At 42.3% G+C, this 57671-nt stretch carries 56 protein-coding genes, 2 pseudogenes and 1 riboswitch (2 of these 59 running past the window's edge); of the genes and pseudogenes, 46 read left to right on the top strand and 12 right to left on the bottom strand.

Annotated features, from left to right (window positions below; genetic code table 11):
* Window positions 1-522, top strand: the 3' end of a protein-coding gene (locus ACRWQN_RS01265) for an immune inhibitor A domain-containing protein (RefSeq protein ID WP_434939524.1). The gene continues 2319 nt to the left of window position 1, outside the view; 522 of the gene's 2841 nt are visible here — the last part of the coding sequence; the start codon falls outside the window, past its left edge; its stop codon occupies window positions 520-522.
* A gap of 39 nt (window positions 523-561) precedes the next feature.
* On the opposite strand, the gene ACRWQN_RS01260 is transcribed toward ACRWQN_RS01265, so the two are convergent.
* Window positions 562-1137 carry a chorismate--pyruvate lyase family protein gene (locus ACRWQN_RS01260; protein WP_434939523.1) on the bottom strand — a complete coding sequence of 192 codons (576 nt, stop codon included), beginning with the start codon at window positions 1135-1137 and terminating at the stop codon, window positions 562-564.
* Between the two features lie 110 nt (window positions 1138-1247).
* On the opposite strand from ACRWQN_RS01260, the gene ACRWQN_RS01255 reads away from it, so the two are divergent.
* Together ACRWQN_RS01255 and rlmF are read left to right on the top strand one after the other, a co-directional pair.
* The gene (locus ACRWQN_RS01255) at window positions 1248-1646 is read left to right on the top strand and encodes a flagellar basal body-associated protein FliL (protein WP_434939522.1); all 399 of its coding nucleotides are present in this window, start codon (window positions 1248-1250) and stop codon (window positions 1644-1646) included.
* Entirely contained in the window at window positions 1646-2668 is a 1023-nt protein-coding gene (rlmF, locus tag ACRWQN_RS01250) for a 23S rRNA (adenine(1618)-N(6))-methyltransferase RlmF (protein WP_434939521.1), read from the top strand. The genes ACRWQN_RS01255 and rlmF overlap by 1 nt, the downstream gene beginning before the upstream one ends.
* 92 nt (window positions 2669-2760) lie before the next feature.
* On the opposite strand, the gene ACRWQN_RS01245 is transcribed toward rlmF, so the two are convergent.
* Window positions 2761-3615: a formate dehydrogenase accessory sulfurtransferase FdhD gene (locus ACRWQN_RS01245; RefSeq protein WP_434939520.1), complete on the bottom strand. Its 855-nt coding sequence runs from the start codon at window positions 3613-3615 to the stop codon at window positions 2761-2763.
* Between the two features lie 380 nt (window positions 3616-3995).
* Here ACRWQN_RS01245 and ACRWQN_RS01240 point away from each other — a divergent pair, with 380 nt between their 5' ends.
* The 10 genes and pseudogenes from ACRWQN_RS01240 to ACRWQN_RS01195 all read left to right on the top strand — a co-directional run bounded on the left by ACRWQN_RS01240 (window position 3996) and on the right by ACRWQN_RS01195 (window position 13471).
* Window positions 3996-4463 carry a DUF3305 domain-containing protein gene (locus ACRWQN_RS01240; RefSeq protein WP_434939519.1) on the top strand — a complete coding sequence of 156 codons (468 nt, stop codon included), beginning with the start codon at window positions 3996-3998 and terminating at the stop codon, window positions 4461-4463.
* A complete protein-coding gene (locus ACRWQN_RS01235; RefSeq protein WP_434927623.1) occupies window positions 4460-5080 on the top strand; it encodes a DUF3306 domain-containing protein in 621 nt (206 codons plus the stop codon). The genes ACRWQN_RS01240 and ACRWQN_RS01235 overlap by 4 nt, the downstream gene beginning before the upstream one ends.
* Window positions 5081-5174: 94 nt before the next feature.
* Entirely contained in the window at window positions 5175-6857 is a 1683-nt protein-coding gene (locus tag ACRWQN_RS01230; protein ID WP_434939518.1) for a 4Fe-4S binding protein, read from the top strand.
* Window positions 6858-6867: 10 nt separating this feature from the next.
* Window positions 6868-7533 carry a TorD/DmsD family molecular chaperone gene (locus ACRWQN_RS01225; protein ID WP_434927621.1) on the top strand — a complete coding sequence of 222 codons (666 nt, stop codon included), beginning with the start codon at window positions 6868-6870 and terminating at the stop codon, window positions 7531-7533.
* Between the two features lie 75 nt (window positions 7534-7608).
* Window positions 7609-7803: a formate dehydrogenase gene (locus tag ACRWQN_RS01220; RefSeq protein ID WP_434927620.1), complete on the top strand. Its 195-nt coding sequence runs from the start codon at window positions 7609-7611 to the stop codon at window positions 7801-7803.
* An 18-nt stretch (window positions 7804-7821) separates the two neighbouring features.
* Window positions 7822-9466: pseudogene (locus ACRWQN_RS01215) on the top strand (molybdopterin-dependent oxidoreductase); the annotation flags it as partial.
* A gap of 39 nt (window positions 9467-9505) precedes the next feature.
* Window positions 9506-10672, top strand: a complete 1167-nt coding sequence (locus ACRWQN_RS01210) for a formate dehydrogenase subunit alpha (RefSeq protein WP_434940583.1) — start codon at window positions 9506-9508, stop codon at window positions 10670-10672.
* 22 nt (window positions 10673-10694) lie between these two features.
* Window positions 10695-11291, top strand: a complete 597-nt coding sequence (gene fdh3B, locus ACRWQN_RS01205) for a formate dehydrogenase FDH3 subunit beta (protein ID WP_226412374.1) — start codon at window positions 10695-10697, stop codon at window positions 11289-11291.
* A 47-nt stretch (window positions 11292-11338) separates the two neighbouring features.
* Entirely contained in the window at window positions 11339-12352 is a 1014-nt protein-coding gene (locus ACRWQN_RS01200) for a formate dehydrogenase subunit gamma (protein ID WP_434927618.1), read from the top strand.
* Window positions 12353-12544: 192 nt separating this feature from the next.
* The gene (locus ACRWQN_RS01195; RefSeq protein ID WP_434939517.1) at window positions 12545-13471 is read left to right on the top strand and encodes a hypothetical protein; all 927 of its coding nucleotides are present in this window, start codon (window positions 12545-12547) and stop codon (window positions 13469-13471) included.
* 103 nt (window positions 13472-13574) lie between these two features.
* Here the strand turns inward: ACRWQN_RS01195 and ACRWQN_RS01190 are convergent, their stop codons facing one another.
* The gene (locus ACRWQN_RS01190; protein ID WP_434939516.1) at window positions 13575-14738 is read right to left on the bottom strand and encodes an iron-containing alcohol dehydrogenase; all 1164 of its coding nucleotides are present in this window, start codon (window positions 14736-14738) and stop codon (window positions 13575-13577) included.
* Between the two features lie 279 nt (window positions 14739-15017).
* Here ACRWQN_RS01190 and ACRWQN_RS01185 point away from each other — a divergent pair, with 279 nt between their 5' ends.
* A complete protein-coding gene (locus ACRWQN_RS01185) occupies window positions 15018-15887 on the top strand; it encodes an AraC family transcriptional regulator (protein WP_226412382.1) in 870 nt (289 codons plus the stop codon).
* Window positions 15888-15920: 33 nt separating this feature from the next.
* The gene (gene yqfB, locus ACRWQN_RS01180) at window positions 15921-16268 is read left to right on the top strand and encodes a N(4)-acetylcytidine aminohydrolase (protein WP_434939515.1); all 348 of its coding nucleotides are present in this window, start codon (window positions 15921-15923) and stop codon (window positions 16266-16268) included.
* A 371-nt stretch (window positions 16269-16639) separates the two neighbouring features.
* Here yqfB and ACRWQN_RS01175 read toward each other — a convergent pair whose 3' ends face one another.
* The gene (locus ACRWQN_RS01175; RefSeq protein ID WP_434939514.1) at window positions 16640-17998 is read right to left on the bottom strand and encodes a biosynthetic peptidoglycan transglycosylase; all 1359 of its coding nucleotides are present in this window, start codon (window positions 17996-17998) and stop codon (window positions 16640-16642) included.
* An 841-nt stretch (window positions 17999-18839) separates the two neighbouring features.
* Between ACRWQN_RS01175 and ACRWQN_RS01170 the strand changes: the two genes are divergently transcribed.
* The 6 genes from ACRWQN_RS01170 to ACRWQN_RS01145 all read left to right on the top strand — a co-directional run bounded on the left by ACRWQN_RS01170 (window position 18840) and on the right by ACRWQN_RS01145 (window position 25862).
* On the top strand, window positions 18840-19706 hold the full coding sequence (locus ACRWQN_RS01170; protein ID WP_434939513.1) for a substrate-binding periplasmic protein: 867 nt from the start codon (window positions 18840-18842) through the stop codon (window positions 19704-19706).
* 405 nt (window positions 19707-20111) lie between these two features.
* Window positions 20112-21449 carry a coproporphyrinogen III oxidase family protein gene (locus ACRWQN_RS01165; RefSeq protein ID WP_434939512.1) on the top strand — a complete coding sequence of 446 codons (1338 nt, stop codon included), beginning with the start codon at window positions 20112-20114 and terminating at the stop codon, window positions 21447-21449.
* 129 nt (window positions 21450-21578) lie between these two features.
* The gene (locus tag ACRWQN_RS01160; RefSeq protein WP_434939511.1) at window positions 21579-23558 is read left to right on the top strand and encodes a hypothetical protein; all 1980 of its coding nucleotides are present in this window, start codon (window positions 21579-21581) and stop codon (window positions 23556-23558) included.
* A 107-nt stretch (window positions 23559-23665) separates the two neighbouring features.
* Window positions 23666-24511, top strand: a complete 846-nt coding sequence (locus tag ACRWQN_RS01155) for a PfkB family carbohydrate kinase (protein ID WP_434939510.1) — start codon at window positions 23666-23668, stop codon at window positions 24509-24511.
* A 256-nt stretch (window positions 24512-24767) separates the two neighbouring features.
* Window positions 24768-25460: an MOSC domain-containing protein gene (locus tag ACRWQN_RS01150; RefSeq protein WP_434939509.1), complete on the top strand. Its 693-nt coding sequence runs from the start codon at window positions 24768-24770 to the stop codon at window positions 25458-25460.
* An 18-nt stretch (window positions 25461-25478) separates the two neighbouring features.
* Window positions 25479-25862: a DUF4870 domain-containing protein gene (locus ACRWQN_RS01145; RefSeq protein WP_434939508.1), complete on the top strand. Its 384-nt coding sequence runs from the start codon at window positions 25479-25481 to the stop codon at window positions 25860-25862.
* Window positions 25863-25936: 74 nt separating this feature from the next.
* Here ACRWQN_RS01145 and ACRWQN_RS01140 read toward each other — a convergent pair whose 3' ends face one another.
* Entirely contained in the window at window positions 25937-27853 is a 1917-nt protein-coding gene (locus tag ACRWQN_RS01140) for a methyl-accepting chemotaxis protein (protein ID WP_434939507.1), read from the bottom strand.
* A gap of 136 nt (window positions 27854-27989) precedes the next feature.
* Window positions 27990-29639: an electron transfer flavoprotein-ubiquinone oxidoreductase gene (locus ACRWQN_RS01135; RefSeq protein ID WP_434939506.1), complete on the bottom strand. Its 1650-nt coding sequence runs from the start codon at window positions 29637-29639 to the stop codon at window positions 27990-27992.
* A 240-nt stretch (window positions 29640-29879) separates the two neighbouring features.
* Window positions 29880-30013, top strand: a riboswitch (molybdenum cofactor riboswitch).
* Here ACRWQN_RS01135 and moaA point away from each other — a divergent pair.
* From moaA to ACRWQN_RS01070, 13 genes are all read left to right on the top strand, one after another.
* Complete coding sequence (gene moaA, locus ACRWQN_RS01130) at window positions 30001-30981, top strand: GTP 3',8-cyclase MoaA (RefSeq protein WP_226412403.1); 981 nt, start codon at window positions 30001-30003, stop codon at window positions 30979-30981. (Overlaps the previous riboswitch by 13 nt.)
* A gap of 53 nt (window positions 30982-31034) precedes the next feature.
* Window positions 31035-31511, top strand: coding sequence for a cyclic pyranopterin monophosphate synthase MoaC (gene moaC, locus ACRWQN_RS01125; RefSeq protein ID WP_434930867.1), 477 nt, complete (start codon window positions 31035-31037; stop codon window positions 31509-31511).
* A gap of 131 nt (window positions 31512-31642) precedes the next feature.
* On the top strand, window positions 31643-31891 hold the full coding sequence (gene moaD, locus ACRWQN_RS01120; protein ID WP_434930868.1) for a molybdopterin synthase sulfur carrier subunit: 249 nt from the start codon (window positions 31643-31645) through the stop codon (window positions 31889-31891).
* A 1-nt stretch (window position 31892) separates the two neighbouring features.
* Window positions 31893-32360 (top strand): molybdopterin synthase catalytic subunit MoaE, encoded by a 468-nt coding sequence (moaE, locus tag ACRWQN_RS01115; protein ID WP_434939505.1) that lies wholly within the window; start codon window positions 31893-31895, stop codon window positions 32358-32360.
* Between the two features lie 114 nt (window positions 32361-32474).
* Entirely contained in the window at window positions 32475-33278 is an 804-nt protein-coding gene (gene modA, locus ACRWQN_RS01110) for a molybdate ABC transporter substrate-binding protein (RefSeq protein ID WP_434939504.1), read from the top strand.
* A 1-nt stretch (window position 33279) separates the two neighbouring features.
* Complete coding sequence (gene modB / locus ACRWQN_RS01105) at window positions 33280-33960, top strand: molybdate ABC transporter permease subunit (protein ID WP_434927600.1); 681 nt, start codon at window positions 33280-33282, stop codon at window positions 33958-33960.
* Window positions 33941-35047, top strand: a complete 1107-nt coding sequence (locus ACRWQN_RS01100) for an ABC transporter ATP-binding protein (protein ID WP_434939503.1) — start codon at window positions 33941-33943, stop codon at window positions 35045-35047. The genes modB and ACRWQN_RS01100 overlap by 20 nt, the downstream gene beginning before the upstream one ends.
* A gap of 170 nt (window positions 35048-35217) precedes the next feature.
* Window positions 35218-35739, top strand: a complete 522-nt coding sequence (locus ACRWQN_RS01095) for a hypothetical protein (protein WP_434927598.1) — start codon at window positions 35218-35220, stop codon at window positions 35737-35739.
* A gap of 14 nt (window positions 35740-35753) precedes the next feature.
* Window positions 35754-36431, top strand: coding sequence for a response regulator transcription factor (locus ACRWQN_RS01090; protein WP_434940582.1), 678 nt, complete (start codon window positions 35754-35756; stop codon window positions 36429-36431).
* 67 nt (window positions 36432-36498) lie between these two features.
* Window positions 36499-37740, top strand: coding sequence for a sensor histidine kinase (locus ACRWQN_RS01085; RefSeq protein ID WP_434940581.1), 1242 nt, complete (start codon window positions 36499-36501; stop codon window positions 37738-37740).
* A 21-nt stretch (window positions 37741-37761) separates the two neighbouring features.
* Window positions 37762-38439, top strand: coding sequence for a TIGR01621 family pseudouridine synthase (locus ACRWQN_RS01080; RefSeq protein WP_434940580.1), 678 nt, complete (start codon window positions 37762-37764; stop codon window positions 38437-38439).
* A 124-nt stretch (window positions 38440-38563) separates the two neighbouring features.
* Entirely contained in the window at window positions 38564-38731 is a 168-nt protein-coding gene (locus ACRWQN_RS01075) for a YqaE/Pmp3 family membrane protein (protein ID WP_226412420.1), read from the top strand.
* A 193-nt stretch (window positions 38732-38924) separates the two neighbouring features.
* Window positions 38925-39110, top strand: coding sequence for a DUF2986 domain-containing protein (locus tag ACRWQN_RS01070; RefSeq protein ID WP_226412422.1), 186 nt, complete (start codon window positions 38925-38927; stop codon window positions 39108-39110).
* A 4-nt stretch (window positions 39111-39114) separates the two neighbouring features.
* Here the strand turns inward: ACRWQN_RS01070 and moeB are convergent, their stop codons facing one another.
* Both moeB and moeA read right to left on the bottom strand, forming a co-directional pair.
* Window positions 39115-39927 (bottom strand): molybdopterin-synthase adenylyltransferase MoeB, encoded by an 813-nt coding sequence (moeB, locus tag ACRWQN_RS01065; RefSeq protein WP_434939502.1) that lies wholly within the window; start codon window positions 39925-39927, stop codon window positions 39115-39117.
* Between the two features lie 8 nt (window positions 39928-39935).
* A complete protein-coding gene (gene moeA, locus ACRWQN_RS01060; RefSeq protein WP_434939501.1) occupies window positions 39936-41189 on the bottom strand; it encodes a molybdopterin molybdotransferase MoeA in 1254 nt (417 codons plus the stop codon).
* A gap of 143 nt (window positions 41190-41332) precedes the next feature.
* On the opposite strand from moeA, the pseudogene ACRWQN_RS01055 reads away from it, so the two are divergent.
* Window positions 41333-41584: pseudogene (locus ACRWQN_RS01055) on the top strand (GIY-YIG nuclease family protein); the annotation flags it as partial.
* A gap of 211 nt (window positions 41585-41795) precedes the next feature.
* Here the strand turns inward: ACRWQN_RS01055 and ACRWQN_RS01050 are convergent.
* From ACRWQN_RS01050 to hslR, 4 genes are all read right to left on the bottom strand, one after another.
* Window positions 41796-43616 (bottom strand): M14 family metallopeptidase, encoded by a 1821-nt coding sequence (locus ACRWQN_RS01050; RefSeq protein WP_434939500.1) that lies wholly within the window; start codon window positions 43614-43616, stop codon window positions 41796-41798.
* A 309-nt stretch (window positions 43617-43925) separates the two neighbouring features.
* A complete protein-coding gene (locus ACRWQN_RS01045) occupies window positions 43926-45488 on the bottom strand; it encodes a phosphoenolpyruvate carboxykinase (RefSeq protein WP_434940579.1) in 1563 nt (520 codons plus the stop codon).
* 234 nt (window positions 45489-45722) lie between these two features.
* Window positions 45723-46583 carry an Hsp33 family molecular chaperone HslO gene (hslO, locus tag ACRWQN_RS01040; protein ID WP_434927591.1) on the bottom strand — a complete coding sequence of 287 codons (861 nt, stop codon included), beginning with the start codon at window positions 46581-46583 and terminating at the stop codon, window positions 45723-45725.
* A gap of 56 nt (window positions 46584-46639) precedes the next feature.
* The gene (gene hslR, locus ACRWQN_RS01035; protein ID WP_226412436.1) at window positions 46640-47038 is read right to left on the bottom strand and encodes a ribosome-associated heat shock protein Hsp15; all 399 of its coding nucleotides are present in this window, start codon (window positions 47036-47038) and stop codon (window positions 46640-46642) included.
* 253 nt (window positions 47039-47291) lie between these two features.
* On the opposite strand from hslR, the gene gspC reads away from it, so the two are divergent.
* The 11 genes in view from gspC to ACRWQN_RS00980 are tightly spaced (at most 54 nt apart) and all read left to right on the top strand, a layout consistent with a single transcriptional unit that may run on beyond the window.
* On the top strand, window positions 47292-48206 hold the full coding sequence (gene gspC / locus ACRWQN_RS01030; protein ID WP_434939499.1) for a type II secretion system protein GspC: 915 nt from the start codon (window positions 47292-47294) through the stop codon (window positions 48204-48206).
* 26 nt (window positions 48207-48232) lie between these two features.
* Window positions 48233-50368 (top strand): type II secretion system secretin GspD, encoded by a 2136-nt coding sequence (gene gspD, locus ACRWQN_RS01025; protein ID WP_434927589.1) that lies wholly within the window; start codon window positions 48233-48235, stop codon window positions 50366-50368.
* Window positions 50358-51914 (top strand): type II secretion system ATPase GspE, encoded by a 1557-nt coding sequence (gspE, locus tag ACRWQN_RS01020; RefSeq protein WP_404829989.1) that lies wholly within the window; start codon window positions 50358-50360, stop codon window positions 51912-51914. Before gspD ends, gspE begins: the two co-directional genes overlap by 11 nt.
* Window positions 51915-51917: 3 nt before the next feature.
* Entirely contained in the window at window positions 51918-53150 is a 1233-nt protein-coding gene (gene gspF / locus ACRWQN_RS01015; protein ID WP_434930873.1) for a type II secretion system inner membrane protein GspF, read from the top strand.
* 54 nt (window positions 53151-53204) lie between these two features.
* Window positions 53205-53639 (top strand): type II secretion system major pseudopilin GspG, encoded by a 435-nt coding sequence (gene gspG / locus ACRWQN_RS01010; RefSeq protein ID WP_226412444.1) that lies wholly within the window; start codon window positions 53205-53207, stop codon window positions 53637-53639.
* A gap of 3 nt (window positions 53640-53642) precedes the next feature.
* Window positions 53643-54221, top strand: coding sequence for a type II secretion system minor pseudopilin GspH (gene gspH / locus ACRWQN_RS01005; RefSeq protein WP_434939498.1), 579 nt, complete (start codon window positions 53643-53645; stop codon window positions 54219-54221).
* Window positions 54208-54576, top strand: coding sequence for a type II secretion system minor pseudopilin GspI (gspI, locus tag ACRWQN_RS01000; protein WP_434927585.1), 369 nt, complete (start codon window positions 54208-54210; stop codon window positions 54574-54576). Before gspH ends, gspI begins: the two co-directional genes overlap by 14 nt.
* The gene (gspJ, locus tag ACRWQN_RS00995) at window positions 54557-55327 is read left to right on the top strand and encodes a type II secretion system minor pseudopilin GspJ (RefSeq protein WP_434939497.1); all 771 of its coding nucleotides are present in this window, start codon (window positions 54557-54559) and stop codon (window positions 55325-55327) included. Before gspI ends, gspJ begins: the two co-directional genes overlap by 20 nt.
* Window positions 55327-56316: a type II secretion system minor pseudopilin GspK gene (gene gspK / locus ACRWQN_RS00990; protein ID WP_434939496.1), complete on the top strand. Its 990-nt coding sequence runs from the start codon at window positions 55327-55329 to the stop codon at window positions 56314-56316. The genes gspJ and gspK overlap by 1 nt, the downstream gene beginning before the upstream one ends.
* Before the next feature lie 48 nt (window positions 56317-56364).
* Window positions 56365-57582 carry a type II secretion system protein GspL gene (gene gspL / locus ACRWQN_RS00985; RefSeq protein ID WP_434927582.1) on the top strand — a complete coding sequence of 406 codons (1218 nt, stop codon included), beginning with the start codon at window positions 56365-56367 and terminating at the stop codon, window positions 57580-57582.
* A gap of 1 nt (window position 57583) precedes the next feature.
* Window positions 57584-57671, top strand: the beginning of a protein-coding gene (locus ACRWQN_RS00980; protein WP_434939495.1) for a type II secretion system protein M. It continues 389 nt past the right edge of the window; 88 of the gene's 477 nt are visible here — the first part of the coding sequence; it begins with the start codon at window positions 57584-57586; its stop codon lies beyond the right edge, outside the window.

Raw genomic sequence — 57671 nt, 5'->3', positions numbered from 1 at the left:
GATGGTAATTACCAATACACTTGGACTTTTGGTGATAATCTTGGTTCCAGCAGTGTCGTTGCACCTAGTTATACTTATGCCTTATCGGGTGATTATGTTGTGAAGTTAATGGTTACAGATGGTGAAGGGAATAAGCTTGAGTTTGCTAAAACCGTTAGAGTCGTGATTTTACCTACCGCAGCTTTCAGTGCTTCAGCGACAAACTTGGTGCTTAGCATAACCAATAATTCTAGTAATGGTTTTGGTGGTTTGACTTATGTGTGGCAGTTTGGTGATGGTAATAACAGCACTGCAACTAGCCCAACCCATACCTATGCTCAAGCAGGAACCTACACGATTACGTTAGTGGTGACAGATACACTTGGTAATACTCAAACGGTGACTAAGGCAATAACAGTCTCGTCACCAGTGGTGATCACACCACCAGTGGTTACTCCTCCGGCCGATTCTGGTGGCGGTGGTAGCTTAGGGTGGCTAAGTTTATTTGCGTTGGCTCTCTGTGGAGTGCGCCGCAGAATTTAATCTGAGTCGTAACCCTAATCGCATGACAAAAAATACCGCCTAATCTAGGCGGTATTTTTTTATGTTTTCCGATGCAGCAGGTAAAAATATTTCACTTACAATAAGCTCAGATGTGCCAATATGGAAGTATCGACGACGGCCCCAAAGCGTGTCGTCAACAGGTTGAGATAAGCTTGTGGCAAGTTGCGCTAAACGGCCACAGGTTTCAAACGCTGCCACTTCAATTTTTCCCGGTATGATCTCGTTATGGGTAAATAACAGTTCGCCTAATGGTCTGTTGCCCAGGTGAATAAAGTCGTACAAGGTATTATCTAATAATGCTTGTGGAATTAAGGTGCGGGCGAAAACCCAAGGAATATCGTCTAGACTGAGTAATACTTCACGCACCCAAACGGGTTCTGACTGGCTTGGAAGCTCATTTGGTAAAGGAGACAATAAATGTTCACCTAAAACCGTAACGGAGAAGTTGTTACAATGTTTTTTTAATTTTTCGGTTAAACTGCCATTGGCTAATAACCAGTTCTTAAGCGGCGTGTGGGGAAGTGATGCCGCTTTTTCAGGTGAATACCATAAAATTGATTCACCATAAGGAAAGCTATTACTGGTCACATTCATCAAAAACTCGTTACAATATATCTAGACCCGAGCAGTTTACCATGCTCAACAAGATGAAATACACAAAAGCGGTTATCTGCTTATTAATCACTCAAGGAGAGCATCACACTATGCAAAAATTCGTTTCAGCATGCATGCTACTGTTGTTAGTTGCATTTAACGTCCAAGGTGCTGATGAGATCAGTGACGAATATGCTTACTATGGCTTTGAGCCTGAAATTGTCACCAATTATATTTCGAATCGTAAGAAACTAGGTTTTGTTCGTATCAGTGTTGAGCTGATGGTGAAAGATCCGGCTGATTTAGTCAGTATTGAGCGCCACGATCCATTATTGCGTGCCGCCATTGTAGAGATATTAGGTAATCAGGCCGAAGATAAAGTTAAATCATTATCAGGCCGTGATGAAATTCGCCGAGAATGCTATGAGATGGTCAATCGTCTATTAGAGCAAGAAACCGGCCGCTCGCTGGTGGTTAACTTATTGTTTACTAAATATCTGTACGATTAATGCCAGTAAAATCATCTATGCAGGGCAAAACGTGCCCTGCTAAATCTTCGACTAGCAAATCCGGTGATAGTAAGTCTCTTCACCCCCGTAATCTGCATAATCAGGACTATGACTTTACCTCGTTGGTTGCTGTATTACCCAAATTGTCCCAGTTTGTCCGCCCCAATCCCTATGGTAATATCTCAATCGATTTTGCCAATGCCGAAGCAGTAAAAACCTTAAATACCGCACTGCTTAAGCTACATTATCATATAGATAAATGGGATATTCCTGCTGGTTTCCTGTGTCCCCCTATTCCTGGGCGGGTAGATTATTTGCATTATATTGCTGATTTATTGGCGCTAAAGGGCAAAGTGCCAAAAGGGGCAAAAATACACGCTCTTGATATTGGTACCGGAGCAAATGGCATTTATCCTTTGCTTGGTATTCAATGTTATGGCTGGCAATTTACCGCATCAGATATCGATGCAAAATCATTAAGTAATGTCGCAGCAATTTGCAGCCATAACCCTGCGTTAACCTCAAAGCTTAAATTGGTACAACAAACCGATGCTAAGGCGATATTTAAAGGGGTGATTAACGCAAGTGATCGTATTGATATCACTTTATGTAATCCACCATTCCATCAATCTTTAGATGATGCCATGGCGGGAAGCCAACGTAAGCTGTCGAATTTAGCCGCAAATCGCGCTAAAAAGCATTCAGTTGTTAATGCTCAAGCGGGCAAGTTAGCATTAAATTTTGGTGGCCAAAAAGCCGAGTTATGGTGTGAAGGTGGCGAGATCCAGTTTTTGCGCAACATGATTACCGAAAGCTGCCAGTTTAAACATCAAGTGTTATGGTTCAGTTCTCTCGTGTCTAAGTCTGATAACCTTAAACCATGTTATAAACTGCTTGAAGAATGCGGCGCAGAGACAATCAATACCATTGATATGCGTCAAGGTAATAAACAAACCCGTATTCTAGTGTGGAGTTATTTAAGCCCATCATTAAGAGAGCAATGGGCTAAGTTTCGTTTATAACAGTTCTATTCGAAAGCATAATTGATCAGCAAGTTTATATGTTCTAACGCCTGTGCAGGTTCAACGTTGGGCTAATGTATTACTGTTGATCGCTATGGCTGCTTCATATCAAAAACAATATTCTCTACCCCATGGTAAACCAAAAAGTGACGGCCTTTGGCGCGGGCGATAAGGGTTATTCCTAGTTGCTGTGCCAGCTCTAATCCCATCTGTGTGACACCGCTACGAGATAACAAAATGGGAATGCCCATTTTGGCCACTTTGATGATCATCTCTGAGGTTAACCTGCCTGTGGTGTAGAAAATTTTATCATCACCGTTTTGCTGATCCATCCACATGTCCCCAGCCAATGTATCAACGGCATTATGGCGGCCAACATCTTCGACAAACGCAAGAATTTTATCATCTTGGCAAATACCGCAGCCATGTACTGCACCAGCATTTTTGTAAGTTTCGTTATAGGCGTTGATGTTGTTCAATAAGCTGTAAATGATCGACTGCTTTAGTAATGGTGCAGATAAATGAATTTCATCTAAACCTTGTAAAAAACTGCCATAAACCGTGCCTTGCCCGCAGCCCGATGTCACCGTTTTTTCAGATAATTTAGCTGCTAAGTCATCGATGTTTTCCGTAGTGATCACCGCAGCAGAACTGACGTCCCAATCGACAATAACAGATTCTAATAAACTGATATTGCTAATAAACCCCTGGTTTTTTAAATAGCCCAAGGTTAATGATTCTGGCTTAGCGCCTAGCGTCATTAGCGTCACTATGGGTTGCCAATTCAAGTAGACCGTAAGCGGTCGCTCACAAGCAACAAATTTATTTAATGCTTCACCCCGTTCGTTATATGCCACAACGGGCAAGGTGAGGGGGACTTCAGTTTGGGTTTTAATAAATTTGATAGCTGATTTACGGGCAGATAAGTGCTCAGTCGATTGGGTCATAAGCAAGGTTTACCTTATAGGTTATTGGCTTAAATCATCTATCAAATACCGCAACCATAAATATATCGTTAGCAGCAGTAATAAAAATCTATTGTTTAAGAATATCAATTTTTCTCATTTCGGCATGCAGATGTTTAGCGTTGCGTGATCCAGCGCATGTTTTGCTCAATCGAGCTATCAAAGCGTGTACTTATGTCCTACTTTTTAAATGCAGCTAGGACAATTTGTCTACCTGTTAGTGGACTTTTGAGACCCACTTCAAATTTATCCCTATAAAACATATTGGCATTGTTATTGCTGTACACAGGGTAACTATAGGGTATTTATCGCGCGCTACTGGCATTAATTAAGTGTTAAGCAACACAAAGGTGAAGCACCGTATGCAACATACCGAAAGCGTTTGGCCAATGTATGTCTCGTTAAAAAAAGTGACTAAGCAAGTCGGTCGCTGGACAACTACATGCTGGCAAATGGACCAAATGGTGCCTGCTACTCAGCCCGCCCCTGAAGGCGCGATATTAATCTTACTTGAGTTGCATCGTGATCAGCGTGGCAGTTATCGAATAAATCTTGATATGGACAATGCCATGATCTACATCGTTTGTGATGAACTTTCTGATGGAACTTGGGTACCGGCAATTATTTCTGCTGACCAAAATGTCGGCGCAGCGTGTTTAGAGTCCGATACGCCTGTATTTAACGTGTTGATGCCTAAAGCCATCGCATGTTGGATTGAAGCCTTTATTACCCGCCATGGTGAAGTTGAAATTAGTGCCCATCGTCGCAAACATGTTAATCGTCGCAACAACGACGGCCCAAGTGCAAATCGCCCAGGAAAAATGCAATGAGTGATTTGTTAAGCCGTTGGAATCAGCGCCGCGAACAAGTTGCCAAAGAGGCTGAACAGCCAGATATTGCTCAAAATGTCGAAACAACGTTGGAGGCAGAAGAAGACTTAAATCAAGCAGACTCAAATCTTAATGTAGAAGACGCTAATGCACTTTCAGTGCAAGAGTTACCCGATCCTGATTCGATTGAAGTGGGTGGTAGTTTTGCTAGTTTTATGGCCAAAAATGTTGATCCAGCAACTAAAGCCGCCGCATTAAAAGCACTTTGGAAGCAGCCACAATATGGTCACATTGACGGTTTGCTGGAATACGCACTTGATTATACCAATCAACCCAAATTATCGGCTGAAGTGTCAGCTGAGCTTGCAAAGAAAATATTTAAACACGTTATTGAAAAAGAAGAGTCACCCGAGGATGAACTGCTTGAAACAGCTCAGTCTGATGAGCTGAATGATTCAAGTGACCAAAAAACAGATAGGGTTAGTTCAGAAACTCAAGATACAAGCAGTACCGATTTGGAAAATGTCGATGCTAACCAAGCATTAGTTTTAATGGAAGTGCAGTCTGATGAACAGCAATTCCATTCTTTTACTGGTGATGCGGTAAAAGTTAGCTAATTGGGGGTCGCTAATAATTAACGATTAGCAATCAATATCGCCAGATATTGCTAGTGAGAAAATAGCTCACTTAATAATAAAAATTAGGAACGCAATGAGTATGAGACAATCCCAGTTCGAGCTTAAGCAAGCTCGGCAACAAGTGATGGCGAATACCCAAATTCTGCAGAATTTGATCCCGCCTACGGTAAGTTACTCCACCCAAGGCCATGTTTTGTTCATCGGCCCTGAAGATTTAGCTCGTCTTGCTGCAGACACACTTCCCATGATGGCCAGTAGAGTCATTTTGGCTAATGAATCGATTACTAGTCAAGATGAAAACTACCTTGAAAAGGTTATTAATGCCGCCGAAGGTGTTGAGAGCTTTTACAATAAACTCAAAAGTATTAAAGGTTTTTTAGGGCAGTTTCAAGTCAGTGTAGAAGCCGATGCCGGTGGTGTTGCAGAGTTAAGTGCTGTGGCGATTCGTCAGGCACATTTTGACATTATTGTAGATTTATGTTCAGCGCCCTGTATTAACCTTGAATTACTTCCCACAGGTTACTTCTATGTCGGTGCAGACGCCCAAAAATTAGCTGAGGCCATTGAACAAATTCCAGATTTAGTTGGTGAGTTTGATAAGCCCCGTTACGTTAAGGTGAATGCCGATATTTGCGCGCACAATCGTAATGGGATTAATGGTTGTAACCGCTGTTTAAACTTTTGTCCTGCCGATGCTATAAGCAGTATTGAACAAAAAATCGAAATCGATCCCTACCTTTGTCATGGTGCGGGCAGTTGTACAAATTTATGCCCAACAGGGGCCATAAGCTATGACTTACCCACACCTAAATCGCTACATACCTACCTTGAAAAGTTAATCAGCCGTTATCGGGCTGAAGTTCAAGTCGCGCCGGTGATTTTATTCCATGACAATATTGCGGGTAGCGACCTGATCACCGATACCTTATCGGGAGATGTACTGCCCATCGCAATGGAAGAAATTTCCGTAGCCAGTATTGACCACTGGCTCGCCGCTTTGGCTCATGGGGCACGTGAAGTATTGATTTTACATACCGATGCTACAGCGCCGACATTAACTCAAATGATGCAGGGCGAACTTAGTTTAGCCAACCGTATATTAGATGAGATGGGCCAACCACAGCGCTTACGCCTTATTTCTGCAACTGACCTTACTGAGCTTGAGCAATCGTTGGCCACTAGTATGACTTGGCCGATTATTGTGCCTATGGTCCTAGCGGTCAATGCTGATAGTCACAATGCCAAACGGGATATTTTGTACCAAGCCATTGATCATCTCAACAGCCAAGCGGGTGCGATTCAAACTCAACTAACCTTAGCTAATGTGCCCTATGGTCAAGTAAAGGTGAATGTTGATAAGTGCACTTTATGTATGTCGTGTGTGTCTATCTGCCCAACACAGGCATTAAAAGATGGCGGTAACACACCGGCATTACGTTTTGTCGAGCAAGATTGTGTCCAGTGCGGACTATGTGAAAGTGCCTGTCCTGAAAGCGTGATTAGTTTAGCGCCACAAGTTAACTTTGATAGAGACTGCCGCCAAGGGCTGACAACATTAAAAGAAGAAGCCCCTTTTGAATGTATTACCTGTGGTAGCGCTTTTGCTACTCAATCAATGGTACGCAAAATGGTTGAAATGGTCGGTGCGCACAGTGCATTTAGTGCCAATATTGAACGTTTAAAAATGTGTGGCGACTGCCGCGTAAAAGATATGTTTGAAGACATTCTTCAAGATCCAGAAAAGCAATTGCGATAAGAGATCTGCTATGACCCAAATAGAAAGAGAAATCAGCGAAAACGATCAATTAAGAGCCGATATTTATCAGCTATTAGCCGCATTGTTGCGTCGTCATCCTAATGCAGAGTTATTACAGTTTTTAGCTGATTTAGACGTAGATGCCGAAGAAGGTAATGCGATGAATCAAGCATGGATCGCCTTAAAAACGGTAGCGAAAAGTAGTGATGTAGAAACACTAGAAAATGAATATTTTAGTATTTTCTTGGGCGTAGGTAGCGGTGAAATTATCCCCTATGGCAGTTGGTTTATGACTGGCTCATTAATGGATAAGCCATTGGCATTATTGCGTACCGATTTGATGCAAATGGGTTTTGAGCGCGAAGAAAATGTCAAAGAGCCGGAAGATCATGTAGCCGCATTGTGCGAAGTGATGGGGGTATTGATTTTAGAAGCGCCAGGCTATCGCCAATTGGCATTTTATCAACGTCATATTGGTTCATGGATTAATCGCTTCTGTGAAGCATTAGCAAGAACGCCTAGCGCAAAGTTCTACATACCTGTAGCGCAATTAGCCAAAGCGTTTTTTGAAGCTGAAGTAAACGAATTTGACCAACTGAGTTTAGATATACCGGTGAACTGCCCAGGTAGTAAAGAGCTTGAGCCGGTTACTGATGAAGTCGTGCAAGTAAACTAATGACTTGATGGCACTCGCCATGATGTAAGTCATTTATGCTCTAAGTAATTAGGGTGATTTAAACAAGGAGAAACTATGAAGAAGCAAGCTTCCGACATGGGACGCCGTCAAATGCTAAAAGCCTTAGCGTTAGGTAGCGTAGCAGGCGCGGTTGCCAGTGTGAGTGCGCCAGCATTAGCGGCCTCACCCAAAGCAACAGACGAGCCATCAAGCAACAACTACAGAGAAACAGAGCATATTCGTAACTACTATGCCTCGTTAAGTAAATAACTAATAGGAGAGGGTGAAATGCGATTAACCCGTAAATCTGACACGGTCGCAAAAGCTGAAAAGCCAGGCCTAGGTCTTAACAGACGTCAGTTTCTCAAGTCGGCCAGTTTGGCGACTGGTGGAATTGCAGCAGCGTCGATGTTAGGTGCCGGCATGATGCGTAAAGCTGAAGCCAAAGATGTACCACATAACGCGCCAACTGAGGTCGTACGTACCATTTGTTCTCACTGTTCAGTGGGTTGTGGTGTCTATGCCGAAGTTCAAAATGGGGTGTGGACTGGTCAAGAACCAGCATTTGATCATCCATTTAATCAAGGTGGTCACTGTGCTAAAGGTGCTGCATTACGTGAGCACGGACACGGTGAGAAACGACTTAAATATCCAATGAAGCTGGAAGGTGGAAAATGGAAGCGGTTATCTTGGGAGCAAGCCATTGAAGAAGTTGGCCAGAAAGCACTCGATATACGTGCTGAATCAGGTCCAGATTCTATTTACTTCATGGGTAGCGCGAAATTTTCGAACGAGCAAGCTTATTTATACCGCAAATTCGCGGCAATGTGGGGCACTAACAACGTCCGATCACTCTGCTCGTATTTGTCACTCTACCACGGTAGCTGGTGTTGCAAACACTTGGGGCTACGGTGCGCAAACAAACTCGTTTAACGATATCCGTAACTCAAAATGCATGATGTTTATCGGCTCAAACCCATGTGAAGCGCATCCAGTTGCGATGCAGCACATATTAATTGGTAAAGAGCGCGGTGCAAAAATCATTGTTGTTGATCCACGCTTTACCCGAACTGCGGCTAAATCTGATGAATTTGTTCATATTCGTCCAGGTACTGACATTCCATTTATATATGGTTTGCTATGGCACATCTTCGAAAACGGTTGGCAAGATGAAAGCTTCATCTCTCAACGTGTATACGGTATGGAACGTATCAAAGAAGAAGTGAAAAAGTACCCGCCTGAAGAAGTTGAGCATGTTGTTGGTGTGCCCAAAGCACAAATGTACCGGGTGGCTAAAATGATGGCTGAAACCAAGCCTGGTACTATTGTTTGGTGTATGGGTGGTACTCAGCATCATATTGGTAATGCTAACACTCGCGCATATTGTATTCTTCAATTAGCCCTAGGTAATATGGGTGTTGAAGGCGGCGGAACTAACATTTTCCGCGGTCACGATAATGTACAGGGTGCGACTGATTTTGGTTTGTTATTTGATAACTTACCGGGATATTACGGCTTAACCTCTGGCGCATGGGATCACTGGGCAGGTGTATGGGATCTTGAGCCAACTTGGATCAAAGACCGTTTTGACCAAGGTGAGTACTTAGGTCAATCGCCACAAACATCAGCAGGTATTCCTTGTTCGCGTTGGCACGATGGTGTGTTAGAAGATAAAACCAAAATTGCCCAAAAAGACAATATACGTCTGGCATTTTTCTGGGGACAGTCTGTTAATACAGAAACTCGCGGCCGTGAAGTGCGTGAAGCATTAAACAAGATGGATACCGTGGTTGTTGTCGATCCATTCCCAACAATGGCGGGTGTCATGCACCAACGTCAAGATGGGGTATATCTATTACCCGCGTCTACTCAGTTTGAAACCTACGGTTCAGTATCTGCTTCAAACCGTTCATTACAGTGGCGAGACAAAGTGATTGAGCCATTATTTGAGTCATTACCTGATCACGTGATCATGTATAAATTGGCCAAAAAATGGGGCGTTGCTGAGCAGTTCTGTAAGCACATTGAAGTGAAAAATGATGAGCCTGTTATTGAAGACGTGACTCGCGAATTTAACAAAGGTATGTGGACCATTGGTTATACTGGCCAAAGCCCAGAGCGTTTGAAAATGCACCAGAAAAACTGGGGTACATTTGATGTTGATACACTAGAAGCACCTGGTGGTCCTGCGCGCGGTGAAACCTACGGCCTGCCTTGGCCTTGCTGGGGAACACCTGAACAGAAACATCCAGGTACGCAAATTTTGTACCGCACAGGACGTGAAGTGAAAGACGGTGGTGGTAACTTCCGTGCCCGTTATGGTGTTGAGCATGAAGGCAATAATATTCTTGCTGAAGGTTCATTCTCTAAAGGTGCTGAAATTGAAGACGGTTACCCAGAGTTTACTGCCGACATGCTTAAACAGCTTGGTTGGTGGGATGACTTAACCGCAGAAGAGAAAAAGCTTGCTGAAGGAAAAAACTGGAAAACAGATCTTTCTGGTGGTATCCAACGTGTAGCAATCAAACATGGTTGTATCCCTTATGGTAATGCGAAAGCTCGTTGTATTGTGTGGAATTTTCCAGACGATATTCCGTTACATCGTGAACCCTTATATACCCCTCGTCGTGATTTGGTGGCTAAGTACCCCACCTATGATGATCGTATGGTTGCACGCCTGCCAACCCTTTATAAAACAATTCAAGACAAAGACTTTGCTAAAGACTATCCATTAGCTCTGACCTCTGGTCGTTTGGTTGAATATGAGGGTGGCGGTGAAGAAACCCGTTCAAACCCATGGCTTGCTGAATTACAGCAAGAAATGTTCATCGAAATCAGCCCTGCTGATGCAGCCGATCGCGGTATTCGTGATGGTGACGATGTGTTTGTTCACGGACCAGAAGGCGCGAAAATCACCGTTAAAGCAATGGTGACCCCTCGTGTGATTGAAGGCGAATGTTTCATGCCTTATCACTTTGCTGGTGTGTTTGAAGGCGAAAGCCTAGAGAAAAACTATCCAGAAGGCACAGTGCCTTACGTGATAGGTGAATCAGCAAACACTATTTTAACTTATGGCTATGACGTTGTGACTCAGATGCAAGAAACTAAGTCCAGTTTATGTCAGATAAGCAAAGCCTAACTTGATGAGGAGATAAGCCATTATGGCAGTCATGAAATTTTTGTGTGACACCAAGCGCTGCATCGAGTGTAACGGTTGCGTCACAGCATGTAAAAACGAGAACGACTCTGCTTTAGAGTGGGGTATTCAACGTCGCCGAGTGGTGACAATTAACGATGGTCTACCTGGTGAAGCGTCAATTTCAGTGGCATGTATGCACTGTACCGATGCGCCTTGTATGGCTGTTTGTCCGGCAGATTGTTTCTACCGTACTGAAGATGGCATTGTGCTTCACGACAAAGATACCTGTATCGGTTGTGGCTATTGCTTCTACGCTTGCCCATTTGGTGCGCCGCAGTTCCCTAAAAAGACCGCATTTGGCAGCCGCGGTAAAATGGACAAATGTACTTTCTGTGCGGGTGGCCCAGAAGAAACACATTCAGATGCTGAGCGTCAAAAGTACGGTGCAAACCGTATTGCTGAAGGCAAGCTACCAATGTGTGCTGAGCTATGTTCAACAAAAGCACTGCTTGCGGGTGATGCTGGTGTGGTATCTGACATTTATCGTCAGCGTATGGCATCGCGAGGTAATCCAAATGTGATTTGGGGTTACAACCCAAAAACAGGCGAGATGATCTAAACCCACTGGATGGGCTGCACATTATTGCGGCCCAATGAGGAGTGACAATGTTAAACACATCGTTAAACAAATCACTGCAGATATTGTTTGCGTTGCTAGTGTTGGTGATAGGTATCAGTTTGGTTATGCCAAATGCTTATGCTGCTGATGATCAATCATCTAAGCAACAGGCGGCAAAAACCAGCGATGCAGATCTCTGGCGTGCAGTGAAAGCAGGCGAACCGGGATATACTACCGATACTGGCTTAGAAGCTAATGTGTTAATTAACAAAGCTGGTAATGAAGGCAAAGAGCTACGCAATACTTACCTCAAACCCGCAATTGTTTTAGCTGTGTTAGGTGTATTTTCTGCGTTCTTAGTGTTTTACTTGGTAAATGGTCCATCAAAATTATCCCATGGTTTTTCAGGAAAATTGCTAGAAAGATGGACAAAAGCTGATATTTTGCTGCATTGGATTATGGCAGTTACTTGCTTAACCCTTATGCTAACAGGCATTTTTATTATGCTTGGTCGCCACTTTATCGCGCCATATGTGGGTGAAGGTTTATGGGCAGGGATTATTGCCACCAGTAAATTTATCCATGACTGGTCAGGACCGATTTTTATTGTGTCTTGGTTGATGTGTGTTATCAAGTGGATGCCATTACAAACCTTTAAATTATATGATTTAAAATGGTTTTTAGTGGTCGGTGGTTACATTAATTTTGGTCCGTTTAAAGGTAAACATCCAGACAGTGGATTTGCTAATGCGGGTGAGAAAATGTGGTTTTGGACCTTAGTTATCTTTGGTTTATTGCTCAGCATTAGCGGATTAATGTTAGTACTGCCTAATCTTGATTTACCACGTGAAGCCTCTATCGTTGCGTTACTAGTACATGGCGTCAGCGCCGCCGTTCTCATCGCTTTTACCATAGTGCATATATGGATGGCGACAGTACTTAGTGAAGGTGGCATGGAGTCTATGGTGTCAGGCTACTGTGATGAAAACTGGGCAATCCAGCACCACAACTTGTGGTATGACGAAATCAAAGCAAATGGGTCATTGAAGTACAAAAAATAAGGTTAACAGGCACTGTTTAGATGCTGCTGTGTTAATGTTATTTGACAAAAACACCTTACTGGGCAACCAGTAAGGTGTTTTTTTATGTATATGTAGTCTAATCTTGTTATGTAATGGAGCTAGCATTTACCATTATCTGAGCTCGGTATTATTTAAAATAAATATCCCTGTTTTGAAAATGAGAGAACTTAAATGGACTTTAATTTACAGCGTGTTGGGAAGTTGTTATTTTTTTGCAGCTTGTGTGGCTTTATGTTTGCCCCATTGGCCGTTGCTGCAGATAAATTCATCATCAATCATTCGGATTCAGCTCGCGATCATCGCTATCAATACCCCTATGAACTGTTAGCATTAATTATTAAAGAGACCCAAGCTGATTTTGGTGATGCTTCTATTGACGAGGCTAACGTGGTGATGAGTCGAAATCGGATATTGAGGTCACTAAAAGAGGGCGAAGCTATCAATGTTATGGCTGAGGCATCAAATCAGCAGTGGAATACTGACCTAATTGCAGTCCCGATCCCTATCCGTAAGGGAATTCAAGGGTTAAGAGTGTTTATTATCAAAAATGAAAATAAGCATCTGCTGGCTAATATTGATTCACTCGCACAATTGATGACGCTGCAAACAGGCTCGGGTAGCCAGTGGTCAACAAGATTCGCGATGAAACAGGCGGGATTTGATGTGGTTGAAAGCCCTCAATATGATAGTTTATTCAATATGCTGTCAAAAAATCGTTTTGTCACCTTTGGGCGAGGCGTTAATGAGGCATATAAAGAAGTTGAAATTTTCCACAATCTTTATCCTGAGCTTATTGTTGACGAACACATCCTGCTAAATATTCCGCTAGCAACTTACTTTTATGTATCACCAGCAACACCAAGGTTGGCAGAAAGAATTCAGGTAGGTTTACTGAGACTTATTGAAAATGGTCAGTTTGATCAACTGTTTTATCAATGGCACTGTCAATCTTTAATGCAGGGCCAATTGCACAAGCGGCGGGTGTTTAAAATTACTAACCCTTTGGTTACGGAATCACAAATGGTATCGATTACGGGGGAGGATTTTTTATTTAACCCTGGTGTAGACGTACAATCAATCTGCCAAAAATATCTTTAGACATCTTTCTCAATAATAAAACAGAGAGTCAGGTTTAAGTGACTCTCTGGAGTATTTTTATGTGTTTATTATCAATGAGCTAATAAATTGTTAACTTAGACAGTTACCAAGCCATGTCTAGAATTTGACGGCTCACGGCTAAGTCAACTTTGCCTGATTCAGATAAGGCAGTCATACCGTGTGCTTCTAGTGCATTAATAACCGTGTCGATTTGTGCCTTTTCAACACCGTGATCACGTAAGCGAGTTTTTAAACCAACCAGCTGGAAGAAGGCTTCCGTTTTTACAATCGCTTGTTCAACGCGGCTGTCTTCATCACCTTCGGTAATGTCCCATACACGTTCTGCATACTGTAATAACTTAGCCTGTTTTTGAGTTTTCAATACACGCCAAACTGACGGTAATACCACGGCTAAGGTTTGCGCATGGTCAATGTTAAATATCGCCGTAAGCTCATGGCCTATCATGTGGGTTGTCCAATCAAATGGCACGCCCACACCAATCATACCGTTCAAGGCTGACGTGGCACTCCACATTAAGTTAGCGCGCGCTTCATAATTGGTAGGCTCTGCCACTGTAATAGGACCAATTTCAATTAAGGTACGCATAATGCCTTCAGCGGTGCGATCTTGCACTCGGGCATCAACAGGATAAGTCGCATACTGCTCAAGCACATGCACAAACGCATCTACCACACCATTAGCCACTTGAATTTTAGGTAAGCTAAAGGTTAACTCAGGGTCTAACATTGCAAATGTAGGATAAACACTTGGGTGATTCACCGGGAATTTGCCGCCTTTATAGCTTACAACTGCAAAGGCATTCATTTCTGAGCCCGTCGCAGGCAAAGTTGCAATCACGCCTAATGGAATCACTTTATCTTCAGCAACAGGTACTGGTGCAAAACCATGATGAAGTAGGCTAGCAGTGTCACCTTCAAACTGGATAGCTAGGGCAATAAACTTAGTGCCGTCCATCACTGAACCGCCGCCAACAGCCAATAAAAAGTCGATGTTCTCTTTACGAGCCACTTCAACCGCTTGCATTAATGTGTCGTACTTAGGGTTGGCTTCAATACCACCAAATTCAATAACAGTGCGATTGCCTAGTGCTGCTTTTACTTTGTCTAGCGTCCCGAAACGGACAACGCTGCCACCGCCATAGGTGATAAGCACTTTGGCATTAGCGGGTACCAGTTGGTCTAATTCTGCAATACGGTCTTTACCGAAAACAACATGGGTAGGATTACGATAATTAAAATTCAGCATGTGATGTTACCTTAATTTTTCGAACCAATAAAAAGGGTGCTGGTTCGTGAGTTCAATAAATTGCCCGCGTTAATCAAAATCATTAACGGCTTATTGGCGCGATAAAGTTGATGGGCTAATGATAGGCTTCTGGCCTAAAATAAACAGACACATAACTATCAGCTTTATGCCTATTCCTACCTTATTTACTGTTAAAGTATGTTTTAGTGGTTTTTTTAATGCATTTTCCTGCTTTATTGGTAAAGTATTTTCAATGGGGTAAAAGGCAGGGTAATCGATATGACAGACACCGCAATATTAATGGCACAACTAGCACCTAAAGAAGGGGTTAATAAAACCCATTTAGCAGGGGTGCATGTATTTAGGGGCTCACAGTATGGCGCGCGCGGGCCTATGTGTTACTCGCAAGGCATGTTATTTGTGGGCCAAGGTAAGAAACGGCTTTATTTAGATAATCAAACCTTTGACTATGACAGCGAGAATGCGTTAGTCATGACGGTGCCGTTACCGGTTGAATGTGAAACCTTTGCCAGCCCAGAAGAGCCGGTTTTGGTATTAATGGTCGATATTGATTTGGTGCAACTGAATCACATTATTCGCTTGATGGATGAGCATAATCAAATACCCAAAAATTTGAATGAGTCGCGTCAATCGGGATATTTTGTGGCACCGACCACAGAAGAGATGGACTGTAGTGTGTTTAGACTATTACAGGCATTACAATCACCACTAGAAGCCAACGTGATGGGTGAAGCATTAGTGCTTGAGCTGTTATATCGGTTACTTGAAAGCCCGAATGCCGCACCGTTATATGCATTATCGCTTAGCCACACCCGCTTAGCGCGAGTAGAGAAGGCGTTAAGTTATATTCACCGACATTATGGCGAGTCAGTTGAGGTAGACACCTTAGCGGGATTGGTGAACATGAGTCCGTCGGCATTTCATCGTTGTTTTAAAGAGGTGACCGCATCGTCGCCTATTCAGTATTTAAAGAAAATTAGACTCACCCGAGCCAAAGAGTTATTACAAGCACAAAAACTGAAAGTAAAAGATGTGGCAACCCAGGTGGGTTATGAAAGTAGTACGCAATTTAGCCGTGAGTTTAAACGCTACTTTTCCCAAAGCCCTGGTGAGTGTGCAAGGCTGTAACTCAATTCTAATCGCGCAATTAAGGCAATAACTATGTCGGAAGTAATGGCGAAAACAATGGCGAAAATCATGGCACCAACAAGCATCACTTTTTTTGAGTATTTAACCCCGCTGGTGGCCTCAGGTAAAAAAACCATTACCATTCGGGATGAATCTGAAAGTCATTATGTACCCGGTACGCAAGTGGAAGTATTCACCTTAGAAACCCATCAAAAGGTGTGTGATATTACTATTTTGTCAGTTGAGCCGTTAGCCTTTGATGACATTGATGAGTTTCATGCGCAGCAAGAAAGTCTGCCTTTAGATGAATTAAAACAGATTATTCAACAGGTTTACCCAAACCAACAGTCATTGTTTATGATTTCATTTGAGCTGGTTTAGGTGAGTTAATCTGACTCCACTAAATTAATGTGCAGATAATCCAGCGAGACGCCAGCTCTTCGTTTTAAAATCAGCATCCAAGTGGGCTTAACCAAAACCAATAACATCCCTGTTAAACAGCCAGTTCGGCATCCATGCCTCTCGCTCAGAAATGTTTCACTTAGTGAAACTTCGCCTTATTTTGGATACTCGCTGGCTCATCTGCACCTAAATTTTTGTCTCTTCGATTTAGCTGCAATGATGATTGTGGGAAAAAGCTACACAAAACAATATAAAAGAAGTTCGGTTAACTTATTTTGTATAAAGCTTACCCTGACCCAACTAAATTTTTGAGCAGCATGAAGAGTTGTGTGGGACTGGAGGCTAGCCGATTAGGAATGTAATTGTTCAACTAGCCTATCTACTCTATTGCTGTGGTCTATTATCGTTCGTTTAGAAATTGCTTCTTGATATAAAGTAGCTAGTTCATGTAAATCATTCTGAGATAAAAGATTGTTTTCTTTTGCAGCCAATGCCGTGGCGATAATTTTGCTTGTTAATAATGATTGCTTGATATTCGAAACTCTTTCAATCAAAAAAAATGCTTGAGCAGGACTTGGATCAGTAAGAACTTCACCAAAGAAATGATTCATTGCAGGAATTACTCCAAAGCATCTATTTTCAAATCGAACTGATGACAGGTAAATACTTAAAATTTCTTGTTTACTTAAAACTTTATTCAACCAAGGAGCGAATAAAATTTCTATTAACTTCCTACGTTTTGTTTTACTCAAGTTAAGAATAAATAGGGTTCTTGTTAGTTGTTGATTTATTGTAGAGCCACCAGAGCGACGCTTAAGTTTAAATAGACTTAGTAAACCACGTCCAATGGCCTTAAAGCTAATCCCCGAATGTTTATAAAACCCTCTATCTTCAATGAACACTAGAGCTTTTGTTAAATTTGTTAGCGATACTTTCATCCTATCCGTTTCATACGTTGCTAATTTAGCACGGTAGATTAAATACTCGGTATTTTGAGTAATTGGAAGGCTAATAATACTCGCGATAATTTTGGTGTATAACAGCCTCATTGTTTCATGGGTATCAAGTAATGCAGTTCTAAACGAGTAAGTAAGAGTTAATCCCCAAAAAGTAGTTAGAAATATAACGAATAGAGCTGAGTTCGTTGCTACGATGGGTAATTCAATACTTTTTACAAGTAATGCAGATAAAATAAAGCATACGCAACTAGAAATGATTAATAAAATCCAAAATGGATACGCAGCGTATGTAAACCAACCAGGAAATAGTCGAATCGACAAAGGCTGATCAGCCCCCTCAATGCGCCAATTTGGTAAAACTAACTGTATTCTCCCGTAAGACAGGCCTAACATCCTACGTAGTGTTACTACTTTCCGACTTGCAAATGTGATTGCTCGCTGTCGATCAGCAAAATACCTAATACTTATGAGTGAAAATAGGCTAACCACGATTAAGAGAGCTAGTGGTATTGCATAGCTAGGTAAGACACTTTCTAATGTACTAGATAACTTTTCAGTAGAGCTAATTGCCAACGAACCTAGAGTAGCTGAAGCTACAAGTGTGATATTTGAAGCATTAAGAAATACCCGCTCTTCTGATTCTAATGCTTTTGCAGCAACAGTATATTCAGCTAACGCAATATCCCTTTCTGAAAAGTGATAAGTTGGAAAGTGTTGCTTCCAGCCTTTATTTTGGTCATCGTGAATCATCAATATTCCATTTTTACTTATGATTTATCGAACCACCCTGCATAAAGTGGAGGTAATCTTACTAGGAATTAGTGCGGGCAGAGTAAATATTAAAAAGGGAGTTGATCGGCACATGTTATTGAATGGCTTCTTCTTCCCTAAATGGCGTGCTCGATGATTGTGTTCGAGATTGGCCAACTCTGTCCTTAAGTTTTCATAATTTAACCTGGTTTGTATTTTAAATTCAATATTTTACTTTATTTTTTGTTGGTTAAGTCACAGCAGGCCATAACGGTAATCTAACCAATTACTTTTAGCAGGCTTACCAGTACCTGACATTTTCATATTCAGCCAAATTCTAATGGCTTTATTACCAATGCAGCCTAATCGAAGATATAAATTATTAGGTGTAAGCGCGGCTGTGACCGTCGATGGCAGGGCGAAGTTTCATCTTATGAAACGCTATGAGCGAGAGGCATGGATGCCAAACTGGCAGTTAAACATGGATGTTGTTTAAAATCGTTGAGCTTACAGGGACGTACTTGCTGCGTGTCACAGAAGTGCTTACGCATAAGGTTGCTCTTTCACATGGTCAGTGATGTTCTCGACATCACACTGACATTTCCTATATCCCTATGGATCAGATATGAAAGAGCCACCCATTTCAAACTTAATACTCAAGCATTCAGACGCTTAGCCAATAGCTCTGTTCTCTGAGCCTAACGTTAACAAAATTAAAGTTATGCTAATCTAATAAGACCTCTTATAGTTAAGTGTAATCATGATTGGATAAGTTAGGTAACGGCAGAAAAATCGCTGAAGCAGGGCTAGTGTTTACCATCATTTAGAGGTCAATAATAAAATGAGTAATGAGAGCAATCGGCTCTTCCCACAATCTAATATGTTAACATTAGCGGATCTAAAGGCTAAGTGTTTAAATGCTATTGGCTTGATTTTACTTTATTTATTTTCTGGCGGCATACAAGCCAAAGATCTTGAAATCGGTGTCAGCTTTTCAATTCCTCCCTATGTCATTCAAGAAACTAATAGTGGTATAGAACTCGAATTGCTCAAAAGTGCCCTTGCCGTTAAAGGTCATAGCGTTAACATACAATACCTGCCTTTAGCGCGTACCTTTCATGCCCTTAAAGAAGGCGAACTCGATGGCATCATTAATACTAAACAAAACATGCTAGACGGCGTGTTTTATTCGGATGTGGTCATTCGTTTTCAAAATTGTGCCATTAGTCTTAAAGATAAGCATTTCAACATAGAGACAGTTTCCGATTTGCAAGACAAGAGTATTGTTGCCTTTCAGCGAGCCTCTATGATTTTAGGCAAAGACTTCACTAATATGGCCGCACTAAACAGCCAATATCGCGAACAGGCGAAGCAAATACTACAAGTGAAAATGCTGATGAAACAGAGAATGGATGTTGCCGTGATGGATAAGAATATCTTTATTTATTACCTCAGGCAGTCCTATCTCACAGGCAAACTCACTAAAGAAGAAGTAGAACAGGAGGTGATTTGTCATAAAGTATTTGCCCCCACGTCCTACCGATTTGCATTTTTACACGCCGATATTCGTGATGACTTTAATTTTGGCTTAGCGCAAATAAAACAAGACGGCACCCGACTCGCCATTGAGAACAAATTCCAGCAAATGCTATCGCTCACCTTAGATGACAATGTCACCATACGCTTAGCTAACTCCACCGCCCGCTAAATTTAGTGGGTCAGGGCAGAGTAAACATTCAAAATAGATTCAATCGGCACGTGTTATTGAACGGCTTTTTCAGCCCTTTTGACCTGTGTAGGATGAAACCCTACGATGTTGCTTTATCTTTTAAAGAATATGTGGGAAAGCGCCTCGACTTAGATTAACTTATTGTTTTATGAAACAAAATTAACCACTTACAAACACATTTTTACCGTTAAATATATTAATAATGACTAAAACATGACCTGCTTAACAAACCGCCATTTAAAATCCTGTTAGTTTATGGATTCATTGCTTACCTCACATTTTATCTATATCTAAAGTGGTACTTTTAAGATCCGCTTTGGAATATGTTTTTTACTGCTTTGTAATCAATGATTTTGTTTCAAGCTTTGCTCACTAGGATTTTTAATGTCTTCTATCATTCAATCAACATCCGATGCGTTGATTACGCCTTATCAGTCTAATATTACTGTGCCAAATTGGATGGTGAGTTCGATGGAAAAGGTCATGCAGTTTTATGTTGATAAAAACCTGCGCTTAGACACCATTTCCACAGACCGCATGCCTAAACCTGTGGAAGGGCGCAAGTACATGCTGTACGCCCATATCCCGTTTTGTCATACCCTGTGTTCTTTTTGTACTTTTCATCGTTTTTTATTCCGCGAAGATAAAGCGCGGGAATACTTTGTTGCGCTGCGCAAAGAAATGCAGATGGCCAAAGACTTAGGTTATCAATTTAGCTCTATGTATATTGGCGGCGGTACCACTACGGTATTGGAAGATGAATTAGCCCGTACCATTGAACATGCTAAAACCTTGTTTCCTGATATTAAAGAAGTGTCGTGTGAGTCAGACCCACAGCATTTGGCTAACCCTGAATTTAGGCAGTTGAAAGGCTTAGTCGACCGTATGTCGATTGGGGTACAAAGCTTTGATGACGGTATTTTAAAAATGACTGACCGCTTAGATAAGTTTGGTTCAGGCCAGCAAACTTTTGACCGTATTATGGCGGCAAAAGAATTATTCCCCATCATCAATGTCGATTTGATTTTTGGTTTTCGCGGCCAAACCGATGAGGTTATTCAGTCAGATTTAGCAATGGCCTCTCGATTAGACCCAAGACAAATTACCACTTACCCATTAATGATCACCCATCAAACCCGTAAAAGTGTTAAAGGCACGCTTGCCGCGCCACAGGGTGAAATGATTAATCAATACCGTCAGATCCTTAACAAATTAACCGGCCAATATACCCAATTATCAGCCTGGGCGTTTGGCAAAGCCAATGATGAAGGGTTTGATGAGTATGTAATTGATCATGATGAGTATTTAGGTGTGGGGTCTGGGTCATTTAGTTTTTTAAACGATACTTTATATGTCAATACTTTCTCATTGAAAAAATACCAAGAGCGTATTGCCCAGGGGCGCATGGCTGTTGAGCAACAAAAGCATTATCAAAAGAAAGAGGTGATGCAATATCGCTTCTTACTAGGCATGTTTTCTGGTCGTTTATCACGTAAGTATTTCCGTGATGAATTTGGGGTGAATTTAGATACCGCATTATTCAAAGAAATGAGTTCAATGAAAGCAATGGGCGCGATTAAGAATGACCCATCAAACCCCGATAAACTGATTGTGACTGATAACGGCAAAATGATGGGATTATTGATGATGAAAGAGTTTTATTCGGGTATGGATAATGTCAGGGCGCAACTGCGCAAGCCATTGACCGACTTAGATATGTAGTTTTCTTTAAGATTGACGCATTAGCGTAAATATTTCATTAACACGGCTATGTCACTATTCTTTAACAAATAGAACTCAGTTATGATGCTCGCTTCTGCTACTTAGGTTTTATTTGTTCAAAGGATAGTTATGAGCCAGTTTTCAAAGGGATTTGCATTAGGTGCATTGGTACTTTCATTAGCGGGTTGCGGCGGTGGGTCTGATTCTTCGCCTGCAATAGTGCCACCAATAGTGGCGCCACTTCCAACCTTTAAAGTTCAAGATGATCCCGTAAACACATCGACTATGGCCCTGAGTGTGGCAGAAAGCTTTATTCAGGTTGGCACATTTGCCAATAGCATTATCAAACAAGCCAGTTTTAACGATTTAGGTATCGATAAAAGTTGTACTAACGGCGGTATTTCCACAAGAACAATCAATGATATTGATGGCAGCAACACAATTTCAGCTGCTGATGTTATTTCTATGGATTATCGTGATTGCTACATCCCTTCCCTAGATAGCACGATTTCAGGCGTGGTTGCCGTTAAAGTCGTTAGCCTTAATTCTGACGACGGTAAAACACTCACAGAAGTTAATTTATCGGATGTTGAATTTGACGGAGAAACCCTTCTTCAGTTCAAAGGGATTTTGGGTACCGAAATTCAAAAGTTCGCTGTTAGTCAAAAAACCACAGTTAAAAATATAGGCAATGTATCGCTTATAGTTGATCGTAATGCTGACCTGAAAATGAACTTTGTTAATACGGCTATTACCCGTTCTGAGCAGTTTTCAGATGCGACTTATAGCATTAGCGGTGCGGGGAAAATTGAATTACCTGTGGCGGCAGTGAGTTTTTCTTTTGCATTTAAAGAACCTTTAGTTGGGCACTTTTCTGAGTATCCCCATAAGGGCTTGATGCATGTTTTTACTTCAAATACCGATATTGTTGAGACCAGCAGTAACTTTGTGACCAACTCAGAATCTATGAATGTTAAATCGGGTTCTGACATTTACAGTATTTCTTGGAGCTATGCTGTTGAAGGTTCCCTGTGGTGGTTTTCAGGTAGCGTAAATAACTACGTAAATGCCTACCGTTCAGACAACTTTGATTTTGTTGGCGTGTTAAATAGCGATTTGCTGACCGAGTTTCCTGCCAGTGGTGGAAGTGTTCAGTTTCTTATGTCTAGACCAGTGAAGTCAGGGACGTATACCACAACATTCAATACGACTAACTGGCCTTATCATCGCGTGGATGCAACCGTGTCTGTTGCAGGGGCAATTGTTAGTATTACACCTAAGACGCCATTAGCTGCAGGTAGAGAATATGAAATTGATTCATTTGAATTAATTAGCACTCAAGATGTTGCTCGATACGTATACCGAGTCACTGGCATTAATGTTAATGATGCAATCTTGATCAACTTGGACAAAGGGACAGGCTTGTATCAGGCGGACGACTTCCCCACTTTAGATGCATCTAAATCGGTGATGAATAAAGGCAAAAAACTTAATTTCAAATGGATTGATGTCAATAATGTAGGTCTTGTATTTGCCAATAAATCAGCGAGTAAGACGACATTTTCTGCTCCCGCAGGGCATGCTAATGATATTTCAGTGCGTCTTGAAATTGATAACGGTCAGGGCTATGTTATTTCGTCTGATTTCACCATAAAGTACTTTACGCCGAGCAGCACAGTACTTCACTTTGTGAGTTCAATGGGTGATTATATTGGTGGCGGACAAACTCAGACTTTCGATACCTCAGATTCATCATTCACAGTGTTCAGTAATGGCGCCGAACAACGGGACTATATTTCTGTCGGTATTAACTCTAATACATGGTGGAACTTAGATCTTGCCGCCCCTAAAGGCGAAAGTTTAGCGGTAAAAAAATATGAAAACGCAACACGCTATCCATTCCAATCACCTGTTACCGCGGGGTTAAGTTTTACCGGCGGCGGTAGGGGTTGTAACAATAGTCTAGGCAGTTTTGAAATATTAGAATTGGTATATGATGCCAATAATAATGTGGAGAAATTAGCGGTGAATTTTCAACAAAGCTGTGAAAACACCAATCCACTATTAATTGGGTTATTGCGCGTTAATTCTTCTGCTAAGTTGAATTAATTTCTAACATTGTTTTAGCTCAATCAATTATTACGGCAACTTAGGTTGCCGTTTTTTTTATAACGGGTACTCTTAAACGACCTCAATTATGTGATTGTGCATTCATCATGGCTAATATTTTATTACTGGCAAACATCAACTGTGACCGAATTCTTCGGCTTGATAAACCGCTACAAACCGGTGGCCGTTTTCATTATCAAGATGGTGGGCTCCGGCTCGGTGGCGGCGGGGCTAATACGGGTTTAGGGTTAGTTTGGGCGCAGCATAATGTGTCTTTAGTGAGCCAAGTGGGCACGGATGATATTGGCGATTGGATTGTGGCGCAAGCCAGCACCCAAGGGCTAGATTGTAGAATGGTGCAACGTTTTGCCGGTAACACCTGTGAAATGCTATTGGTGATGACACCCGATGGTGAACGAACTATTATCAGGCCGCAGCGACCAACGTTTGAATTAGCTAAGCAGCCTAATTGGGCAAAGTGGGATGCGTTTTACATTAATACGTCTGCAATTGGTGCTGATACATGGGCGTTGGCTGCTATGAAGCAATCTAAAGTGCTGGTGGTGGCGCAACTAGCCAAAGATCAACGACCAAGGCCTTGTCACGTATTAATTGCTTCTATTACCGATATGCAAGGACGTTGCGGCCAGGATTTGTGGGCGTTTGCTAAATCGATCAGTGGTGAGCATTTACAGTCTTTTATTGTTACCGGCGGCGAAAAGGGCGCGACGGTTTATACTCAAAGTGCTCAGCAACATGTTCCAGCTGTGCCAACTGATGTCGTCGATACCACGGGTGCGGGTGATAATTATGCAGCCGGTGTTATTCATGGTTTATGTAATGGTCATAGTATGACCGCTGCAATGGCCGAAGGTGCTAGATGGGCTGCCTTTGCCGTTGCGACTCCGAGTTCTGTGCCCGGGGATAAGCTAAAAAACTATCTGTTCAGTTAATATCTGCTTAGTTAATATCTACTAAGTTAATTACTGTCATTTGTTTGTCATCAAAGCAGGGTAAAGTTATTTATGTTGAAGAGCTAGTTTACTCTTTAATGTCTTAAGCGTTTTTTTGTTCTGACTCTATCTCATAGAGCCTGAACTCCCCACTTGATATATTCAGCCTTACCCGTTTCATTGGTGAGGCTTTTTTTTTGCATTTTATTTAGGTATGTTGATGTTTCAAAGCAGATCTTGTTCAAGGATGTACTGAGTGAAAAATCGCATAGTGAATCAAATATCGGCACTTTATTTAGGTGACGAAGTGCAAATGCACAACGGTGTAGCCAGTTGTATTAACCAGAAGTATGCTGTTAATAAACTGACGGTTCAGTTTGACCGGGTTCTTGGTAATGGTGAAGCAGACCCTAAACATCATGGCGGTTTAGATCGAGTCTTACATCATTTTCCCCGTGAACATTATGGCCAATATCGTCGTTGGGACATGATGTCATCGTTTAAAGATGCGCCCGCAATGGGAGAAAATATCAGTACTGTTGGCTTGAATGAATCCCAGGTGAATATCGGCGATATTATTCAAATTGGTGATGTCACTTTGCAAGTCACTCAACCGCGATCACCTTGTTTTAAGCTTAATCTTCAATTTGGGCACCCTGAATTTGCCCTTGCGATGCAAAAAAGCAAAATGTGTGGCTGGTTTTATAGGGTACTATCAGAGGGTGATATTGCCAATGATGACGCTATTTATCTGGTCGATCGTTTATCTGATATTAGTATTGCCCATGCGATGAAAATTTACTTTTTGCCAGAGTTTGATGCCAAACAATATCAACAACTTTTACAATGCCCTGGATTAGCGCAATCCTGGGTGGATTCACTAACTCGTCGTATCAGTAATCAATCGATTGAAGATTGGCAGATGCGCTTGTATGGTAGGGCGGAATAATTATTTTAAGGAAATATCATGGAAGATTTACAACCCAGCAACCAATCTAGCCACCAGTCAAGTAATGATAAGCAAGCTCGTGATATGGGCGTATTGGTACATGCCTCAAGTTTTGCCGGTTACGTGATACCAATGGGCAGTATTTTAGGGCCATTAATTGTTTGGTTAATGAAGCGGGATGAGTTTGAGTTTGCCAATCAGTGTGGCAAAAATTGCTTAAACTTTAAAATCAGTTTGTTTATTTATGTCTGTATTTCAGTGGTGTTAATGTTTGTCGGCATAGGATTTCTTTTGCTAGGAGCGTTGGCCCTGTTAGATATCATTTGCACCATTATCGCTATTATGAAAGCGACCGAAGGTGTGGCGTATCAATACCCGTTAACGATTAAATTTTTAAAATAAGCTTTGTCACGTAATAAAAAATGCCGCGAGCTCAGAAGAGTCATCGCGGCATTTTTATTAGTGCGGTTAACGTTTTACACTTTAAAGCGTGCCACTAAAGTATCTAGGCGGGTGGCAAGTTGATTAAGTGATTGACTCGCCTGTGCTGCAGCTTGTGCTGTTTGTGCAGTACGTTGAGTAATATCGTTAATTTCGGTCACGTTGCGATTAATATCTTCAACCACAGTTGATTGCTCTTCGGTGGCCGCTGCAACTTGAATATTCATGTCGCTAATTGAGGCAATTTGCTGGCTAATACCGCTAAGTGAGTTACTCGCATCATCAACGGCTTGCACCCCTTCGCGTGAGCGATTTCGTGACTGCTCCATCGCACTAACAGCTCGGCTTGCTTCAGACTGTAACTTATCAATCATGGTTTGCACTTCATTGGTTGATGCTGCGGTGCGTGACGCAAGGTTTCTAACCTCATCGGCAACAACCGCAAAACCTCGACCCGCTTCACCTGCGCGCGCAGCTTCAATCGCGGCATTTAACGCCAGTAAGTTGGTTTGTTCTGAAATGGCGCGAATAACATCTAAAATACCGCCAATCGACTTGGTATGAGTCGCCAGTGACTCAATCACTTCACCTACTTGACCTACATCTTTAGACAGTTGATTAATCGTATCACGGGCACGTGTAACAACTTGTTGCCCTTCAGCTGATTCCGTATCGGCTTCTCTTGCGGTAACCGCTGCTTGGGCTGCGTTACTGGCAATTTCATTAACCGTGGCACCCATTTCATTTATGGCCGTCACTACCATAATGGTGCGGTCTTTCTGAAGTTTGCTGTCTTCTAATGTTTGATGCGCTTGATTTGATACATCAATAGCCGATTTACCCAGCTGTTCGCTGGTTTGAGCGACTTCGATAACAGAATCTTGAATTTTACTGATAAAGCTATTAAAACCTCGGGCAAGTTGAGCTATTTCATCTTCACCATTAACAGGTAAACGTTGACGTAAATCGCCTTCGCCTTCACCAATGTTGCGAAATAACTCGGCAACTTGAGTGATCGGACGGCTTACTGAACCGGCTACAGCGATAGCGATAGCGATAAATAGTGCCGCAATAATAATAGTCGAAATCAAAATTTGATATGACGATTCTTCGATTAATGCAAAAACCTCAGCTTCAGGTACCTGAGCCACTAAATACCAGCCCATAGAAGAAATATAGCTACTGGCAATTAACATGTCTTGATTGTCGACCGCCGCTTTAACAAGGTTAAAGTCGTTTTTATTGAGCAGCTTTTGGATGTCGGCATTGGGGTATAACTGATTTAAGGTTCTACCTTTTTGATTTTTATCATTATATAGCTTCACCTGACCTTCAGCATCGACTAAATAAACAAAGCCTGTATCTTCAATTTTGAACGAGGCTAATAGATTTACCATGTCATCAAGTGATTTTGCTAAACCGACTAGGCCGCGGCCATTCGGCTGTTGGTAGTTAATAAATAGTTTGACATCACCATTGTCTTCGGTAAAAACATTGAGCATCCGCTCCTGACCACTGTTTTTATAGTCAAAAAACCAGCCGTCCTGTTGTTGGTTCAATACTCGTAAAAAGCCGTCTTGGGTGTAGTACGCTGCTGTTTCTCTGTCCGCAAAAGAGGCTTGGGCAAGATCATATTGTTGGGTAATGCTTTTTAGTTGTGCGACGACATCGCCTTCTTCACTTGCTGGGCGGCCTCGCTCTAACCATTTGAGTAACATTTTACTACTGGCAAGTTGTTCAGCGGCATTCATTAATGTGCTGATATCCAACTCAACCTTGTTACGCATTTGCATTAATATGCTGGGCATTTCTGAACTAAGCATACGCTCTTCAACCACATTTTTGGCACTGCGTTGGCTTATTACGCCCACTAGAATGGTTGAAAGCAGAACCGCAAGTGTCACGGTAAGTAATATTTTTTGTTTGATGGTCAATTGGCTAAAAAAATTCATGTCATACGCCTTGTTACAGTTGTCACTCTATATCGGACTGAAGTAGGTAAACTTGAACAAGCTTAGCTTAATAGATAAAAAAAACGCACCAATTATAGTGCGTTTATTAAAATTAAAGGCAATAAGTAAACATCAATCACATATTTGGATAGTTTGGACCACCGCCGCCCTCGGGCGTTACCCAGGTAATGTTTTGGCTTGGGTCTTTAATGTCGCAGGTTTTACAATGGATACAGTTTTGGCCATTGATAACAAATTTTTTGTCCCCCGCTTCCTCAACAACTTCATATACACCTGCGGGACAATAACGCTGCGCCGGTTCATCAAACTTGGCTAAATTAACCGAAATAGGAATGCTTTGGTCTTTTAAGCGCAAATGGCAAGGTTGATCTTCCTCATGATAAGTATTGGACAAATAAACTGACGACAGTTTATCAAAACTTAACTTGCCATCAGGTTTTGGATAATCGATTTTATTGTAATCGCTTGCAAGTCCCATAGTGGCATAATCAGGTGTGGTATCTCTAAATGTCATCGGGAACTTGCCACCAAACCAATTCTGGTCGATGAAGTTAAATGCACCACCAATAAGAGTGCCAAACTTATGTAGAGCAGGGCCAAAGTTACGTGATTGATGTAACTCCTCGTGCAGCCAGCTTTTTTCAAAGCGAGTTTGGAAACAGTCTAAATCTTTGCCACCGATTAATCCCGCAAGTAAGCCTTCACCTAAGGTTTCAGCCGCTAAAATACCACTTTTAATGGCGGTATGAGTGCCTTTGATTTTGGAAAAGTTTAACGTACCGGCATTACATCCAATGATAAGTCCGCCTGGGAAGCTCATTTTAGGTAACGAATTTAAGCCGCCTTTGGCAATGGCACGTGCACCATAGGTGAGTCGCTCACCACCTGCTAAATACTGCGAGATAACCGGGTGTGTTTTATAACGCTGAAACTCATCAAATGGACTGAGGTGCGGGTTTTTGTAGTTTAGGTCAACAATCAAACCAACCGCCACTTGATTATCTTCCATGTGATACAAGAAACCACCACCTGATGAGCCATTGTTTAGCGGCCAGCCACCTGTGTGAACCACTTTACCTTGCTGATGTTGTTCAGCTGGGATTTTCCAAATCTCTTTAAATCCTAAGCCATAATGTTGTGGTGTTTTACCATTATCTAAATGGAACTTTTCGATCAGTTGTTTACCTAAATGACCACGACAACCTTCAGAAAAAACAGTGTATTTGGCGTGTAATTCCATACCTGGCATAAAGCTATCTTTGGGTTGGCCATTTTCGCCAACGCCCATGTCGCCAATTAAAATACCTTTTACGCTGTTATCTTCGTTAAACAGTAATTCGCTTGCGGCGAAGCCGGGGAAAATTTCGGCGCCCATAGCTTCAGCACGCTCAGCTAACCAGCGAGCTAAATTACCGACACTAATAATATAGTTACCGGAATTATGCATCGTTTTTGGCACTAAACTATTTGGGATAAGACGAGACTGGGTCTCGGAACTAAGTAGGTAAATATCGTCATCAGTGACTTTGGTCTTCATCGGTGAGTCTGTATCACGCCAGTCATTAAACAACTCGTCTAACACTTCGGGTTGAAAAACCGCGCCAGATAAAATGTGGGCACCGACTTCTGAGCCCTTTTCGACCACACAAACGGTGATCTCTTTTTCAGCATCTTTAGATATTTGCATTAGACGACATGCGGTTGCTAAACCTGCAGGACCCGCTCCGGCGATTACTACGTCGAATTCCATTGATTCGCGTTCCATCTTCTCACCTTTAAAATTGCCCGCTGTATAACGGGTTTATAGTTATTATTGTGTATGATTACGACAACTAAACGATCGTTTATTCTATTGCTTACCTTACCGCAATTTTATCTTGCAGCCCAGTATTTCAATCTATTTGATCATAGTGAGCAGAGTCACAAATCGCTAATGCAATTATCACTATTATCGACAAATACAGCAAAAGGGGTATTTGTGCCCAGTATTTTAGGCCTATAATCAATAACGACGGTTCTCCGAGCTTTTTATCCTACGTCTATCGATATGGATATTTAGCCGTGGTAATAATGCCACCGGGGTGGGTAAAGAAATGCACTCACCTCCCACACTTGGAAAGGTTAACATGTCCCAACTACAAGACAGTTTTGGTCGAAAATTTCACTATTTGCGCATGTCAGTCACTGATGTGTGCAATTTTAAATGCACCTATTGTTTACCAGATGGCTATCGCCCCGATGGTAAACCAAGCTTTTTGACGTTATCAGAGATAGAGAATCTGGTGGCGGCTTTTGGCGAAGTCGGTACGCAAAAAATTCGTATCACTGGCGGCGAGCCTACCCTACGTAAAGACTTTACCGACATTGTGCGCATTGTTGCTGATAATCCAAACATTCACACTGTAGCAACCACTACCAATGGCTATCGCTTAGAAAAAAATGCTAAGCAATGGTATGACGCAGGTTTAAGGCGCATTAATGTGTCGGTGGATAGTTTAGACCCGCGAATGTTTTATCAAATCACCGGTGAAAACAAGTTTGATGAAGTGATGCGCGGTATTGATGCTGCGCTGGAAGCCGGATTTGAGCGAGTTAAAGTCAACGCTGTATTACTGAAAGATTTAAACAGCAAAGATTTACCGCGCTTTTTACACTGGATTAAAAGCACTCCGATTGATTTACGTTTTATTGAGTTAATGGAAACCGGTTTAGGCCATGACTATTTTAAAGCGCATCATTTAGCGGGTAGTGATATTAAGGCGCGCTTGATGGCTGAAGGCTGGCTACATGATCGCTCCGCCGTTGACGATGGCCCTGCGCAAAACTTCAGCCGTCCAGATTACCAAGGCCGAATTGGTTTGATCATGCCTTATGCAAAGGATTTTTGTGCAAGCTGTAATCGTCTTCGGGTATCGGCGAAAGGTAAACTACATTTATGCTTGTTCACCGAAAGCGGCCTTGATTTACGTGATCTACTACAACATGCCGATCAACGATCTGAGCTTATCGAACGTCTTCATGGCCAACTTGCCCAAAAAGAACAAACCCATTATTTACACCAAGGGATCACCGGCGTTACCCAGCACTTAGCATCTATTGGTGGCTAGTGAATATTAGTGCTAGCTGAATTTTTCTATTATCTAATTTAAAGGCTGTATACATGAGCAACGGATTTACCCATATTAATGCTGACGGCAATGCCCACATGGTCGATGTGACCGAGAAAGCAGTGACTGAACGTGAAGCCCGCGCTGAAGCATTTATTGAAATGGCCCCGGCAACCCTTGAAATGATCATGAGCGGCAGCCACCATAAAGGTGACGTGTTTGCTACAGCACGTATTGCCGGTATTCAAGCGGCTAAAAAAACCGCTGACTTAATTCCTTTGTGTCACCCATTAATGCTAACAAAAGTGGAAGTTGACTTAGTCGCCGAACCTGAATTTAATCGAGTACGCATTAATAGTTTATGTAAGTTATCCGGTAAAACCGGCGTTGAAATGGAAGCATTAACTGCGGCATCAGTGGCGGCATTAACCATTTACGATATGTGTAAAGCTGTGCAAAAAGATATGGTGATTTCACAGGTTAGATTACTGGAAAAGCGTGGTGGAAAATCAGGCCACTTTAAAGCCTAAATCTTGTTGGTATCACATGATGAGTTAACCCCAGGATTGTTGTAACCCCCCATATTGTTGCTAAATTCGCTCTTGTTATTAAAACCAGTATTATCCTACGTTAATCGATATTGATAAGTGAACATAAGATTATGATCCAAGTATTATTTTTTGCTCAGGTACGTGAATTATTAGGTACCGCCAAATTAGTTTTTCCTGCTAACGGTATCACCACCGCAGAATCTTTGAGACTTGCTTTAGCCGCACAAGATGACAAGTGGGCTAAAGTGATGGCGTCAGATAAATTACTGGTTGCGGTTAATCAAACCATTAGTCAGTGGGATACCTTAGTTGCTGACGGTGATGAAGTGGCCTTCTTTCCGCCTGTTACAGGGGGCTAATATGACCCAGCCAGCTAAAGTGCAAGTGCAAACAGCAGACTTTAATGTAGCAGAAGAATATAACCTACTGGCCAGTGATCATAGCGGCGGCGCCGTAGTGACTTTTGTGGGAAAAGTGCGAGATTTTAATGACGGTAATCCGGTAACAGATCTCACGTTAGAGCATTACCCTGGTATGACAGAAGCCGTGCTAATGCAAATTGCTCAGCAAGCAAAAGAGCGTTGGCCGCTTAATTATGTCACTATTATTCACCGTGTTGGCACTATGTCTTTAGGTGAGCAGATTGTATTTATCGGTGTGACCAGCGCCCATCGTAAAGCCGCTTTTGCAGCGTGCGAGTTTTTGATTGATTTTTTAAAGACTAAAGCGCCGTTTTGGAAGCTTGAGGCTGGCAGTAATGGCAGTAATTGGGTAGATGCCCGTGACAGTGATGAGCAAGCCGCCAAAATGTGGCAAAAAGACGAGTAGATAAAAGTGAGCACTATGGGGCAACTCAAGCAGAAAAATATATTCAGTTGCGCTAGTTTGACTAATGTATCGACTTGGCTAAATAAAAAATGGCTGCTGTCTTGCTGTCTGTTGATGGCGTTCAACAGTATAACAATATTGACGGTTAATGCTGCTGATGCTCCCGCTCCCGCGATTGCAGTGGCTGCCAACGTTAAATTTGCGATGGATGATATTGCCAAGCAGTTTAGTCAAGATACGGGTCTTTCGGTGAGATTAAGTTATGGCTCGTCAGGTAATTTTGTATCGCAAATTTTGCATGGTGCACCATTTGAGTTGTTGCTCAGTGCCGATGAGCTGTATCCAAACAAGTTAGTTGAAGCTGGTATCACTCAAGATGCTGGCCACATTTATGCTATGGGTCGCTTAGCCTTAGCTGCCCCTAAAAACTCCCCGCTAAAGCTTGATGGACAACTGCTTGGTTTAGCTTCCTTAATTGAGTCTGGTCAATTACAGCGGTTTGCGATTGCTAATCCGGTGCATGCCCCTTATGGCGAAAGCGCTAAACAAGTGCTAATAAAAAAAGGCTTATGGCAAGCCATTGAGCCGCATATCATTCTAGGTGAAAACGCTTCTCAAGCGGCGCAATTTGCCGTTAGCGGCTCAACTCAGGGCGGTATAGTGCCATTGTCATTAGTATTAACCCCTAATTTTGAACTTATAGGTCAATATGTTGCCATTGCTGATGAGCTTTATCAGCCAATTAATCAACGTATGGTATTAATGAAAACCGCCTCTAGCACAGCGCAACAATTTTATACTTATATGTTATCAAGTTCTGCACAGCAAATTTTATTACAATATGGTTTTAAAGTCCCTGAGGCATCATCCTCACAAAGCAGTATAATCTCAGAATCAAATACGATGGAGCCAGATTAATATGGATTGGCAAGCGCTGTGGCTGTCGGTCAAACTTAGCAGTGTAACAGTGTTATTTCTTATTCCATTAGCATTGTTTGTTGGACGGGCTTTGGCTTATCGCCAGTTTCGTGGCAAGTCATGGGTTGAAGCCTTGATCATGGTGCCTTTAGTGTTACCGCCAACCGTGGTGGGGTATTATTTGTTAGTGGGCATGGGTAACCAAAGTTTTATAGGCCAATGGGTTGAGCAGTTGTTTGGTCAGCAATTGGTGTTCCATTTTTCAGGCTTGGTGATTGCTTCTATATTGGTCAATATTCCCTTCGCGGTACAACCGATTCAACGTGCATTTGAAACTATTCCCACAGATGTTCGAGATGCGGCGGACTGTTGTGGAATGAGTCGACTGACCTTATTTTTTAAAGTGGAGCTACCTATGGTATGGCCTGGGGTATTAACCGCTTTAGTGCTGTGTTTTTCCCACGTATTAGGTGAGTTTGGGGTGGTGTTGATGCTGGGTGGCAACATAGCCGGTGAAACAAAAACTATTTCTATTGCCATATATGACAGCGTGCAAGCTTTTGATTTTGATGGCGCAGGTACCATGTCTTTAGTGCTGTTATTATTTGCAATTAGCGCCTTAGCATTAACCACCAGTTTATCAAGGCGATTAGGGGGTCATCTTGGCAGCTCCGGTCGCTGATTTACATTGTGATTTATCGCAACTGCTACCCATTCCCTTAGAAGCCCATTTTTGCTGTAAAGCGGGAGAGGTCTTAGCGGTTGTAGGCCCTTCTGGCGGCGGAAAAACAACGTTATTACGCATGATTGCTGGCTTGAGTAAGCCAGAGTCGGGCAAGATAACTTATGGCGAGCAAGTATGGTTTGACAGTCAACAAAAGGTTTATAAAACCCCACAACAGCGGCATATTGGTTATGTTCCCCAGCACTTTGGCTTATTTCCGCACCTTAGTGCCATTCAAAATGTAATGGCGGGATTAGATCATGTTCCTAAAGCAAAGCGCAAGCAGCGGGCATTAGATTGGTTGGAGCGAGTTAATCTTGAGGGATTGCCCGACCGATTACCCGCAAATTTGTCTGGTGGCCAGCGTCAGCGTGTCGCCTTAGCAAGAGCCTTAGCCCGTGAGCCTGCGGTATTATTATTAGACGAGCCTTTTTCTGCAGTCGATAGGGAAACCCGCGAAAGGTTGTATATCGAACTGGCCAGATTAAAATCCCAATTAGCGATTCCAGTGATCATGGTGACCCATGATATCCATGAAGCGCAGTTACTGGCTGACCGAATGATTTTGATTAGCCAGGGGCAAATGTTACAGCAGGGCAAGCCTTTTGAGGTGCTATCTCATCCGCGTAATGAAGCCGTTGCCAGGCAAATGGGATTACGTAATATTTTTGATGCAAAAGTCATCGCCCAAGAGCCGGGACGTAATATGACCTGGCTAGCTTTTGGCGAGCATCAAATAGCGATCGAAAACGCACCTAAAATGACTATTGGCCAGAAAGTGCGCTGGGTGATCCCTAATCAGGGTATTCGATTTAATGCCATTACCAGCGGTCGCTTATGTAAAAGTATTAATAAATTAGATGTTGAAATAGAATCTTTACTGGTGATGGGCGAATCTGTTCGGGTTATTGCCCGTATTGCTGGCGTTGAGCAAGTCATTAATGCGGATATCCCAACGCATTTATGCGATAAACTCGCATTAGTCCAAGGGCAGAAAACCACAGTGGCTTTGAAGTCTGATCAAATCCAAATTTTACAAACTTAAACTTAGAGCCTGTGGATTGCCATTTTATGCTATTTGAATGGCCCCAAAAGCCTTGAAAGCTAAAATTTCGCTTGCTTGCATGATCAATTATTAATCTTACATTTCTTGGGTCTTTAGTAGGACTTAGGTAAAGTATCACGGTACGCATTCTTTTATATTCGAGGCTTAAAATGGTTCGGCTGCTTTTTGCACTGTACTTGTTCCCTTTTGTGTCGATGGCCACACCATCAATACAATCATTACTTTCCCAAGAAGGCTTGTTAACGCCAATTTCTGTGATGGAACATTGGGAGCAACAGGACAAGGGAACCTTGTGTGGCTTTGGCCTCAATATTGAAGACGATCAGCTAGTTTATCAGCTGTCTGCAATTAATACTGAATCGAAACGGCTTTATCAATTTGAATTTAGTGCCCAAAATGGAGCGCTGCTTGAAGAAGCCAGCGAGCCCTATGAAGGGCGCGACATTGAACTACTTCATGCAGTTAGTTTGATGCGTGAAAAAAATATTTCTTTCTCTTCTTTAGTGAGCTTAGCTACGCTTAATCAAAGCGGTTTTTTATTGCAGGCTGATTTAGACCACGACCTATCAATTAGTTATCTTGAATTACAAATGCTCAATAATGAAGCCAAAAAAATCATCGCTTTCGATATTGAGAATCTCCGTCCATTACCACTACTTAAATGGGATTAATTGCGACTATGACTATGCGTATTTTGATCGTTGAAGATGATGCCACAACATTGAAATATGTGGCAGAAGGGTTTACCGCGCAACAGTATAGTGTTGATAGTGCTACAGATGGCCAAGAAGGGCTAACACTGGCTAAACATAATCAATATGATCTAATTGTGCTAGATAGAATGTTACCCAAACTTGATGGCTTGACCTTGTTGTCAGCGCTGCGTACTAGCGGTAATAAAACACCGGTGTTAATTTTATCGGCCTTAAGCCACGTTGATGAGCGAATTAAAGGCTTACGAGCGGGGGGGGATGATTACATGACCAAACCCTTTGCATTTGCTGAGCTATTGGTGCGCGCAGAAAAGCTAGCCCAACGAAATGTAGTAGCCCCAACGACCACAGATCTCGAGGTCGGCGGTCTCAAAATGGAGTTGTTGACTCGAAACGTTACCTTAGATGACAAAGAGTTAATGCTACAACCTAAAGAGTTTCAATTACTTAAATATTTGATGGAACATCCTAATCAGGTAATTAGCCGTACTTTATTGTTTGAAGCAGTTTGGGACTATCATTTTGATCCCCGCACCAATGTGATTGATGTGCATATTGCTAAGCTGCGTCGTAAGTTTGAAGAACTGGGACACGGTGAGTTAATTGAAACCATAAGAGGTGCTGGATATCGTCTTTGCAAAGGGCATTAAGCCTTACCAAAGTAGCGCTTGGCGCATCACATTAATTTTCTCTACTTTAGTGACAATTTTAATTGTGATGCTGATTTCTAGCTTATACAGACAACTGATTATCGAGCAAGAAAATCAAGTCGATAATCACCTAGCTGCTGAGATGCAACGTTATCAGCAATTAGCTTTGACCGTTAATCGGCGTAGCTTTGCAGCTCAAATTCAAGCATCTGATCCCAAAACCGCTTTAATTGCCTGGAAAAATAGCGTCGATATGGTCGGCGCATTAACTTTTTTACCTGACAACATGCCTCTGTTACCCGAAACGCGCCAGTTTCCCATTTTTACCGGCGGGCCAGATAAGCTGCACATTTTGACCGGCGGCTTGGCCATGACCAATTACGGCCCGGTATTAATTGCGACTCGAACGGATCAATTAGCGATGTTAATTGAAAAGTTTGTTAATGCGGCATTTTGGGCGGTCGCTTTCACATTGGGCTTAACTTTGGCGTTGGGGTATATTTTTTCTAAGGCTATTTTGCGTCGATTAGTGCAATACAATCAGCTTAGTGAACAAATTGAAGCGGGGCATTATGACACGCGATTACCTGTCTCACGCCAGCAAGACGAGTTTGATATGTTGGCGCAGCAGTTTAACCGGGTGTTAGATACCTTAGAGCAAAACTTACGTGCCGTCCGGGGCGTAACCGACAATATTGCCCATGACCTGCGTACACCGCTGTCTCATTTACGCATAGGTATTGAGCAGCTTGCTGACAAACCTCAATCTGAGCTTGCCGATGCTCGCGCAGAGTTGCTAGAAGAGTTAGATGACTGCTTGGCCACCTTTGATGCCATGTTGTCATTAACACGAATTGAAGAAGGTCAGCAGTTACTTGATTTACAGCCGGTGCATTTAAAAGAAATTTGCCAGGATTTATATGAAATGGCAGATGTGTTAGCTGAAGCCAAAGAACAACAATTTACCATTGATTTGCGTCAAGACGTGGTGATACAAGGTGATAAATACTTGCTGTTTCAGGCCTTATTTAATTTGGTTGATAATGCGATAAAATACTCACCAGAAGGTGCAAAAATTCACATAGAACAGCATGGTAAATGGATTAAAATTGCTGACAATGGCCCTGGTATTGCTGATGAAGATAAAGAGCGTGTTTTTGAAAGACTCGTCAGACTTGACCCTAGCCGTCATTTTAAAGGCACTGGTTTAGGTTTATCTATGGTTAAAGCCATTTTATCGCGTCATCAAGCCAGTATTGAAATGTCGGATAATAATCCCGGCTTATTGGTTAGTATCCATTTTAAATAAGCGAACTGTTGCGGTATGAGCATGTATCAAGTTATTAGCCAACAAGAGGACTTTATTGTTATTAATAAAGCCCCCAATGTGCATTTTCACAGTCAAGACGGCTCGGCTGGTGTTGTTGCCCAAGCTGAGATTGATCTCGGTATAAAGCTTTTTGCGGTGCACCGTTTAGATACCCCAACATCAGGGCTACTCATCCTAGCTAAAAATCCCGAAGCCGCTAACCGTTTTACGCAGATGTTTACCGCTCATCAAATTCAAAAATACTACTTAGCAATCGCCAATGGAAAACCTAAAAAGAAGCAAGGTTGGGTGATTGGTGATATGGCTAAAGCGCGCCGCAGTATGTATAAACTGTTACGCAGTAAAGATAATCCGGCTATTACTCAGTTTTATTCAACTTCAATAGGGGCGGGTATACGGGCTTATTTGCTTAAGCCTCACAGTGGTAAAACCCATCAACTCAGAGTGGCGTTAGCCAGTATTGGTGTACCCATATTAGGTGATAGCCTTTATGGTGAAGCTATTGATGATCGTTGTTACTTGCATGCTTACCAATTAAATTTTTGTTATTTGGGGCAAGAATATCAATTTACACAAGCGCCACATCAAGGTCAGCAGTTCCTCGCACCAGCGATGCAAACTTGCCTGCTAAATGAGTGGTTATTGCCAGCGGAACTTGACTGGCCGCAAAAGCCTTAGGCTTTAGCTATGCCTTGTTAGTGCGATATCGCTACGGGTGTTGTTTTTTGATGTAGTAAACCCGTTGCCACATGTGTAAGCTAATACGGTAAATTAATTTATCAAAATCAGGACATAACACTTTATGGATACCAACAAATTATTACTGGTAATTATTGCTATATTGTTGCCGCCAGTTGGCGTTTTTTTGAAAAAAGGCGCAGGTAAGGATTTATTGATTAATATCTTGCTGTGTATTTTCTTCTTTGTACCAGGCTTAATTCATGCGTTATGGGTTGTGTTACAAGATTAATAACAGCGTTGTAATAGCCTAACCATATCGAGTCTAGCCGTATTTTTGAGGTAACTTAACGCGTTAAGTCTACTTGATTTAAGATGTTGCGGCTTTAATGGTTAATACTCGCTAGCAGTATACTCAGCAAGTGCCTTTTGACTTGAGTGAGTATCAAGTTATTATTTGAAAACTATTTAAAAGTTAAATCACCATGAACCGAAAAAAGAAAATCAACCAAACTCTTAAAGCTAAAGCTAAAAAAGCCAATCAAAAGTTACATACTGCGAATAAACCACAGTATGTGTCTAAAGCTGAACGGGCTTTGTTAGACCAACAATCTAATCTGACCAATACAGATGCGACTTTACCTATAACTGACAGTGATATTACAGTTTAAACCGCTATTTAAGTTTGTTGGTTGATGAACCGCACACCTCACAGTGGGGCTGTTTAGTCAGTTTCATGGCGCGAAACTCCATCGTCATCGCATCGATCATCAATATTCTACCCACTAAGTGTTGCCCCATTGCAGTAATCACTTTTATTGCTTCGGTTGCTTGAATACAGCCGACCAAGCCGACTACGGGTGCCAGAATACCAGACTCTACGCAGGTTAAATGTTGCTCGCCAAAGAGCTGGCTATAGCAATGGTAACAAGGGGTATTGGGTTGATAATCAAATACCGTTACCGTGCCTTCCATTCTAATCGCCGCCGCAGAAACAAGCGGTATTTGGTGCTGTAAGCAACTGTGGTTAAGTTGTTCGCGCACCGAAACATTATCGGTGCAATCTAATACTAGGCTATGGGTAGAAACGAGCGTGTTGATTTGCTGATCATCGAGTAAAGCGTTAATCGCATTAACGGTAATCAGTGGGTTGAGTTGAGTTAACGTTTGTTTGGCAGAGTGAACTTTAGCCTGACCAATATTGGCATCCTGGTGCAAAACCTGGCGTTGTAAGTTAGACAGTTCAACTGTGTCAAAATCGACCAGTGTTATTTCACCAATACCTGCAACAGCAAGATACTGGCTTGCAGCACAACCTAATCCGCCAGCGCCTATAATCAGTACCTTAGCTAATTTAAGTTTTTCTTGGCCATTAATATCCATTGCTTTAATCGATATTTGGCGACTGTAACGCAGCATTTCGTTGTCTGACAATATCTCGTCGTGACACAAATTATCACTGATAGCGTTATCTTCGGATTGGCTCATATCAACTCCTAAGTTAACACATGATTAAAGGGTTCTACTGTGACCATAGAGCCAGCCTCAGTATCACCTTGGAATTGAGCTAGGTTGATAAAGCAGTTAGCAATACTCATTGACGTTAACATACCAGAGCCTTGCCCACCGGTAGTTGATACTTCTATTTCACCTTGGGTGTTTTGAGTTAATACACCACGTTGATATTCAACACGCCCCGGGTGTTTGCGAATAGGGGTGAGTAATTTTGCCTGATAAGTTAGCGGTGTTTTATGGGGTAAACCCTGCATTTTATTTAAGATAGGCCACACCAATTTATAGAAAGTGACCATAGATGAAACCGGATTGCCGGGTAAGCCACAAAACACAGCCTTACCTAACTTACCAAAAGCAAAAGGTTTACCAGGTTTTATCGCCAGTCTCCAGAAGGTGATTTGACCTTCTTCGGATAGAATTTGTTTAGTGTAATCCGCATCACCCACCGACACCCCACCAGAGGTTATTACCATGTCGGCACATTCGGCAGCATCTCTAAATGCAGCGCGAATCGCTTCTTTATCATCTTCAATTACGCCTAAGTCTATCCATTCGACATTCGCTTTGGCCATGAGTCCCTGAATCGAATAGCGATTTGAATCATAAATTTGTCCTGGCGCAAGCTCTGTACCAACTGGGCGAAGTTCATCGCCAGTAGAAAAGAAGGCGACTTTTATGACGCGTTTCACTCTAACTTTACTGATGCCTATTGTTGCCAGTACGCCCATTTCGGCGGCTCTAATTTGTGTCCCCTTAAATAATACTTTGGTGCCAGCGGTAAGCTCTTCACCGCGATATCGTACATTTGCCCCATGCTTGCCTGGGTGGGTAATCGTAATTTCTTCACCATTAGTCACCGCCTTTTCCTGCATTTGCACGGTATCGTAACCCTGTGGCACAGGTGCACCTGTCATGATCCGAATACAGGTATTTGCGGTAACTTTACCGCGATAAGGGTGACCAGCAAATGAGCTGCCAACTAAAGTGAGTGTGGTTTCTGACTTATTTGGTGTTAAGTCCGCAAATCGCATTGCGTAACCGTCCATCGCAGAATTATTAAAAGGAGGTAAGTCTAAACCTGACGCAAGATCTTCTGCTAATACTCGTCCGATAGAGTGTGATAACTCAACTACTTCAGAGTCTTCAGTGGCTTCAACTTGTTCAAGCAGTTGTACTATAGCGTCATCTGGGTGTAATAACGTAGGTTGAGCACAAGGGTCTTGAGTTGCTATCATCAGATATTCCTTTAAAAGCAGGGTTGTCATCACCAAGTGGTGAGAAGATAAAATTGTCGGTTAGTATGCCATGATAATCGTAGTGTTTTATGATCCAACTTAAGGTTTTTAGCAAATATGCAGCAAAAAAATCAGCAAAAGATTGGTTTTTATACATAATTAAGTGTGCCAATGGGCATTTATACACAGGGATAACCACTGATGTCGCCCGACGTTTCTCTGAGCATCAGTCATCAGGCCCTTTGGCTGCAAAGTATCTTAAAGGTAAAGGCCCACTAACATTAGTGTATCAAGAGTCATTGAGCTGCCGCAGCAGTGCGACCAAGCGTGAGATAGCAGTAAAAAAATTGCCTAGACATCAAAAGCTAACATTAATTAATCGATTTGATACGTAATGTTATAATGAAATAATCAATAGAATTAGTAAGCTTTAGGCGGTCTCAATTTTTATTAATGATTATGGTAGCGTATTCCTGTTGCGGCTGATGGTGATGTTAAGCGTGAGCACTAATTATCATGTAATTTCATTTAACATTAGCAAACCTTAGCTATCGCGTAGATTGACCTTATTCGCCATCGATGTTTTCAATGGCGATATTTTCGTGTTTATTGGACTTCTCTTAAGACTGGATACACTTGATATTGTTGATCGTAATATGGACTGCGCTCATAAAACCAACGCAATCTTGCATCACTGTCACTGGCAAAGCTTTCATCTTCTAATGCCTGCTCAAATTCAGCTTTTAATTGTGGATTTTGTGCGAGCATTTTTACTGCTAAAGGCTCAACAGCATAATCTTCAATGTATTCAGTACGAGTAAAAATAGTGTTGAAAAATCCCCAGAAAAATAATGAATCCTCAGCCTGTGGCTCAAGCAACAATATGGCTAAGTTGCCAAGCGGTTGTGCGGTATCAATTTTAATTGTACCAGCATCGAGTGTGACTTTGACTGTGTCACTTATGGTATCGGCCATTACTGTTTGACGGCTTTCATAATCCTGTTGGCCAAATTTAGGGTGCTCAAAGCGATACTGCTCGGCGGTGATCGTTATCGGCTTAGTTAGCGTTGTCATCTCGATACCGTGTAATGCTAATTTTTCAATCACGGCTGTCCATTGTGGGGGAATATAATAGGCGTTGGGTCGAGTCACCCGGATGTCAGCTTTCGTATTTCCTATAACAGGCAGGTCTTTATAAAGCTTGGGCTCTGCGGTCCAGCGCACCACATTTGCGCCGCTGATAGCACTTTTTTCAAGCTTGTAATCAATACCTTTAAAGTCCCATGTTGCTTGGGGCTCATCTTTCCAAGTTAATACTATATTACTGGCAAGCCGTTGTTGATCCTGACGAATAGCCGCCGATAAGGTTTTACTGTGTTCTCCTACCGTTTTTAAGGTTTGCTCTAACATTACATAGGTGCCTAAAACGCGTTGTTTAAACGGTTTTAAGCTGTGATTTTCAATTAAGATTGTCGGTAAATGTCGTGCGTCACCATAACCATTTGAAAAACGTGGGCTTGGGTTCCAGTAAGACACACCTTTGTGCATGTCGGTATTGTCATTGGCAAATATCAGTTTACCTGGAATATGATCATTGGCTGACAAAGCTGATTCAATTTCTGGTCTATAAGTGCTATCCAGCCATGCAAATATCTTCGGGCTAGCACCTTGCTTAACGTTATAGCCAAAGGTGACATCATATTGATAGTCAATGCCGTCGGTGACATGAACATCAATATACAAGTCAGGTTGCCATTGGTTAATGACGCTTAACACATGCTGCATTTCAGGCGCATCTGCTTTGACGTAATCTCGGTTTAAATTAAGATTTGTCGCTGTTGTGCGCCAGCCCATATTGATGGGGCCGCGTTGATTAACGCGACTATATTGGCTGCTTCGCTCATGGGCATCAACCGACAGAATAGGAATAAAAAGCAGGTTTGTATTGTCTAATAAGGCTTTTTTGTTGCCATGGGCTATGTCGCGCAGCAACATCATGCCGGCATCTTTACCGTCTATTTCACCAGAGTGAATACCTGCTTGTACCAGCACAGTGGGTTTATTGTTTTCGCTTAATTGATCAGAGGTTGCTGCGCCGTTTTGAGAGGCGATAATCATCCAAATATCTCGCCCTTGTGGACTTTTGCCTATACTGACTTTTTTAAGCATTGAGCTACTTTGCACAAGTTTGTCAAACCAACTTACTGTGTCGGCATAACTGGGGCTGCTAAGATAATTTTGTTGTTCAAATGGCGTTACCCATGGGTGATCATTTGCCACCAATAATGACTCACTCTTACCTTGCCAGGCATGCATTGGCGGCAAAATAGCATCATTAATAAATTGCGCATTTGAGTGTGTATCGGCAAAACATGCTGTCGACAGTAACATCGCGGCAATACTGGTTGATAAAGCTAATCTGTGCATCGTGGCTCGCTTAATATTATTCTTATGAGTTTGAACAGTTTAAAATATTACTTATCATAGCAACGTTTTGGGTGAAATAACCTAGATGTTAAAGCTTGTTACAAAGTTATTAACTTGGCTAATCAGGTACACCTATAGCGGTCGGTGAGAATTGACCCAATAGCCTATTTAATAGGGTAAGTCAGATGATGTTAATCAGAATAGGTTGTTGGTGAGACAGGTTTAAACGGGTAGTGAAAGGGTAAAAAATAAGCCCTAACTAGGTTAGGGCTTATTGGCGGTTAAAATAGTAACCTAAAGCAAGGGGAGTTAAGCTTTAGGTCCAGCATTTTTAATCGCATCTGACACATCGTATTTAACAAAGTTTGCCGCAAACTCTTGGGCAATTTGTTGGGCATACTTATCGTATTCAGCTTTATCAGCCCAAGTGTTAACTGGGTTAAGTAACTTACTATCAACACCTGTAATTGCAACAGGTACCGCTAAATTCAATTTGTCGATATGAACTGTTTCAACATCTTTTAGTTCACCGCTAACAATAGCATCAACAATGGCACGCGTTGTTGGTATATCAAAACGCTTACCAACACCATGTGGACCACCTGTCCAGCCAGTATTAACTAAATACACTCGGCTACCGAATGATTCAATACGCTTCATTAATAGTTCAGCGTACACGCCCGCTGGGCGAGGGAAGAAAGGCGCACCAAAACAGGTTGAAAATGTTGATTGAATCGCAGCAGTAGAGCCCATTTCAGTTGAACCCACTTTAGCCGTGTAACCTGACAAGAAGTGATATGCAGCTTGCTCTTTAGTCAGTATTGAAACTGGCGGTAATACACCAGAGACATCACAGGTTAAAAACACCACTGAGTTTGGTTCTGCGCCACAGTTTTCTTCTTTACGTTGGGCAATATGCTCAAGAGGATAAGCTGCACGGCTGTTTTCGGTTAAGCTGGTATCTGAATAGTCAGGCACGCGGTTAGCATCTAATACGGCGTTTTCAAGCACGGTACCAAAACGAATAGCATCCCAAATAACAGGTTCATTCTTTTGGCTTAAATCGATACATTTGGCGTAACAGCCGCCTTCAATGTTAAACACACCACCCGGTGCCCAACCATGTTCGTCATCACCAATTAAGAAACGTTTTGGATCGGCTGACAAGGTGGTTTTACCTGTGCCTGACAAACCAAAAAATAGGGTGGTATCGCCATCATGACCGACGTTTGCCGAGCAGTGCATTGGTAACACGCCTTTGGCTGGTAGCAGGAAGTTTTGCACCGAGAACATCGACTTCTTCATTTCACCGGCGTATTTAAGACCTGCTAACAAGACTTTACGCTCTGCAAAGTTAAGGATAACTGTCGCTTCTGAGTTGGTACCATCACGCTCTGGCACACAAACAAAGCCTGGCGCATTGATTATTTGCCAAACGTCTTTGTTACCACGGTTAAAGGTCTCTGGCGTGATAAATAAATTACGTGCGAATATCTGGTGCCATGCATATTCGGTAGTGACTTTTATCGGTAAATAATGGTCATCATCTGCGCCTACCTCAAGTTCAGACATAAACAACTCTTTGTCTGCTAGGTAAGCTTCTACACGGCCCCATAACGCATCAAATTTTCCTGCATCAAATGGGCGGTTAACTTTGCCCCATTCAATTTCACTTTCTGAGCCTGATTCTTTAACAATAAAACGATCGTTAGGTGAACGTCCTGTTCTTTCGCCCGTTTTTGCCACTAATGCACCGTTTGCGGTAAGTTGACCTTCGCCACGAAGAAGCGCTATTTCAACAAGTTGCGCAGTTGTCGGATTAAGGTGAACGCGGTTTGATACATCCGCCATAGTGTAAATCTCCAATTTTATAGGTCGTTTTCGCTCTAAAGCATAAGAAAGAGGTTTTCTGAAAGACTATTATTATATGTCTATGCCGTTCAGATGCTTGATTGTAACGTATGTTGCAAGCGGGGTAACGAACAGTTTGGTAATTTTTTTGAAAGTTTTTCGGGTTTGTCTATTTTTTGCTGAGAACAAAGACCAAAAAAGGCGCATTTAGCGCCTTTTTTGTGAAACCCTTTCAGCCTTTTTTACGTGGTGAGGTTACTGTGCAGTGTCGTTGCTTGGGCTTATGGCATAAATGGAGGCGATGTCGATGCGGTCAAAGGTGTACATTATTGAGCAGTATTCGCAGTTCATATCAATTTTACCTTCTTCAGCTAAAATCTGCTCCACTTCAGTCTGTGGAATAGTACGAATAGCTGCTGAGGTACGTTCGCGTGAACAACTGCATTTAAATGTCACATTTACAGGATCAAATAAACGCACTTCTTCTTGATGATATAAGCGATGTAGCACTTGTTCAGCGTCAAGGGTGAACAATTCATCAGCTTTAATTGTGGCAGTAATTGCTGATAAGTGCTCATAGTCTTCATTTTCAGCTGATTTAGAAGGTAATACCTGTAACAACATTCCCGCCGCTTGTTGACCGTTGGCAAAAAGCTGAATTTGAGTAGGTAGCTGCTCTGACTGGTTAAAGTATTCTTCTAAACAGGCCGCCATATTCGAGTGGTCTAATGACACAATACCTTGATAACGCTCACCCTCATCCGGTGTTAGGGTTATCACCATATAGCCTTTGCCCATCATATCTTGCAGGCTAGCATCAGCGGCAATATCACCTTTCCAGCGTGAAACGCCGCGTAATACTTGCTTGTTATTGCCATTAATGACCGCTAATGATACTGGGCCGTCACCTTGTAATTGGACGCTGATATCACCAGAAAATTTAATTGTGGCTGTCAGTAAAGAGGTTGCTGCCATCAATTGACCTAATAAATGCTGAACCGCTACAGGATAATCATGGGCGGATAGTACTTGTTGGTAACAATCTTGTAATTGAACAATTTCACCACGGACATCAGCGTTATCAAACAGGTAGCGGTGTAATATATCGTTAGTCATCACGTATCTCTTCTGTAATAAGTCGATTAATTGATTAATTGATTAATCGTCTAATTCTATAATTCTTTGAAGCGCATAAGCTGTCTGCGCTGTTTTTTATCCGGCTTATGGTCGGGAACCGGATTATTTAACATGTTCAATCGTCTTGCTTCGGCGTTAAACTCACGTTTAATAATACTTTGCTCGGTTTCTTGATAAAGTGTTTGGGCAATTTCAGCACCTTGGCGTTGCTCCGATAACTTTACAATAACCACTTCTCTATCATCATGTCCCTGGCGGATCCGTATTTTGCAACCCAGCTCAGCATTCTTACTGGATTTAGTACGTTGTCCATTGTAATGTACTTTGCCGCCATTAATCATGTCTTTGGCTAATGCGCGGGTTTTGTAAAAACGAGCTGCCCAAAGCCATTTGTCGAGCCTAATAGTGGATTTATCGGACTTATTGTCTTTCAAAGCGCCTCCCTAAACTGGACTGAGTTCACAAGCTGATTCATTTTACCGTCATATCGATAAAGTATCATCGTAAAAAGCGGCCGGCCTCACACCCTTTTCTGGCGCGTAAAGTTAGCATATTTGGGCGTATTTCGCCAATTGATCTGCTCTGGGCTTGTTGCTTATTGCTGTGTGAGTTAGCATGAGTAGCTATAACTAAATTACAACATAAAACAGAGGCCTGTACTGTAAAAGTATAGAGGGTCCAAAACCTATGGATTTATTAGATAAACTGATCACCAAAGCGGCTGTTATTCCTCACAAGCAAGTGAGTAATATCGTTTTTGGCTTAGGTCTTATAGTTGTGTTGCTGCTTGCTGCACAAATTACATGGAAGTTTATGCCCGTGTCTGATAATCAGGCAAATTGGCAACCCTCTCCTGTGTCAGCCTCTTCCGCCAAGCGTGTGGAGCTTGATGCTGTGCGCAATTTATTATTGTTTGGTCAAGTTGATAACAATAATAGTCGGCCTAAGGCAGAGGTCGTTGAGCAAATCACTGACGCACCTAAAACCAATTTATCCATTTTATTAACGGGTGTGGTTGCATCAACATCAGAGCGACATGGCCTGGCTGTTATTGAATCTAGCGGCAACCAAGAGACCTACAGCCTTGGCGATAAAATTAAAGGGACGTCTGCTTCACTTAAAGAAGTCTACGCCGACCGCATCATTATTACTAACTCGGGGCGCTATGAAACCTTGATGTTAGATGGCTTAGCATACACCACGCAAAGTAATGTTAATCAGCAGCTCCAGCAGGCTAAAATTAACTCGCGTGATGTTAGGCAAGTGGACATGCGCAACAGTGAGCTTTCTGCTGAATTGGCTCATTCACGTGATCAGTTGCTGTCTGACCCAAGTAAAATTACCGATTATATTGCCATTTCCCCCGTTCAAAGAGACGGAGAAATAGCCGGGTATCGTTTAAATCCAGGTAAAGATGCGGAACTGTTTAAACAGGCAGGGTTCCAACCGAGTGATTTAGCTAAATCAATTAACGGATTTGATCTGACCGAAATGAGTCAGGCATTAGAAGTGATGGCGCAGTTGTCTGAACTGACAGAAATGTCGGTGATGGTCGAACGCGAAGGACAATTGGTCGAAATCATGTTTAGCTTGCCACAATAAGTAGTGGCATTAGGGGAATAAGAATAATGAATAACAAAGGACTTCGACACAAGATTATTGCAGGCATGATTGCTGGTGCTGCGATGCTCGCTTCCCATGGCGCTTGGTCGGAACAATATGCTGCCAACTTCAAAGGAACTGACATACAAGAGTTTATTAATATTGTCGGTAAAAACCTGAATAAAACTATTATTGTCGATCCTACAGTGCGCGGTAAAATTAATGTGCGTAGTTATGATCTGTTAAATGACGATCAGTATTACCAGTTTTTCCTCAATGTGCTGCAAGTATATGGTTATGCCGTGGTTGAAATGGAAAACCATGTCATTAAAGTCATTAAAGATAAAGACGCTAAAACTGCTGCAATTCGTGTTGCTGACGACTCTACTCCTGGCTTAGGTGACGAAATGGTGACGCGTATTGTGGCGCTATACAATACCGAAGCTAAGCAGCTTGCACCGCTATTGCGCCAATTAAATGATAACGCGGGTGGCGGTAACGTTGTTAACTATGACCCATCAAACGTATTAATGATTTCGGGGCGAGCCGCTGTTGTTAACAAGTTGGTGGATATTGTTCGCCGCGTTGACAAACAAGGTGATACCGCAGTTCAAGTGGTGTCATTAGAGTTTGCTTCGGCGGGTGAAATTGTTCGCATCATTGACACCCTTTACCGTTCAAGTGCTAATCAATCACAACTACCTGGCCAAGCACCTAAAGTGGTTGCCGACGAGCGCACCAATGCTGTGATTGTCAGTGGTGATGAAAAAAGTCGTCAACGCGTAGTTGAGTTAATTAAACGTTTAGATGCAGAGCAAGCCAACACCGGTAATACCAAAGTACGTTATTTACGTTATGCCAATGCTGAAGATTTAGTCGAAGTGTTAACCGGTTTTGCGCAAAACTTACAAAGTGATAAAGACGGTGCTCAACAAGCTGGTGGCAGTAAGCGCCGTAGCGAAATTAATATTATGGCCCACGCTGACACCAATGCCTTGGTGATCAGTGCTGAACCCGATCAAATGCGCACCATCGAAAGCGTGATAAACCAACTCGATATTCGCCGAGCACAGGTATTGGTTGAAGCTATTATCGTTGAAGTTGCCGAAGGCGATGATGTTGGTTTTGGCATTCAATGGGTTACCGAAGCCGGTGGCGGCACTCAGTTTAATAACCTAGGCCCAACGATTGGTGAGATTGGTGCTGGTATATGGAATGCACGCGAACAAGAAGGTACTTTTATTACTAATCCAAGTACAGGTGAGGTAATTGGTCAAAATCCAAGTTCTCAGGGCGATATTACTTTACTTGCACAGGCTTTAGGCAAAGTAAATGGTATGGCTTGGGGCGTTGCTATGGGTGACTTTGGTGCACTTATTCAAGCGGTATCAAGCGATACAAATTCAAACGTGTTAGCAACGCCGTCAATCACCACCCTTGATAACCAAGAAGCCTCGTTTATTGTTGGTGATGAAGTACCTATTTTAACCGGCAGCCAAAATTCCAGTAATGGTAACAGTAACCCTTTTCAAACCGTTGAACGTAAAGAAGTGGGCGTTAAATTAAAAGTCGTACCGCAAATTAACGAAGGGACTTCGGTTAAGCTAACGATTGAGCAAGAGGTGTCAGGCATTAACGGTAAAACCGGTGTTGATGTGACATTTGCGACTCGCCGCTTAACTACGACTGTTATGGCTGATTCTGGTCAAATTGTGGTACTGGGTGGCTTAATCAGTGAAGAAGTTCAAGAAAGCGTGCAAAAAGTGCCGTTTTTAGGTGATCTACCTATTATTGGTCATCTCTTTAAATCGTCTTCAAGCGGTAAGAAAAAGAAAAATCTAATGGTGTTTATTAAGCCAACCATTATCCGTGACGGTATCACCATGGAAGGCATAGCGGGTCGTAAGTATAACTATTTCCGTGCACTGCAACTTGAACAGCAACGTGGCGGTATCAACTTAATGCCTGACTCTAATGTGCCAATTTTGGACGAGTGGGATCAAGACACTTATGTTCCGGATGACGTTAACCAGGTACTTGAACGTTATAAAAATGGTAAAGGGTTAGAAACCCAAATGCGTGAAACTGACCCGGCATTAAGAAGCATTAATGAAAGCAAACAAACAAATGATCTAAATGATAGTGAGCAAAATGATGACTGATATCGCAGCGGATCCGTTGGCGCAGGCATCTCAAGAGTTAGCGCTAGAAGTGGAAGGCGATGAGGTCTTCCACTCTAATAGCAAAGAGCGACTACCGTTCACGTTTGCCCACCGTTTTCAATTGGTGCTGGCTAAACAAGATGAGCTGTTGTCGTTGTTTTACACTGAGGCGACCCCTATTGAAGCCATGCTTGAGGCGCGTCGTTATACAGGACAAGATTTACCCTTATTCAAATTGGAAAAAACCACTTTTGAAGCTAAGTTAACCCAAGCTTATCAGGCCAATTCGTCAGAAGCACAACAGCTAATGGAGGATATTGGTAACGAGATGGACTTGTTTACTTTAGCTGAAGAGTTACCTCAAACAGAGGATTTGCTCGAAGGTGATGATGATGCGCCAATCATTAAGTTGATTAACGCTTTGTTATCCGAAGCCATTAAAGAAGAAGCCTCTGATATCCATATTGAAACCTATGAGAAACAACTTATTGTTCGTTTCCGTATTGACGGTGTGTTGAAGGAAGTTTTAAAACCAAACCGCAAGTTATCTTCTTTGCTAGTGTCACGTATTAAAGTGATGGCACGATTAGATATTGCCGAAAAACGTGTACCACAAGATGGACGCATTTCGCTGCGTATTGCTGGGCGTGCGGTCGATGTGCGTGTTTCGACCATGCCATCAAGTCATGGCGAACGTGTGGTGATGCGTCTGTTAGATAAAAATACCGGTAACCTTGATTTACAGCAATTGGGCATGACACCCGGTATTCGCGAGCAATTCGATCAACTTATTCGTAAGCCCCATGGCATTATTTTGGTGACCGGTCCAACAGGTTCAGGTAAAAGTACTACCTTGTATGCTGGCTTGACTGAAATCAACTCCAAAGACACCAATATTTTAACCGTTGAAGATCCTATCGAATATGAATTAGAAGGTGTAGGCCAAACTCAGGTTAACAATAAAGTCGACATGACGTTTGCCCGAGGTTTACGCGCCATATTACGTCAAGACCCCGATGTGGTAATGATAGGCGAAATCCGCGATTTAGAAACCGCACAAATTGCCATACAAGCATCACTTACGGGTCACTTAGTGATTTCAACCTTACATACCAATACCGCTTCTGGTGCGATTACGCGTCTGCAAGATATGGGCGTAGAACCTTTTCTGGTTTCATCTAGTTTACTGGGCGTATTAGCGCAGCGACTTATTCGTACCTTATGCCCTAAATGTAAAGAATCGCATGTGCCCGATGAGCGTGAACGTGAATTGTTAGGCATAACCGCCAATGACACACGGGTTATATTCCGCGCCAAAGGGTGTAAAGCCTGTGGCGAAAATGGTTATCGTGGCCGTACCGGCATTCATGAACTGCTGGTGGTTGATGATAACGTGCGTGAACTTATTCACGGTGGCCGTGGTGAGTTAGCCATTGAAAAATATGTCCGTAAAACCATCCCAAGTATTCGTCATGACGGCATGAGTAAAGTGCTGGCAGGCTTAACTACATTAGAAGAAGTACTACGCGTCACTCGCGAGGAATAATCAATGGCAGCGTTTGAATACAAAGCCCTTGATAAAAAAGGCAAGCAACAAAAAGGGGTGATAGAAGCCGACTCGGCGCGTCATGCCCGTAGTCAATTACGTGAACAACGCCTAATGCCGGTAGAAATACAGCAAGTGGCAGACAAAGAGGCTCGTTCACAAAGTGGCGGTTTTAGTTTTGGTAACTTATTTAAGAAACGTATTTCTGTCGCGGAATTGGCGTTAATTACCCGACAAATTGCCACCTTAGTTGCCGCGGGTTTACCGATTGAAGAAGCCTTAAAAGCTGTGGGGCAACAATCTGAAAAAGCCCGTTTAGGTAATATGATTATGGCGGTTCGCTCACGGGTGGTCGAAGGTTATAGCCTTGCTGACTCAATGGCGGAATTCCCCCATGTATTTGATGACTTATATCGCGCTATGGTGGCGTCGGGTGAAAAATCTGGCCATTTAGAAGTAGTGTTAAATCGTTTAGCCGATTACACCGAGCGCCGCCAACAATTGAAATCAAAACTGACTCAGGCGATGATTTATCCTGCGGTACTGACCACGGTTGCTATTGGCGTCATTGCGGTATTATTAGCCGCAGTCGTACCTAAAGTGGTTGGTCAATTTGAACATATGGGACAAGAGTTACCCGGCACAACCCAGTTTTTAATTCTTGCCTCTGACTTTGTGCAAAACTACGGCTTTATTCTTGTCGGCGTGATTGTCGCCTTATTTGTTGTACTTAAACGCTTATTAACTCAGCCAGCAATGCGGATGAAGTTTGATTCATTACTCTTGAAACTTCCTGTGATTGGTAAGGTCAGTAAGAGTATCAATACCGCACGATTTGCTCGAACCCTAAGTATTTTATCCGCTAGTGCGGTGCCATTATTAGATGGTATGCGTATTGCCAGTGAAGTACTGCAAAATGTGAAAGTGCGTGCTGCCGTTGATGATGCCGGTGCTAGAGTGCGCGAAGGCACCAGTTTAGGCGCAGCATTAACCAACACTAAGCTTTTTCCCGCTATGATGCTGTATATGATCGCTTCGGGTGAAAAAAGTGGCCAGCTAGAAAATATGTTAGAACGTGCGGCAGATAACCAAGACCGTGAATTTGAATCTAACGTCAATATTGCTATCGGCGTATTTGAGCCGCTGCTTGTTGTTAGCATGGCAGGTGTAGTGTTATTTATTGTAATGGCAATTTTACAACCTATTTTAGAGCTCAACAATTTAATCAGCGGTTAATGCAAAGTCTTAACCCAAATCATATTAACAACACTGTTTTAGAGGAAGTATTCAATGCAAAAGCAAACCAAACAACGTGGTTTTACCTTACTTGAGGTCATGGTTGTTATCGTTATTCTAGGTATTTTAGCCTCAATGGTTGTTCCCAACTTAATGGGTAACAAGGATAAAGCCGATCAGCAAAAAGCGGTATCTGACATCGTTGCACTCGAAAACGCATTAGACATGTACAAGCTAGATAACAGTGTTTATCCAACCACAGATCAAGGTTTAGATGCATTGGTTCAAAAGCCGTCATCATCGCCAGAGCCACGTAACTACCGTGATGATGGCTATGTAAAACGTTTGCCACAGGACCCATGGCGCAACGAATATTTATTATTAAGCCCAGGTGAAAACGGCAAGTTAGATATCTTTAGCGCAGGTCCAGATGGTCAACCAGGTACTGAAGATGATATCGGTAACTGGAATTTACAAGATTTCCAATAAGCCATGCAAAAATATCGTCAATCTGGTTTTACGCTACTAGAAGTCTTGCTTGTTGCATTATTGATGGGGCTAGCCGCTGCGGCTGTCACCCTATCAATGGGCAGTGCTGGGCCTGAACAAGAGTTAAAAAAGCAAGCTCAACGCTTCATGGCTACAGTAGAATTAGTACTCGATGAAACCGTGTTAAGTGGCCAATTCATTGGCATAGTGGTTGACGAAAGCGCATATCAATTTGTGTATTATAAAGATGCTAAATGGGAACCCATAGAGCAAGATAAGCTGTTATCTGTTCATGATTTAGCGCCAGGAATGACGCTTAATTTAGTGTTAGATGGTATGCCTCTTGACCAAGAGGATGAGCAACAAGACTCTTGGTTTGATGAGCCCTTTATTGACGAGCCCAGTGCTGAAGATAAAAAGAAAAATCCTGAACCTCAAATTCTGTTGTTTCCAAGCGGTGAGATGACCCCATTTGAGCTGAACTTTTCAATAAACGATGAAAACCGACAACCTATTGATGTATTAGTTGTGGGTGATGCATTAGGGCGATTATCGATAGGGCGTTTTGATGAACAACTCTAAAGGCATGACCTTACTAGAAGTGATTGTCGCCTTAGCAGTATTTTCTATTGCAGCTGTGTCAGTCACAAAAAGTTTAGGCGAGCAAATGGCTAACATGCCCATTTTAGAAGAGCGAACCTTAGGGCAATGGGTTGCCAGTAATCAAATGGTTGAGGCGCGCTTGCCGGATAAGTTTCCCGACATTGGTTCAAAAGATGGCCAAGTAGAGCTGGCCGGTGAAGAGTGGTATTGGCGTCAAGAAGTGATAAAAACCACCGATGATAATTTCAGAATGATCCGAGTCAGTGTGAGTAAAGATCAGCGTTATACCCGCATAGTGGCACAAGTGAGTAGTTATGTTCACAACCGCGGTTAAAGGCCATAAAGGTTTTACCTTACTTGAGATGCTTATTGCTATCGCTATTTTTGCGATGGTTGGCCTTGCAGCAAACTCAGTGTTGTCGACCGTAATGAAAAACGATGAAGTGACCAAGGCTTTCTCCGTTCGTTTAAAAGCGTTACAACAAGGTTTTGGCGCAATTGAGCGAGATTTGGGTCAAATAGTTGCGCGTACATTTCGCGGCTTAGATGGTGAACGCAGTAACAGTTATTTTCAAAGTGGTGACAACCTACTTGAGTCAGAAACTGAAGCATTGGTGTTTTATCGGTTAGGTTGGTTAAACCCTGATGGCATTTTACCCCGAGGCAGTATCCAGTCGGTTGCCTATATTGTTCAAGGTGGTCGCTTAGAGCGTTGGTATTATCCTTACCCAGAGCCTGAAAGTGGTGCAGAGCCATTAAAAACACTTATTATTGAAAATGTATTATCAATAGAATATTCATTTTATATTAATGATAAATGGGAGCGAAAAACCGATGGCACCACCATGCCAAAAGGGATTGCGATTAACTTAGAAATTGAGGGCTTAGGAAAAATTCAACGCCAGTTTTTATTGCCCAAAGGTGCATCAGCACCCAAACCTAGCGACAAAAATGATTCTAATAATGGATCAAGCGGTAATAATGAGTCAGACAAAGATAAAGTTGACGATGGTACGAATAATGGTGACGGGACTGATGATAATGGCCGTAATGTCGGCAATGGTAATGATGGTGGACGAGGTTGATGGGGCGTCATAAGCAGCAGGGCGTAGCCATGATAGTGGTGATTTTAATTGTTGCTGTGGTAGTGACAATTGCCACTAATATCACCAGTCGCAACCAGCTCTCAATGCGTCGAACACTTAATTTAGCGCAATATGATCAGGCTTATTGGTATGCCCTGTCTGGCGAAGAGTTGGCAATGAAAGTACTCAAACAAGACTTTGAAGATGCCGACGGTAATATCGTTCATCGCCAGCAATATTGGGCATTAGCCGACGTGATTTTTCCTGTTGAAGACGGCCAAATTGCCGGTGAAATACAAGATATGCGTGCCTGTTTCAACTTGAATGCCGTAGGGCTTGAGTCAAAAGAAGTTGAAAATGGGCAGCCAAAATTAACCTTGGCGGCTAAACAGTTTCAAGGGTTATTAATTGCCCTAGGCATGGATGAGTTTGGTGCAGAGCGTTTAACGCATACCCTAAAAGATTATATTGATGAAGATACTTTATCGGGTCCATTTGGTGCAGAAGATGCCGAATATGAGTCTCGAAAAGTACCGTATCGTGCAGCGAATACATTAATGCAGCATCGTAGTGAGCTTCGTGCAGTGCTGGGCTTTACCCAAGATATATATGTAACACTATTACCCTATATTTGTGCGATACCCGGTGATGATCGCCAATTGCTTAATGTGAATACTATTGAAGTTGAACAAGCGGCGTTAATGGTAGGCATGTTGGATAATCAGATTTCTATTGCCGATGCCGAAAATATTATTAACCAGCGACCTGCAGATGGTTATGAAAAAATAGAAGATTTTTGGGATAACTCCTCAGTGAGAGGAATAAAGTCTGAAGCGACTCTTCGTTCAAGTTTTGTGATTACGAGTGATTATTTTTTACTGCACTCAGGTGCCAAAGTAGATAATGCAATATTCAGAATGGACAGTGTATTGAAGCGCAGTGGCAATAAATTAGATGTCATCACTCGCCAGTACGGTGGCCAACAATAATAACAAACTCAACCGCATGATGCGGTAAGAGATTGGTGGAGAATAACAGTGTCTGAAAGGCTATTTATCCGATTAGGTAAAACAGCAGATCACCCATGTTCATGGTTAGTGTGGTCTGAGCAGGAGCAAGAAATCATTGCTTCAGGCGAATTACCCGATGCGCTCAGTCTTAACAGCTTAACAGCTCGTGTAGGTAATCGACCTGTTGATGTGTTAGTGCCAGCAGCAAGCATGACGTTAACTAAAATAGCGGTACCTGAAAAAGGCCAACGTCAAGCGCTTAAGGCGTTGCCATTTATGCTGGAAGAGTCCATTGCCAGTGATGTAGATAACATGCATTTTGTGGTAGGAACCCGCCATGGTGACAATGTTAATGTGGTCGCGGTTGAGCATCAACAAATGCAATTATGGCTAACATGGTTAATGGATGCAGGTTTAAAAGCAAAACGCATTGTCCCTGATTGTTTAGCCTTACCCCTTGAGCAATGTCGCTGGGCTATTATGAGCTTTGGTGATGAGTATTTATTGCGAACAGGCGAAGGTGCTGGTGTCAGTTTGCCTAAGGCCTGGACTGACTTAGCATTGCCAAAGTTAGTCGCAGAGGCGCAAAAAAGTGCCGCTATCGAGCAGAGCATTGATGTTGCTTGTTATAGTGAAGGAATAACCTTTAACGCTAACCATATAACGCTGTCCCCTAAACCGCTTGAACTCCCTATGATGGTATTGGCCAAAGGTATTTTGAATGCCCCGGTTAACCTATTATCAGGTGCATATAAGCCCAAGCGTGAATACAGCAAACACCTTATGTTATGGCGTAATGCTGCGATCATGATGGTAGCTGTTTTGGTATTGGCGCTCGTTAATAAAGGTTTGGCAATTTCTCAATTAAATCATCAGACAGCGGCAATGAAAATTCAAAGTGAGGCGATATTTAAGTCTGTAGCGCCAAGCATTAATCGTATTGTGGACATTCGCTCCCAAATCAATAGCCAGTTGCGCAGTATGCAAGGTCAAGGTGGTGGAGTGGCATTTTTTGAAATGTTAGATGGGTTGAAGCCCGCATTTTCCAGTGTACCTCAACTTAAACCCACCTCATTGCGTTTTGATGCAAACCGTAATGAATTAAGGATGCAGGTTGTTGCTGACAATTATGCCCAGTTAGATAAATTTAAAGACATTGTCAGCAAAGACTTCCAGCTCGATGGCGGTGCAATGAACAGTAATGAAGACAGTGTTACCAGCACACTAACCTTGAGGAGCAAATAAGATGGATAATTTGCGTATTTGGTGGCAAGGCTTAGTGCATCGAGAGCAACAATTAGTCGGTTTTTGTAGTGTGTTTGTGGTGATTGGGA

Source organism: Shewanella sp. HL-SH8, from assembly GCF_051165765.1.
In the GTDB taxonomy this organism is placed as follows: Bacteria; Pseudomonadota; Gammaproteobacteria; order Enterobacterales; family Shewanellaceae; genus Shewanella; species Shewanella glacialimarina.
Note: the sequence above shows the minus strand (reverse complement) of the source record. Positions and strands in the feature narration are given on the sequence as shown.

Excerpts from the sequence above, each read along its gene's own strand:
- moaC (WP_434930867.1), top strand. The coding sequence starts at position 31,035 with ATGAGCAACGGATTTACCCATATTAATGCTGACGGCAATGCCCACATG.
- moeB (WP_434939502.1), bottom strand. The coding sequence starts at position 39,927 with ATGAGCCAATCCGAAGATAACGCTATCAGTGATAATTTGTGTCACGAC.
- ACRWQN_RS01220 (WP_434927620.1), top strand. The coding sequence starts at position 7,609 with ATGAAGAAGCAAGCTTCCGACATGGGACGCCGTCAAATGCTAAAAGCC.
- ACRWQN_RS01235 (WP_434927623.1), top strand. The coding sequence starts at position 4,460 with ATGAGTGATTTGTTAAGCCGTTGGAATCAGCGCCGCGAACAAGTTGCC.
- gspJ (WP_434939497.1), top strand. The coding sequence starts at position 54,557 with ATGTTCACAACCGCGGTTAAAGGCCATAAAGGTTTTACCTTACTTGAG.
- ACRWQN_RS01090 (WP_434940582.1), top strand. The coding sequence starts at position 35,754 with ATGCGTATTTTGATCGTTGAAGATGATGCCACAACATTGAAATATGTG.
- ACRWQN_RS01185 (WP_226412382.1), top strand. The coding sequence starts at position 15,018 with ATGACAGACACCGCAATATTAATGGCACAACTAGCACCTAAAGAAGGG.
- ACRWQN_RS01050 (WP_434939500.1), bottom strand. The coding sequence starts at position 43,616 with ATGCACAGATTAGCTTTATCAACCAGTATTGCCGCGATGTTACTGTCG.
- ACRWQN_RS01230 (WP_434939518.1), top strand. The coding sequence starts at position 5,175 with ATGAGTATGAGACAATCCCAGTTCGAGCTTAAGCAAGCTCGGCAACAA.
- ACRWQN_RS01080 (WP_434940580.1), top strand. The coding sequence starts at position 37,762 with ATGTATCAAGTTATTAGCCAACAAGAGGACTTTATTGTTATTAATAAA.
- ACRWQN_RS01200 (WP_434927618.1), top strand. The coding sequence starts at position 11,339 with ATGTTAAACACATCGTTAAACAAATCACTGCAGATATTGTTTGCGTTG.
- moeA (WP_434939501.1), bottom strand. The coding sequence starts at position 41,189 with ATGATAGCAACTCAAGACCCTTGTGCTCAACCTACGTTATTACACCCA.
- gspD (WP_434927589.1), top strand. The coding sequence starts at position 48,233 with ATGAATAACAAAGGACTTCGACACAAGATTATTGCAGGCATGATTGCT.
- ACRWQN_RS01155 (WP_434939510.1), top strand. The coding sequence starts at position 23,666 with ATGGCTAATATTTTATTACTGGCAAACATCAACTGTGACCGAATTCTT.
- ACRWQN_RS01075 (WP_226412420.1), top strand. The coding sequence starts at position 38,564 with ATGGATACCAACAAATTATTACTGGTAATTATTGCTATATTGTTGCCG.
- ACRWQN_RS01095 (WP_434927598.1), top strand. The coding sequence starts at position 35,218 with ATGGTTCGGCTGCTTTTTGCACTGTACTTGTTCCCTTTTGTGTCGATG.
- gspC (WP_434939499.1), top strand. The coding sequence starts at position 47,292 with ATGGATTTATTAGATAAACTGATCACCAAAGCGGCTGTTATTCCTCAC.
- gspF (WP_434930873.1), top strand. The coding sequence starts at position 51,918 with ATGGCAGCGTTTGAATACAAAGCCCTTGATAAAAAAGGCAAGCAACAA.
- ACRWQN_RS01170 (WP_434939513.1), top strand. The coding sequence starts at position 18,840 with ATGAGTAATGAGAGCAATCGGCTCTTCCCACAATCTAATATGTTAACA.
- moaA (WP_226412403.1), top strand. The coding sequence starts at position 30,001 with ATGTCCCAACTACAAGACAGTTTTGGTCGAAAATTTCACTATTTGCGC.
- ACRWQN_RS01070 (WP_226412422.1), top strand. The coding sequence starts at position 38,925 with ATGAACCGAAAAAAGAAAATCAACCAAACTCTTAAAGCTAAAGCTAAA.
- ACRWQN_RS01140 (WP_434939507.1), bottom strand. The coding sequence starts at position 27,853 with ATGAATTTTTTTAGCCAATTGACCATCAAACAAAAAATATTACTTACC.
- ACRWQN_RS01240 (WP_434939519.1), top strand. The coding sequence starts at position 3,996 with ATGCAACATACCGAAAGCGTTTGGCCAATGTATGTCTCGTTAAAAAAA.
- gspK (WP_434939496.1), top strand. The coding sequence starts at position 55,327 with ATGGGGCGTCATAAGCAGCAGGGCGTAGCCATGATAGTGGTGATTTTA.
- ACRWQN_RS01160 (WP_434939511.1), top strand. The coding sequence starts at position 21,579 with ATGAGCCAGTTTTCAAAGGGATTTGCATTAGGTGCATTGGTACTTTCA.
- ACRWQN_RS01145 (WP_434939508.1), top strand. The coding sequence starts at position 25,479 with ATGGAAGATTTACAACCCAGCAACCAATCTAGCCACCAGTCAAGTAAT.
- ACRWQN_RS01165 (WP_434939512.1), top strand. The coding sequence starts at position 20,112 with ATGTCTTCTATCATTCAATCAACATCCGATGCGTTGATTACGCCTTAT.
- ACRWQN_RS01225 (WP_434927621.1), top strand. The coding sequence starts at position 6,868 with ATGACCCAAATAGAAAGAGAAATCAGCGAAAACGATCAATTAAGAGCC.
- gspG (WP_226412444.1), top strand. The coding sequence starts at position 53,205 with ATGCAAAAGCAAACCAAACAACGTGGTTTTACCTTACTTGAGGTCATG.
- rlmF (WP_434939521.1), top strand. The coding sequence starts at position 1,646 with ATGCCAGTAAAATCATCTATGCAGGGCAAAACGTGCCCTGCTAAATCT.
- ACRWQN_RS01085 (WP_434940581.1), top strand. The coding sequence starts at position 36,499 with ATGCTGATTTCTAGCTTATACAGACAACTGATTATCGAGCAAGAAAAT.
- modB (WP_434927600.1), top strand. The coding sequence starts at position 33,280 with ATGGATTGGCAAGCGCTGTGGCTGTCGGTCAAACTTAGCAGTGTAACA.
- modA (WP_434939504.1), top strand. The coding sequence starts at position 32,475 with ATGGCGTTCAACAGTATAACAATATTGACGGTTAATGCTGCTGATGCT.
- gspI (WP_434927585.1), top strand. The coding sequence starts at position 54,208 with ATGAACAACTCTAAAGGCATGACCTTACTAGAAGTGATTGTCGCCTTA.
- moaD (WP_434930868.1), top strand. The coding sequence starts at position 31,643 with ATGATCCAAGTATTATTTTTTGCTCAGGTACGTGAATTATTAGGTACC.
- hslO (WP_434927591.1), bottom strand. The coding sequence starts at position 46,583 with ATGACTAACGATATATTACACCGCTACCTGTTTGATAACGCTGATGTC.
- ACRWQN_RS01175 (WP_434939514.1), bottom strand. The coding sequence starts at position 17,998 with ATGATTCACGATGACCAAAATAAAGGCTGGAAGCAACACTTTCCAACT.
- gspE (WP_404829989.1), top strand. The coding sequence starts at position 50,358 with ATGATGACTGATATCGCAGCGGATCCGTTGGCGCAGGCATCTCAAGAG.
- ACRWQN_RS01260 (WP_434939523.1), bottom strand. The coding sequence starts at position 1,137 with ATGAATGTGACCAGTAATAGCTTTCCTTATGGTGAATCAATTTTATGG.
- gspH (WP_434939498.1), top strand. The coding sequence starts at position 53,643 with ATGCAAAAATATCGTCAATCTGGTTTTACGCTACTAGAAGTCTTGCTT.
- ACRWQN_RS01195 (WP_434939517.1), top strand. The coding sequence starts at position 12,545 with ATGGACTTTAATTTACAGCGTGTTGGGAAGTTGTTATTTTTTTGCAGC.
- ACRWQN_RS01245 (WP_434939520.1), bottom strand. The coding sequence starts at position 3,615 with ATGACCCAATCGACTGAGCACTTATCTGCCCGTAAATCAGCTATCAAA.
- ACRWQN_RS01255 (WP_434939522.1), top strand. The coding sequence starts at position 1,248 with ATGCAAAAATTCGTTTCAGCATGCATGCTACTGTTGTTAGTTGCATTT.
- moaE (WP_434939505.1), top strand. The coding sequence starts at position 31,893 with ATGACCCAGCCAGCTAAAGTGCAAGTGCAAACAGCAGACTTTAATGTA.
- fdh3B (WP_226412374.1), top strand. The coding sequence starts at position 10,695 with ATGGCAGTCATGAAATTTTTGTGTGACACCAAGCGCTGCATCGAGTGT.
- ACRWQN_RS01210 (WP_434940583.1), top strand. The coding sequence starts at position 9,506 with ATGTATAAATTGGCCAAAAAATGGGGCGTTGCTGAGCAGTTCTGTAAG.
- yqfB (WP_434939515.1), top strand. The coding sequence starts at position 15,921 with ATGTCGGAAGTAATGGCGAAAACAATGGCGAAAATCATGGCACCAACA.
- ACRWQN_RS01135 (WP_434939506.1), bottom strand. The coding sequence starts at position 29,639 with ATGGAACGCGAATCAATGGAATTCGACGTAGTAATCGCCGGAGCGGGT.
- ACRWQN_RS01190 (WP_434939516.1), bottom strand. The coding sequence starts at position 14,738 with ATGCTGAATTTTAATTATCGTAATCCTACCCATGTTGTTTTCGGTAAA.